A 57,671-nucleotide genomic window follows, 5' to 3' on the forward strand; every position below is an offset into this window, starting at 1 on the left:
CCTTGTTATGGATACTTTACTACTTGATCGAAACAAAATTATATACACATGAAATCAGCCAGTACCATTTCGTTTTTGCATTTTTTTATCGCCTGTGTTTTTGTTGTTGGTTGTGGTGGCGAAACAGACGAGCCTGATCCGGTGGAGGAGGTGCATCCGACACTTCTTTTGAGTGAAAGAGACATAAACATCCTCATGGAAGATTCCACGCTGCTTCGATACACAATTTTGCCAGATACTATCACAATTGATGACCTGAAATGGACGTCGTCGGATGAAGAAGTGGCCACTGTATCGGCTACTGGCTTGCTGAGAGCTTTATCGATAGGCACAGCCACCATCAAGCTCAGTAGTGAGAGCGAAGAAGTGGAGGCTACACTAACGGTAAATGTGCTGCCTATTCCATTGTCATCAGTCGAGATTGCTGGTGGGGACTCAGTGGTAGTTGCCTTTGTCAACACAGAGGAATCATTGGATTTAGCTTTTTTGCCGGAAAATGCCACAGACAAAAGCATACAGTGGAGATCTTCGAATACCAATGTGCTAAGCGTGGATCCCACTGGAAAGGCGTTGGCCAAAACCCTGGGCTATGTGTTTGTGGAGGCTTACCGGGAAAACGACCCCCGGATTTATGATGCAGTGACCGTTATTCCAGCCGAAGAAGGCCAGCTGGTGGCCGCCAGCTTTGTGAACGTGGTGACATTTGCAGGTAAATACCAATACAAGGTGTTTCTAGGGAGTATCGATGTGCCTGTAACGACAGGGAAGGTCACTCTGTACAGTACAAACGGCTTTACTTTTACTATCGAAGCGGAAATTGCTGCCACCACAGAAGCAATAGATATTGCCGCCAATCATGCCGCTCAAATAGCCACCCTTGAAGTAACCGAGGCAGAATTTAATGACCTCTCACTCGGAGCGCTGGTGAGTGTAGAAATATCACTTAACGGGGTCGACTATGACGTAATGGTGAATGGCAACAGTGTGATAAGGGTGGTAGAAAAATAGCGGGCCATTGCTGAAGTTAACAATGGCCGCCTTTCGTTTTCGTATGAAAACCCCACGTCGCTGAATCTTTCAGTCCGTCCGGTCTACTCGCTCCTTAATGTTCTGGCCGGATTTGTCTTCAGCGACTTTAGTGCATAGCTGCCCAGCACCACCCAGGAAGTAACCATCACGATGCCAGCCGCCAGCAAGTAGGCGAATGGCCCAAGGTTGATTCGGAAGGCGAATCCCTCAAGCCAGTCGTTCATTACATAGTAGTTGAGGGGCACCGCAATGAGCAAACTTGCGAGGAATAGAAGTGTTGTTTGTTTTAGGAGGATCATGAGTAATTGTTGTACAGAAGCACCTAATACTTTTCTGATGGCCATTTCTTTCATTCGCTGTGCCACAGTGAAGCTTGCCAGACCAAGAATACCCAGCACGGCCACCAGGATGGCCATAAAAGTAGCATAGAGTGTCATCGAGCCTATGCGTTCTTCTGTCTCGTAGAGGTTTTGGAACTGCTGATCGACAAAAGTGTAGTCAATCGGGTGATTGGCGTCAAAGCCTTTCCAGGCGCTCTCAATTTGAGCCATGGTTTCGCTAAGGCCGGCCGCATTGAGGCGTACCAGCAGCATGTTGTAGCGGTTACTGTTTCTGCCCCGGAAAACGTGGATGACAGGCTCGACTGCATTGGCCAATGACCTGAAGTTGAAATCTTTTACTACGCCAATCACCTCAAATCCTTCGTCAGAGTCGGGGAACATGAGCTTATGGCCTTCTACCGAAGCCCAGCCCAGCTGTTTCATAGCTGCCTGGTTGATGACCGACTTGCGTTGGTCGGAGCGCATGTCGATGTCAAAATCTCTGCCTTGCACAAAGTCAATGTCCATGGTGGCGAAATACTTGTCGTCGACACTCACAAACCGCCAGTCGAGGGGAGCCCTGTCTCTGGCATCTTCCGATTGCACCAATACAAAACTCCCGCTGTACCTGCCTGGTGCGGAGTTGGAAGCACTCACCGATTTCACGCCAGGCACTGCTTCGAGCGAATTCCGGAAAGCGGCCCATCGCTGTTCGTTTTCTTCACCTTCACCTGACCGTGCATTGATGATCAGTACATTGTCGGGATCGAAATTCATGTCTGCCGTCTTCATGAAGTTGATTTGCTGATACATGATCAGTACAGCGCTGACAAGCATCACGGCAATTGCGAATTGGCAGGTGACAAGAATATTTTTTGGGTCAAAGCCGCTCCTCTTTAGAGAGGTGCTGCCGTGCATCACTTCTCCGGCCTTCAACTTGGAAAGGGTGAGCGTAGGATAAATGCCGGCTACCAATCCCAGGCCGATAATGCCTGCCAGGAGGCTGACCAAGGGCATGGGCTCAAACAGAAATGCGAGTGACATTTGCTGTCCAAAAAGGTCAATGAAGTAGGGTAGCAGAATAAAAGCCAATGCTATGCCCAGGATACTACCGACGGCAAAAAGAAACGTAGTTTCTCCGGTAAACTGGAGAACCAGGTCTTTGCCCCCGGCGCCAAACGTTTTGCGCACTGCTACCTCTTTGAACCTGCCAAGCGACTGGGCAGCGTTGAGATTCGCAAAGTTGAAAAAGGCAATCAGCAGCAGCCCGAAAGAGATATATCCCAGAAAATAGCCGTACTGCTGCTGTCCCGTGTTGAAGTCGTAATAGTCGGCCAGAGGCATCAGCTCCAGGGTACCCCGCTCAGAGGGAGTGACAAATTTCTCCACTAGTTGAGGGAATTGTGTCTTCAGGGTAGCTGGGTCTTTTCCGTTTTCCAGCTGAAGGAAGCTGAGAACAAACGACGATACCCACCCGTAATCTCCGTCTGCAATCCACTGCTGCCGTCTCGACTCCATGTTTACCAGCATGTTGAAGTTGAAGCTGGAGTTGAAGGGGAATTCTCCAAAAACGCCCGTTACCTCATAACTTACTGGTGTAGCAAGCTGCAGCTCTATAGTTTTACCGATCGGGTCGGCATCACCAAAGAGTCGTTCTGCCATGTTTTGACTTATTACGACCGATCTTGGGTTGGCGAAAACCTGTGCCTTTTGTCCACGCACCAAAGGAAAAGAAAACATATTGAACATGCCTTGCTCGCCGAAGGCCATTCTTTCGCTGAAATCCTGTCCATTGTACCTGATTGTCGTTTGCCCACCAAAAATAATTCGTGAGATGTTTTTGACGCCGGGAATAGCTTTTTGTACTTCTTCGGCCAGGGGTGGCCATGTATCGCTCACGTCAATTTGCCCTCCTTCAGGCGTGGGCCTGGTACGATACAAAAAGTAAATGTCGTCAGCATTTTCGTGAAACTGGTCATAGGTGATGATGTCGTAAGCATAAACACCCAGCAGCAGGCTTACAGCCACACCCAGGGTAAGACCGAGCACATTGATGGAAGCAATGAACTTTCTGTGTCGGATGTTGCGCAGCGCAATGAGGAAATAACTGCCCAGCAGTGGCCAGTAGGAGCCGTTGTACCTGAATTGTACTGAATGCTCTTCTTCGTTGATGTCGGCAGGAGTGCCCAGCTCTTCAATGGCTTTTTTGCAGGCGTCTTCTGCAGAGCAGCCCTGCGTTTGCAGTCGCTCAATACTTTGTCGCAGGTGATCTTCCAATTCGGCGATCACGCCATCTTCCAGGTTCTTTTGCTTTCTGAGTTGTTGGCGCCATTGAATGATGTGGCGTTCGATGAGTTGTTGATTATCCATGTGAAGTTTTTGAGTTGAGTGACCAAAGCTTCTGGAGTACATGGTGCATAGCCAGCCAGTGTTCCTGTTCCTGATGAATGGCTGCCTTGCCAAGCTCAGTAATGGCGTAGTACTTGCGGTGACGTCCGTTGTCCGACTGGTTCCACTGCGAGGTGACCAGCCCCTCTTTCTCCAGCCTGTGGAGAACAGGGTACAGCATGCCGTCGGCCCATTCCAGTTGTCCGCCCGAGAGGGTTTTGATTTGTTGGATAATGTCATACCCGTAGTTGGAACCCTGCTGTAGGATACCGAGGATGAGAGGTTTGGAGGAAGCAGCAATCAATGATTTGGAAAAATCCATATACTTAAGAAGTCTTTATACATAGATAATCAATGTATAACGAAAACGCAAATCAGAAAGCGTGAAAAAGTCTGTTAGCAACTACTTCATGAATGGCTTGATTAGTAACTGGCTGGTAGAGGGGAGTGCCTGCACGAGAGCGGGTTAGGCGATGGTCCAGGTACCGAGCGCCTCATCAATCGCCTGTAGCAGCTCATCTGCATTTGCCTGCGTGAAGCACAGGGGTGGCTTGATCTTTAGTGTATTGTCGAAAGGCCCGTCGGTACCAATGAGGATGTTCTGCTCCTTGAGTTTGTTTTTCACAAAAGCCGCCAGTTCGGTGAAGGGTTCTTTTTTAGTTTTGTCTTTCACCAATTCCAGCCCCAGAAACAGGCCCTGCCCCCGGGCATTGCCTGCCCATTCGTATTTCTTGGTCAGGTTCTCAAAGCCGTTGAGGAGATAGGTGCCCAGTTTTTGTGCATGTTCAGGCAGTTGTTCTTCTTCCAGCACGTCGAGCACTGCATGGGCTATGGCGCACGACACTGGGTTGCCACCGAAGGAACTGAAGAACTCCATTCCTGTTTCGAAGGATGCAGCGATTTCCTCAGTCGTAACAACAGCCCCCATCGGGTGGCCATTGGCAATGGGCTTGCCAAGGATCACAATGTCGGGAACCACTTCCTGCATTTCGAAACCCCAGAAATAAGTACCGAGTCGGCCAAAGCCAGTTTGCACCTCATCGTTGATGCATACACCTCCATTGGCCCGCATATAGGTGTATACTTCTTTCAGGTAGCCTTTGGCCAGCGGCACTTGTCCACCGCAGCCAACGATAGGTTCAGAAATGAAAGTGCCGATGTCGAGGTTACTTGCTTTTATTCTGGCGATCAAATCGGCAGCATATTGCTTGCCTGCCGTACCGTCGTTCTGGGTGTACTGGCCTTTGTAGGTGTCAGGAAGGGTGGCTTCCAGAATGTGCTCTGCTTTGCCCTGGCCGCCTTTGCGGTTGTATTTATAATGACTGATGTCGATCACCTGCCGGGTGTTGCCATGGTAGCCGTGCTCCATTACCACAATGCCCTTTTTGCGGGAGTGCGTTTGGGCCAGCCGCAGGGCCAGGTCGCTGGCTGCACTGCCGGAATTAACAAAAAAGACTTTGGATAGCTTAGCCGGAAACTTGCTCAGCAGCTTCTCTGCATAGTTGTTGTACACCTCGCTCAGGTAGCGGGTATTGGTGTTGAGCCGGGCCATTTGTTGCTGACCAGCCTGCACCACTCTGGGGTGGCAGTGCCCTACGTGCGGAATATTGTTATAAGCATCGAGGTAGGTGTTGCCCAGGTCGTCGTGCATGTACTGAAAGGCGGCACTCACCATGTGGACGGGCTTGTCGAAGCTGATGGACAATGCCTTACTAGCTACTTTAAGCCTTTTGCTCAGCAGCTCATTGGTGTTGTCGGTAATAGTCGGAGGCAAGCCAATAGCTGTGCGAAACTCGTGACTGACCCGTCTGGGATTCATTCGAACCCATTTTTCCAGCAGCTCCCAGGCTGGTTTTTCGCTAATAGTAATGTAGTCGCTGTAGGGCTTCAGGGTTTTTGTGTAAGCCGATTTGCTCACACTCACCGCCAGGCGGGTGCCGATGAGGTAAAACAGCAGATCAATTTCTTTCTCATCCAAGGGCAGCACCTCATGGTAGCCGGTCAGCACCGGGATGGCCCATTCCAGCGGTTCTTCTTTCTCAAACATCACGTAGGTAAGCGCTATGGCCAGCTCGTTGATGAGAGGACTGTAGCACATGTCGCCAAAGTCGATCAGGCCAGTGACTTTGTCGCCATTCACCAGCAGGTTCCAATCGTTGGCGTCTCCGTGGAGGATAGATTTTCGCAATGAAGGCAGGAGAGGATCCACGATCTCCTTTTGCTGCAAGTAAAAGTACTCAGCCCATTTGCGTTTTTTTGGATCTTCGATGTGGGAGGTATGCTGAAGGTTGCGTGCGTACAGTTTCAAATCCCAATCGAAGTCTTTAGCAGCAACGGCTGAGTAGTATTGCCCGGTTAACGCCTTGTCCATTTTGCCAAGAAGTTGGCCCAATGAGTAATGGAGGGCAGTGCTTGGGGTTGACTCGGCAAAGAAGGATCCTTCAAGAAAGGTGAGCAGACGCAGGAAGATGGTTTCGCCTCCGTTGGTTTGGATGATGGTGACTAGCTCCTGCCGGACATTGGCGATGGGGTTGGAGAAGTAGCCCGGCAGCTTGTTGTTGAGCAGCAATAGAATTTTATTCTCGGCATCCAGCAGTTCTTCAAGGCCAGGCTCGTCCTGATAAATTTTGAGTAGGAAGGTGCCATTGTCCGTTATGACTTTGAAGTTGGTGCTGTCGTAGCCTTCGAGGCTTTTGGAGTTGGTGCAGGCGAGGTGGTAGTGTTCCTTGATCAATAAAAGAACGTCAAACTTATCGGTCATCAGGTATGATTTGTGCTTTTGTCCTCAAGCCGGACGGGCTGTTACTTTTCCTAGGATGAAAAGTAACCAAAAATCATCGAAAAATTAACGCACGGGCCATTTGTCCCGCACCCCTCCACCATTTTTCTCCCGCCCGCCGTGTCGGGGGCAATTAAGATCGAGAGCTTTATTTGGGAGGAGGCTTCACCTTTTTAGATTTAGAGATTTGGGGGTATTTGTCGTGCCCACAGCCGTAGCTGGTGGCACGACAAATTTAGTAAATGGCCTAGTCAATCACCTGATGTACCTTCAGCCAGTCGGCCAGCCTATCGGCCCAGGAATTGAATACTTCGTTTTTAGTGTTCACCATCCCTAACCCGTGAGCGCCTTTTTCATAAATATGCATTTCGGCAGGCACTCCTGCTTTCTTCAGGGCCAGGTAGAAGTAAAGGCTGTTTTCTACGGGCACGGCCGAGTCTTCTGTGGTGTGCACCAAGAAAGTAGGCGGAGTGAGGTTGGTTACCTGTTTTTCGTTCGACATCAAGGTTTGCTCTGCCTTGTTGGGCGAGTCGCCCAGCAGGTTGAACATAGAGCCCCGGTGAGTGAAGCTATCGTCCATATTGATTACCGGATAGCCGAGCACCATGTAGTTCGGTCTGGAACTGACTTTTTCGACAGGGTCTTTGCTGCTTTTGTCACCATCAGTGAAATGTGTGCCAAGACTGGACGCCAGGTGCCCACCGGCGGAGAAGCCCATGATACCTACCTTGTTGGGGTCGAGCCCCCACTTACCAGCATTGGCTCTTACCGTTCTTAGTGCTCTTTCTGCATCCATCAGGGGCACCGGGTGGGTGTAGCCACTTTTGTGAAAACCCAGGCGGTAGTAGAGCACATAGGCAGTTACGCCACGGTCGTTGTACCATTTGGCCACCTGCTTGCCTTCGTGGTCGTCGGCCAGATGCCCGTAGCCGCCGCCGGGGCAGATAACAACTGCGGATTTCTGTGCGTTTTTGGTAGCAGGATTGTAAGCCATCATGTAGGGCTGATCGGCATCTTCTTTGCTTTTGGCCATGGGGGCACCGTCAGGCCAGAGGTATATTTTTTCCTGAGCGAAGCTGTTCATCGATATGCAAATGATTCCAAGTAAGAGTAGGTATTTCATCTTTATAAAATTTGTTTTTCAGCGGTTAGATGGAATAGCCAAAGACCTTTCGGAAGTGATAGTTGCTTGTCTGCCGACTTTATTCATATCCGTTGGGTATGCTTGTCATTATGGCTATTTCATGTTTCTTTTTTTTGAAAAGGAAATTACAGCCAAGCGGCGAAATACCAAGAATCAAAAGACAAAAATCAAATAAAACTCAAAAGGGGAAGGTTGAAATTTTGAAAGGCAGTTGCTGCCGAACGGTGATTGCGAGGCCATTATGTAGTTCTTTCCCAGGTCAATGGCTAATGGCCCGTGGCAATCTGGCTATAAGGGGTAAAATTCTAATAAACAGATTGCTCCCGCACTCATCAAGTCGCTCCGCAATTGGAATGAGAACCAGTACTTCCCACCAGGCATTTGCCAAGCGAAATCTTATTCTACTTCTACGTTTATTTTCCTTCGAATCTGAACCTTGTTTGGGCTTTGCCTTTCGTGTTTGTTTTTTGCGGGGTCTGGTTTATTTTTTCTCTGCTACAAACTCCAGCGACACCGAATTCAGGCAGTACCTCAGTCCGGTTGGCTTGGGTCCATCAGGAAATACGTGACCAAGGTGACCGCCACAGCGGGCACATAGCACTTCGTCTCTCACCATGCCGAGCGATTTATCGGTTCCGACGAGGATGTTCTTTTTTTCAAGCGGCTGGTAGAAACTTGGCCATCCGGTGCCAGACTCAAATTTGGTTTGTGAACTGAATAGTGGCAACCCACATGCGGCACAATTGTATTGTCCTTTATCGTGGTTGTCCCAGTATTTGCCAGTGAAAGCCCTTTCAGTTCCCTTTTCTCTCAGCACATAGTATTGGTCGGCTGTTAGCTTTTCTTTCCATTGCGCTTCTGTTAGCTTAAACTCTCCTGTGCCCGTATTGGCCGCAACTTCTTTCTGTCCCTGTGCCTGGCAGCTGGTAACGAACGCCAACAAGGCAAGACCAGTCATTTTTATCAATAAGTTCTTCATGGCTTTCTTTTTTGGTATAACTACGAAGTTAACAACATTGTTGGTTTGCCAGGTTCGCTTTATTTGAGCGAAACGTCACGAAGAAGACCGAATACACACACGAGCAAACAACAAGGCTCAAAAACAAAAAGGCAAATTAACATCAAATACAAAGCTCCAGACTTAGGCCTACTGCCAAATTACCGATCGGTGGAGTTACCCTTCAATTTCGAATTTGGAACTTCTTTGTTTTTTTCCTTTTGCTATTTTTTTTTTACCCAGCTATTCGTTCCTCAGCGTGCTCACCGGATTCGAATAAGCTGCTTTGATCGCCTGATAGCTAATGGTCAGGCCGACGATCAAAAGCGTCAAGCCACCTGCCAGCAGGAAGCTTCCCGGCCCGATATTGATGCGAAAGCTAAAGTCGCTAAGCCACCCATCCATAAAGTAGTAAACCACGGGCACGGCAATCAACAGCGAAAGCAAAACAAGCAGAGCAAATCCTTTGGACAGTAGCAAGATGATGTTGCCAATGGTGGCACCCAGCACCTTTCGTATGCTGATTTCCTTCATTTTCTGCTGTGCCAGAAACATGATCAGGCCATACGAGCCCAGGCAGGAAATAAGAATGGCAATGCCTGCAAAGTAGCCTACGATTTTCCCTAGTCGCTCTTCATTTCGGTATGAAGATGCGAGCGTTTCATCCAGAAAGGAATATTCAAACGCCTTTTCGGGGAAGTGCCTGGTCCAAATCTCTTCTATGCCGGCAATGGTGGCAGGCAGGTTTTGCTGATGAACTTTAATTGAGAACATGGTGAAGTTGGCCACCGATACCCGAAACACTAATGGCCCTATGGGCTGCTGCAAAGTCATGAAATGGAAGTCTTTGATTACTCCAACCACCTGGCAGTCATTTCCTTCTACTGTGAATTTTTTGCCAATGGCCTCTTCATTAGAGCCAAAGCCGTAGTCTTTCACGGCTGACTCATTAACGAGCACTGCGTTGAGGTGGTCAGTTCCAAACGACTTATCAAAGGCCCTGCCGGTAACAACGTTCAGACCATATGTATCAATAAAGTCATAGTCTACCGAGAGCACAGGCGCTATGATATTTTCTTCTCTTGTATGTCCATCGGGAACAACAGGCCGATAAACAGATCCCAAGCCTAGTGGATTATCGGAAAGGGTGGACGCCAACACATTGGGGCTCCTCATCATTTCGTCTTCGAAGGTGTTCATTCGTTGCCTCATGTTGCCTTCAACGCCTCCAAAAGCATTATTGAAATTATTGCTAAAAAGCGGCACGTTAATAATGAAGTCTTTTTCAAAACCCATAGGTCGATTGCGCATGAAGTTGACTTGTTGGTATACTATGATACCACCTGAGATCAGTATGATGGAAACGGTGAACTGAACAATTACAAGTACCTTACGAAACGAAAGACCCGCTTTTCCTTTATTTGAAAGAATACCTTTAAGCGAGTTGGCCGGATCGATTTTAGTTACAAAGAATGCGGGGTACAGTCCGGCAGCGATGGCTGTTGTGACCACCAGAGCAAGGAACATCAGTGCATTGGATGCAGTGATGAAGTCACCAAATAACAGCTCTTTGTCGGTAAGTGTATTCAGGGCAGGCAGCAGGTAAAATGAGAGCCCACAAGCAATGAAAGCTGCTACCAGACTTACCACAAGCGATTCACCCAGAAATTGTATGACTAGCTGGGTTTTCCAGGCACCCAATACCTTACGCATGCCAATCTCTTTTGTCCGTTGCAGCGACTTGGCAGTGGACAGGTTGATAAAGTTGATGCAGGCAATGAGCAGCGTCAAAATGGCAATGGCTGAGAAAATATATACAAAAGTGATGCTGGACACTGGTTCGGGGTCTGCAGCAAGATTGGCATACAGGCGGGTGTCCGACATGGGAAAGAACGACCACTTCTGACCCAATTTGAGGTTTTCAGGAACAAACTTGTCATAGAAAGCTTCGAACCGTGCATTGGCCGTTTCCGCTGACTCCCCTTCTTTCAGCAGTGCGTAGGTGTATAGGTGTGAGGCTACCCAATTTTGGTTGAGTCGTTGCTTCAGCTCCTGGCCGTTGCCCTGTTCTATGTCAAATAGGTTGTCGAACGGAGCGATCATACTGAAATGAACATGAGAAGCGCTGGGAAAGTCTTTTATTATCCCCGTTACATTGAAAGGGTGATTGCCTGCCAGATAAATGGTTTTACCGATGGCGTTTTCATTTCCAAAATACTTCTCAGCTACTTCATCGGTTAGCACAACAGAAAAGGGATTTCTGAGCATTGATGCGGGGTCGCCAGCCACGTACTCAAAAGTGAAAATGTCCTGAATAGTGCTGTCTGCGAAGAAAATCCTGCCTTCTTCGAATTGCTTTTTATTACCAGCCTGATCTACGATTTCGACACTGGCGTCCCTGTTGTACATTCTTGCCGCTTTTTCCACTTCGGGAAAAAATGAGACAAGATTCGGAGCAATAGGCAAAGGACTTCGTGCGAGATTGAATCCATTGATTTCGTATTTGATTCTGTAAATACGCTCACTCTTGGTGTGAAACTTGTCATAGCTCAACTCGTCTTGCACATAGATGAAAAGCAGCAGGCAGCAGGTGAGGCCGATAGACAGGCCAAGAATATTGATGAGAGAATAGGCTTTGTGACGCAGAAGATTCCTTATCGCCACTTTGAAGTAGTTCTTAAGCATGTCCTTTGAATTTTGAGTTACTGTATGAGCGAATTAATGTGAAAAAGGTTGCTTTTATTACGCTAATGGTGGAAATCAATTTCCTTGTGTCACTATTTTTATATCGGTTGACGGCAGTGGCGGCCAGGATTACTCCAAAATAGAAAACAAATGCCAATACACAGAGTGCTTACTGATAAAGAATTGAGCCGCAGGGAGTTTGTGCGAACATCTGGCTTGCTGGGCCTCATGGTGTATGGCGGTGGAGTACTGGTGGGCTGCAAACAAGAAAGTTATACGCCTTTCGAAACAATTATCGAAAATGATATCATGGTAGACATGCGGGATGGGGTACGACTTGCCACCGACGTTTACTTTCCAGCAAAAAGCAATAAAAGAATCGGCAAGGCTTTTCCGGTTATTTTGGAGCGAACTCCTTACGGCAAGCACCTGCCAGTCGTTTCTGAAGTGACAGCGGCAGACACTACAACCTATAAGGACAGGGCCGAGGTGGCAGCATTCTTTGTCAGCGAAGGCTACATCGTGGTCTATCAGGATTGCCGTGGCCGCTACAATTCGGAAGGTGAGTATGTCAAATACCTGTCCGATCCGAATGATGGCTTTGATACCTGCGAGTGGATTTTGAAACAGCCTTGGTGTAACGGGAAGATCGGAACAATGGGTTTGTCGTATGCTGCCCATAATCAGGCATCTCTGGCAAGTGCCGGTGCGCCGGGTGTGGTGGCTATGTGGCTCGACTCGGGTGGCTTTTCCAATAGCTACCAGGGTGGCATCAGGCAGGGTGGGGCGTTCGAACTCAAGCAAGTGACCTGGGCGATTCGCAATGGCCCGAAAGATCCAGAGGCATTGAAAGACCCAGTGGTACAAGAGACTTTTAAAAACATGGACGTGAAAGGCTGGTTCAAAAAAATGCCCTGGCAGCCTGGCAACTCTCCGCTTACCGCCGTGCCCGAATACGAGGACTATGTGTTTGAACAGTGGCGGCATGGCGACTTCGACGACTACTGGAAGCAGCCCGGCATTTATGCGCAGGGATATTATGATAAATTCCCGAACGCAGCTCAGGTTCACATGAGCGGCTGGTACGACCCCTATCCCGAAACGGCTATTGATAACTATCTGGGCATGAAGAAGCTGGGCAAGGGGCCTTTGAAACTCATCATTGGGCCGTGGATGCATGGAAGGAGGTCTTTCACCTACGCTGGCGATGTTGATTTTGGCCCACAGGCTACCCTGGATACGAACCTGTCACCCGACTACCTCACCGCCAGGCTGCGTTGGTTTGATCAATGGATGAAAGGAAACAATAACGGCACCAAAGAGGAGCCAGAGGTGGCGGTATTTGTGATGGGAGGGGGCAGCGGAAGGAAGAACGCTGAGGGAAGGCTTGACCATGGTGGGAAGTGGAGGTTTGCTAAGCAATGGCCAATACCTGAAGCGCAGGAGTTGAAACTTTATTTAAATAGCAGGGGAGGATTGGAAAGTGACCTGGCCGCAGATAATAGGCCTCTTTCCTTTACATATGACCCCGACCATCCCGTGCCGAGCGTAGGTGGAAACATTACGTCGGGTGCCCCCATTATGGAGGGTGGTGCCTTTGACCAGGTGGAGAGTGAGAGGTTTTTTGGTTCAGAAAGTGAAGGCAGAAAGCTGTCGGACCGGTCGGACGTGCTCAGTTTTCAAACAGAGTCATTGGAGCGGGACATCGAGGTAACGGGACATATACTCGCCAATCTTTGGGTATCGTCCAACTGTGTGGATACGGATTTCACCATGAAGCTCGTCGATGTGTATCCGCCGTCCGAAGACTATCCAAACGGCTTTGCGATGAATATTACCGACGGAATTTTACGATGCAGGTACAGAGATTCATGGGAAAGGCCGACGCTTATGACGCCGGGGGAGGTATATCCCATTACCATAGAACCATTTCCCAGTAGCAACCTTTTCAAAAAGGGGCATAGCGTAAGACTGGATATATCGAGCAGTAATTTCCCGCATTTCGACCTCAACTTCAACACAGGCGAGCCCGAAGGGATGGCTACCACTAAGAAAGTGGCTGCAAACACTGTTTATATGACCCCGGAACAGCCTTCGCACATTGTGCTGCCTGTTATTCCGTTTGGAGACTGATGCAGCTTTTGCATAAATTGTTCGTCATTTTGATATGAATTTCCGTATACTCAACCATTCAAAATAAAAGGACTAATAATGATCAAACTGCAAAACATCGACAAGTACGTCGATTCTAAATTTCAGAGGGTATTTATACTTAAAGGGATTGACCTGGAGGTAAAGCAAGGAGAATTTGTCAGCATCATGGGACCGTCAGGCTCCGGCAAATCTACCGTCTTGAACATCATCGGTATGCTCGACAAGCCAAACGCTGGCGAGTACTATTTCCTTGATGAGCCTGTTCATAAATTCAGTGAGCGAAAGACCTCTGAGCTACATAAAAACCATATTGGGTTTGTTTTTCAGGCGTATCATCTGATTGATGAGCTGACTGTGTATGAAAACATTGAAACGCCCTTGTTGTACCGTGGAGTAAAGGGTAAGGAGCGCTCCAGCATGGTGGCAGAAATGCTCGACCGTTTTTCGATGGTGGCAAAAAAGGATCTCTTCCCTGAGCAGCTTTCAGGTGGGCAGCAGCAGTTGGTAGGTATTGCCAGGGCTATTGTGGGGGAACCGAAGTTGCTTCTAGCCGATGAGCCTACAGGCAACCTGCATTCCGAGCAGGGCAAAGATATTATGGAGCTTTTCAAGAAACTGAACGAAGAAGGAATGACCATTATTCAGGTAACTCACAACGAGGCGTATGCCGAATATGGCACTCGGATAGTGAAGCTGGAAGATGGAATGATCGTTAGCGACGTTCAAAACAAAAAATAGAACCTTCAAAAGAGATGGTCTATTGTAGCCAGTTGCGCAGCAGCTGGCTATTTTTTTAGCTGTAGAAGCTGGCTTTCTTTTTCTTGATGAATATCTGACGGAAGCTGTTGCCTGACAGCGACCCCAGCCCGCCAGCAATGGCACCTACGAAGCCGGAGCCAATCACCAGGTAAATGGGATCGCCCACTTTGAACAGCGCAGCCACCTTGGCAGTAAGTATGCTGTGTGATTCGATGTCTATTTTCCATGAAATGACCATCCACAGCAAGCCAACACCAATAAAGCCACTTACAAATGCACCGAAACTGCTGGTAGGAATTGCCAGCGACACGCCTGCAGCCACCACTACCATTCCCCACCAGGGAAGGTACAGGCCTGACAGGTAAGCCAATCCGGCGATGAGCATTACTTTTATGATGAGTTTCATTTGTTGGAAGGGTTAAGCGTTTGAACAAGCGTCGCATTAGCGGCGAGATCAGCCTGCTGGGATGTGAATTGCAGGCTGAGGTATTTACCGGTTGCCCAGGGCGTGACCATATCAGCATAAGTTGGGTTGCCCGGGTTGCCGGTTTGGCTGCCGGGATAAACTCCCCAGGCTTTTACGCCCGCCTTGTCCAGCTCCACCACCATCCTCCACGACGGGCCGTGCCTTCGGCTGGCAGCATTGACTATGCCATGATTGCCGCCAATCTGCACATCGGTTACACTGAATGGTTCCAGCCGCATGAGATGCTGAATAGTGGTGTTCTTGAAGTTGGCCCAGGTGAGGTCAACGCTGTGATTGCCTTTCCAGCTTTCAACGCTATCAAGGGAGGAAACAAAAGTAATTGACAAAACATCCTTTATCGTTTCTTTTCGGGAGGTGCCAAGCACATCGGCGAAAGCGAGATCAGGATTGTTTTTCATGAGCACACTGGTGTGGTAGTTGTGCGGCTTGTAGGCCGCTACGCTCATTGTGTCAAACTCATCCCAGAGCAATGCATAAAACTGATCCCACCACTCTTCAAAGTAGACCGGCGCCACCTTTTCGGGGTCGTTAAAATAGTCCCACTTGCGTAACAGTTGATAAACCTCCCTGGTACGGGCAACCATCTTTCCGGTGTCAAGGCTGTCGAGCATAAAAGTCAGGTTCTCGTAGGCCAGGTAGTTATAGTTGTCGTTTTGCAGCTTCATCATGTCTTCAGGCTTAATGTTCTGCATAATTTTCAGCCGGTCGTTAATTCGCCTGTTTCTATAATGCTCGTAATTGTAGTCGTAAACGTAATAGGGGTAGGTGGCATCTGCCGGGTGCTGGTTAGCTGAGCTTACGAAATTCCGGGCTGGATTGAGTTCGTGGATATTTTGCTGCTGAGGAATGAAAGGCCCCCAGTCGTATTTACTGTAACGCCCGTCCATCAGGAATTTTCCCTGCTCGGGGTATTTTACAGGGAATTTACCCTGCACCCACATGGCAATATTGCCGTGCACATCTCCGTAGACAATGTTTTGTGGTGGCCCTGAGTAGTGTTTGAGCCCCTCCAGGTAGTCGTTGTAGTTTTTGCCCCGGTTGAAATGATAGAATAGACGGAAGTCGTTGGACGTGTCGTGTGCCGTCCACCGAAACGCAAAATTCACCTGCTCGCCGTTGCCTTTGAAGTTTCGGTCGTAGGTAACAGGGCCAAAGTGGGTGTAGATCACTGTGTCATACTTAGTGTCCTCGCCTCTAACTGTAATTTCTTCTATCACTTTCTGTGTTTTCAGCCATTTACCGTCGTAGAGGTATTCGTCACGGTCATCATTTCTGAATTGGATGTAGAACCAGTCAGCCACATCTCTCTTGGCGTTGGTGAATCCAAAAGCGATGGAATCTGTAAACCCAATGGTGATACCGGGCGATCCGGGAAAAACTGCGCCCATTACATTTACTGATGGGCTATGCAAATGTGCCGCATACCAGATGGAAGGTAAGTTGAGGCCAAGATCCGGTTCGTTGGCCAGCAACACATGCCCGCTCGCAGTTTTGCTACCAGCTACGGCAAAGTTGTTACTGCCGTTTTTTGGGTCAGGCTTGCTGATGACCTGCTTTACTTTTGTAAGTGGTAAAGAGTCGTTGGGGTTAGCAACTCTTAAGGGTTCGAAGTCAAACTTAGTGCCTGCGGTAATAATTGGATCGATGCCTGGGTCTCTGTCAGGAAACAAAAAATTGAACGTGTCTTTACCCAGAAGCCTCACCATGTTGGTGTTTTCAAGGTCGGCTTCTCCAGAAGAAAGCTGATCAGACATTTCTTTGAGTAGCAGACATATTTTATATGGGCTAAATGGTTCTGGCTCATAGTCGAGCAGTTTATATTCTATTGGAAGGTCTTTGTAGTCCAGTGTGGCGATGTAAGCATTTACGCCATCGCTATAAGCCTGAAGCATTTCGTATATGGCCTTGTCTTTTTTTACCTCCTCAAGCATCCAACTGGCACTGTAGGCCAGTCCTTTTCTTCGTTGCTGCTGATCAAGCGACAGGGTGAGGGGGCCAAGAATTTCCGATAGCCGGCCCGCTGTTTTGTAGAGCTGAAACTCCATTTGCCAAAGCCGGTGGAAGGCGATAGTATATCCTTCTGCAAAGTAGAGATCGTGGTCGCTTTCAGCGAAAATGTGCGGAATCAGGTCTTTGTCCCAGTATATTTTCACAGGTTCTTCCAGGCCATCCAAAGCTAGCTGCTCTGGTGCTTTGATAGCAGTGTATTCGCTGTTGGCCCAGAAGCCACTCATCGGATTAAGGAACTTTCCCAGTGGTGGGATATTGCCATTTTTGGAATTCAGAACGACTACAAGAACGATCGTTATTATTGTGAAAAAGACAAATTTAAATACTTTCATTCTGGGGCTGGGTTTCTACGTCGAAATATAGCCACTTTTGAAAAGGTCTTCAGAGATTCGTCAAAAAATGTGATCGATGTTTTTTTAGGTGGTCGTTGCGGGTTGATCAACGACCTCAGGGCTATGGCCGGGGAAATATGAAGCAGGAGTGTGGCTTGCTGCTTTGTCGTTTTAATGGAAAGCAGAAGGCTTGGAGAACCAGCTTTCACCACCTTTGAAAAGGTGTGTGGGAAGGTAGAATTCAAGTTTCCATTGCAACAGCAGGTAAGAATCATTCCCGGCTTCACCTCGCTTTGCTCCGGGTATCATGGCCTCGTAGGCCGTTTCATTTACCATGTCTATTTCATCCTTCCTGTTAGAAAGGGTGAGAGCTTTGCCTGAAAGACCGCTTCCGTAGTTTTCGGACACATCGTCGAGCCTGTCGGTAAACGTGTAGCGGTAACCGACTTCGCCAACCAGGTTAATGAACTCGTTAATCCTGGCTTTTACTCCCACACCAAATGGAATAACGATCGCAGTTCCTTTGTAGGTAGTGCCCTCAGTCGCTAAAGGGCGGAGTGCTTCCCATTTCCCGTCGAGCTGGGCTTTGGGGTTTACTGTTGTCACCCCAACCGCAACATGTGCGTACGGTTCAAACTTTCTTCTCTGATGATAGATTTTATTATAGGGCTTGAAGTAATACATAGCCCCCAATTGCCCTTCAAAATTATTGGAACGAAAAGAAAGGTTGCGTTGCTTGTTGAAGCTGCTGTCTTCGGCATAGGTGTCACTACCCGATATATTATAGTAGACAAACTCAGCCCTGGCTGCCCACCGGGTAAGCAAGCGGCACTCAACTCCAAGGTTGAGATTGGAAAGCCCCTGTTGAAACCCCTTTCCGTTGTTCAGCTCTCCCAGGTACAGCGTGTGACCAGTTCCGGCAGTCAGACTGAAATAACGGTCGTTGTATTGCCAGGATAAAAAATTCTGGGCCGACACCTTTATAAAAGGAATCAATAAAATGGCAAGGAGGATAGCTTTTTTCATACGCCTAAGGCCGAAAATAGGAAATGTTTTACATTTTAAGGACAACCGCCTTCATTTTAAGCCATATTTTCATAAACCAGCCAACATGGTTTAACCCTGACAGATGCCCAAAATTTATATTACTTTCTCAAGCCTTTCTACGATTTGCAACACGGCCGGACAAACCTGGGTGTTTCTCATAGTGAGATCCAGGATTTGGTGCATCTTCTTTCTGTTTGTGTGGGGATACTCTCTGCAAGCTCTGGGGCGGGCTTCATATATGGAGCAATAGTTGTCAGCACCCAGAAAGGCACAGGGGGAGCTTTTCAGCACGTAGTCGCCCTCATTGTCAATTTTTAAATACTGTTCGGTAAACGCAGATGGCTTAATTTTTAAAAATCTGGAGATCCTGTCGATATCGGCTCCGATAAAAATGGGGCTGGTGGTCTTGCAGCAATTGGCGCAGGTCAAGCAATCCACTTCGTCAAACACTTCTTCATGAAGTGAGTGAAAAACATCGTCCAAATGGGGGATTCTTTTCCTTTTAATTCTTGAAATAAACTTCTGAAACCCTGGCTTTTTACTGATTGCGTCAGAAGCGAACCGTTCTAAATCCATTGTATGCATGTAAGGAAGCGCCCACTAATCCACATTTTCTTTTTTAAATGTTGAAAGCCAGCCTAAAGCATCTTCCTGTGAGGTAAAGAGCCTCGTAGGTATGGTGGGTTTGCTCACGCTGAGAAAAAAATTACCCAGCAGCCGATTGACTGGCGACCCGACAACCAGCGCACAAGCGTTCATATTTTTGATTCCATCCCCCTCAGCAAAAGCCGAACGGGCGTCTTTTGTGATGGTTTTTACACTTGAAACATCCCCCAGGAAAGGATATGTCTTTCCGTCGCAGGCTTCTACCCGAGCGGTAATCATGTGGTTGGCCACTTCCAGATCGACCTCGTCCACTTTGTAATACCCAAACATGATATCGTCTTCTGTCCAAATCTTTATGTACTGGTTTTCTATCATATCATTTACTCTGTTACGGATGTAGGGTTCTTAGTTCATTAGGGCATATTCAGGATAGATGGCAGAGTAATTTTGAGTCGTAATTAACAAAAACTAATCTCTAGCAAGCTTCAAAAGTAAACTATTTTTCTCATGGCTAAAACACGTCACAATCATTTACTGGATACAATTGATGATATTATTACCAGTGCCGCTAACAAAGGCATTGTCCACCTTCACTCTCAGGGAGACTCCTTGTCAGGCTCAACCCTAAGGATCAATGACAGGGAATTGAAACACTTTGGCACATGCGGTTATCTGGGGCTGGAACAAGATTCGAGGCTAAAGGCTGGTGTGATTGATGCCGTGACTAAATATGGCACCCAGTTTCCTATGTCGAAGACTTATGTGTCGTCACCACTATATGCTGAGTTGGAGAATTTGATAGAAGCAATGTATGGTTATCCTGTTATTCTCACTAAGAATAGTACCCTTGGGCACATCACAGTGATACCTTCTATTATAAGAGACGACGACGTTGTTATCCTGGATCAGCAAGTGCATGCCAGCATACAAAGTGCCGTGCAAATGCTGAAACCAAAAGGTGTGCGGGTAGAGATTATCCGCCATAGCAACCTCGAAATGCTGGAGGAAAGAATACAAGAATTGCGCTCTAAGTACAACCGCATCTGGTACATGGCCGATGGCGTGTATTCTATGTATGGCGATGTGGCTCCGATAAAGGAAATGCAAAAGCTGGCAGATAAATATGATCAACTCTACTTGTACGTTGACGATGCCCATGGAATGAGTTGGGCAGGTGAGCATGGCACAGGCTTTATCATGAGCCAGGTTAAGATGCATAGAAAAATGGTGCTGTGCGCAACCATGGGCAAGTGCTTTGGCGCCACCGGCGGGCTCATTGTCTTTCCCGAAGAGGAAATGCGACGCAAAGTAAAAATATTCGGTGGTCCTCTTACTTTCTCAGTGCAAATAGAACCACCCATGCTTGGTGCTGCTATTGCTTCAGCGAAAATTCACCTTTCGGATGAGATATATGCCATGCAGCAGCGGTTAGCTGGTAAGATTGAGTTTTGCAATGAGCTTATTCGGCAAACTGACCTTCCGCTGGTGGTCGAAAATGAGTGCCCTATTTTCTTTATAGGCACAGGCATGCCTGCCACAGGATACAATTTTGTAGAACGGCTGATGAAAGAAGGGTATTATGTCAACCTGGGTGTGTTTCCGGCGGTGCCTGTGAAAAATACAGGGGTTCGGTTTACAATCTCTTGCCACAATAGCGAAGCAGACATTGAAGGCTTTGTGGAGGCGATGGACTACCACTACCCGAAGGCATTGGAAGATGAGGGCAAAACGGAGAACGAAGTACGCAAATCATTTAAAATGCCATTGTTGAGTGAGAAGGCAACTTTAGAAGCAAAAGTCACTTCGGAGCTTACAGCGCAGGTGAGCTCAACCATAGAAGCATTTCCAGAAGAAGAGTGGAACAGGCTTATCAGCAAGAACATGTCTGTCGACTGGAAGGGTATGAAATTCATTGAGGAGGCATTTTCTGGCAACGACCTTCCTGAGGAAAATTGGAAATTCCACTATCTGATGGTGCGGGACGGTGAAGGAACACCAGTTTTGGCTACGTTCTTCTCAAGTGCACTCTGCAAGGATGATATATTTGCCCAGGCTGGCGTTTCCATTCAACTTGAAGAGGATAGAAAATATAACCCCTATCTGCTGACTTCACAAACCCTTGTGATGGGTTCGTTGATGACCGAAGGCAACCACTTTTACCTGAATAAGGGGCATAGCCAGTGGGAAGAAGCTGTCAGGATCATGATTGGAAAGGTCGGTGAAATTCAGGAGTCTGAGAAAATAAGCGCTACCTATCTGAGAGACTTTGATGACAACGACCCTCAACTGAAGGAGGTGTTTCACGACCAGGGCTTTGTAAAAGTTGATGTTCCCGACTCTTGCGTAATTGACAAGCTTGGATGGAAAAACACAGACGAATTCCTTTCGGGGCTGTCAACCCGCTCACGTCGCCACATACGTTACGATGTACTGAAGTATGAGCATATGTTTGATGTTGAGGTGGTAAATGCACCCTCAAAAGAGGATATGAGACATTTTCAGGACCTGTTTAGAAATGTCAGGAACAGGAACTTTGCCATTAATGTGTTTGACTATCCTGATAAATTTTTTCAAATGATGCCAGGTGAAGCCGGGTGGGAGTTTGTGGTGCTGAAACTGAAGCCTGAATTCGATAGTAACCAGAAACCTGTTGCTGTTGCCTTTAATTACCGGAACGACGCTGGAGTATATACCTTCCTTTTGATAGGAATGGACTATGAATATCTTGAAAAGTACAATATCTACAGGCAAACTATTTACAGAACGCTTCAGCAGGCAAACACGCTTGGCTATCAGACGCTGCGACTAGGTATCTCGGCCACGATTGAGAAGAAGAAATTTGGCGCTAGCGTGCATCCAAAGGTGGCGTTTGTTCAAATCAAGGACAACTTTAATATGGAACAGATTGAGCAGTTGGCTGTGAGCCAGGCTTAATTTAAAAGGAATTAGTTTACTCTCTTATAATATCTTATGACCGTATCAGAAATGAGTGTAATTACGGATGATGATCGACTGGATAAAATCAATGCCTTAATTGTCAAACTGGCGTCCGGTAACCTGGATGCCAGAGAAACTCCCTCCGATGATTTTGATGAGGTAGATGCAATTATTGCAGGGATCAACATGCTTGGTGAAGAACTGGAGAGTTCCACTGTGTCCCGCAATTACCTAAAAAGCATCTATGATGGTATTGTGGACATGGTCATCATAGTAAAGGAAAACGGCCTTATTCAGGGAGTCAATGGTGCCGTCACGAAGCTCCTCGACTATTCGGAGAACGACCTGGTTGGGAAGAATTTGTCAGACGTTTTCAAGTCCGATTCTGCTGAACCTTTGGGTTTTCTGGAGCACCTGAGAGATGATAGCAGTCTTCATAACATTGAAGGCATGGTGGTGGGCAAATCTGGAAAAGAAACGCCGGTTAGCACCTCCTGCTCCATTTTGATTGACTCAAAAGGTGAGCCTGCCGGGCTGCTGCTCGTGGCCAAGGACATGACTGTTCAGAAACAGATTGAGGCTGAACTTAAAAAAAGCAAGGAAGCCGCGGAGTTGTCCAATCGGATGAAAAGCAGCTTCTTGGCCAATATGAGCCATGAAATAAGGACGCCTCTCAATGGGATTCTTGGGTTTACCGAATACCTCATAGGGATGAGCATTAGCGACGAGCAAAAGGAGTACCTTCAATTGATTGAAAGTTCCGGGCAAACGCTAATGAAGCTTTTAAGCGATATTTTGGATCTTAACAAGATAGAAGAAGGTAAGCTTGGGTTTGATCACGTGCCCATTCACTTCAAAGAAACCATGGCCTCTGCCCTTCAACCATATAAGTACATGGCCAACGAAAAGGGAGTCGCATTTGACCTCAAGTTTGAGAACTTTGATAAGATTTCCCATGTTTATTGCGACCCTACCCGTGTAAATCAAATAATGGTAAACCTGGTAGGAAACGCTCTGAAATTTACCAGCAAAGGAAAAGTAAGTGTCAAACTAAGCATTTCCCCTATTGGCGATGGCAAACGAGCGATGATCAGAGGTTGTGTTTCCGACACAGGTATAGGTATTCCAGATGACGTTAAAAATGATATTTTCAAGGCATTTGTCCAGTCCGATTCGTCCATTACAAGGAGATTTGGCGGTTCAGGACTGGGTTTGTCGATAGTAAAAGAGCTTATTCATTTGATGGGAGGGGAAATCAGTATTGGCAGCCCTTCCCACATAGGCACGGCTGAAAACCCCGGCTCTGAGTTCAATTTTAACTTCTCTGTAGACATAGCCGAAGCACCGGTAAATGAAACATTAGAGAAGTTTGAAAAGCTGGAGTTTACAACGCAGTACAAGTTACTTGTGGTGGAGGACAATGAGATGAATCGTATTCTCGCAGGGAGGGTATTGAGCAAGTTTGGAGCAACGGTTGAATACGCCGTGCATGGCAAGGAAGCGGTACAAATGCTGAAAGTGAACGATTACGATGCCATTTTAATGGATGTTCAGATGCCCGTGATGGATGGACTTCAAGCCACACGGGTTATCAGGAGACTGGGGTATGACTTGCCCATTATTGGCCTGTCGGCCAACGTGTTCAAGGAAGATATAGACAGGAGCAAGCAAGCCGGCATGGACGACCACATTGGCAAGCCATTTACCAAATTATCCATTTTTAGAGCGTTGAAAAATGTGCTAGAATAGATTAGGCTTAATTCAATGTTGTGCGCCACATTACCTGTTTTTACCCACGTTAGTGGGAACGGATTCATTTCTTCCTGGTTACCTACAGCACTCAATAGCCAGTTTTTGATGACAATGATGAGTTGTTTTGGCCATGTTGACCGTCTACAAACTTCTGATCGGTAGTTGACCACTTTATGATTCTATAAGGTTTTCTCTTCCTTTGCATTAAATTATGCTGGAAATTAACGTCTTCGAACTATAATTGTAAATTAGAGGGAGTTTAACCGTAGACCAGTGTCAGGTAAATAATATGGACCATCTCTTTTGCTGAAATAGTCGAAAATGTAAAGCGTACGCCAGATGCTTCCGAAACACGAGATTCCAGATCACCTCAAGGGCAGAATAGACGACATTATACAATTGGTATATGAGATAGCCAATGGTAATTTCGAATATCGGCTTCCTCGCTATGGATTCAATGATGAATTGGATGGCCTTGTCGGTGGGATCAACATGTTGGGTGAAGAGCTCAAGTCCTCTATGGTATCCAAAAATTACCTTGAAAGCATTTATAAGGGAGTAGTAGATGTCCTTTTCATCCTTGACATCGATTTTCGAATTGAGGAAGTGAATGAAATCACACTGGAAAAATTCAATTGTGAAGAAAGTGCTCTACTCAAACGGCCACTTGCCGAACTGCTAAGCGAGAATGAACAGATACTCCTTGAAAGGGTGAGGGCGGAACTTGGCGAGAAAAACATTTGCCGGATCAATGAGTTGCACTTCTGCTTTAATGGCGAACTGTCCAAGCCGCACTCAGCCACGTTTTCCTATCTCCTCAACAGCCAGAATCAGCCGTCCAATATCCTGCTAATTGCTAAAGACGTCTCTGTTTTTAAGGAAGCAAGGGAAAGGGCAGAGGCATCCAATGAGGCCAAAACACGGTTTTTGGCGAATATGAGTCATGAAATAAGGACGCCCCTTAGTGCCATTTTAGGGTTTATCGACCTGATGTTTGAAACTTCTCCTACAGAGGAGCAGCAAAATTTTCTACGGCTTATCAAGGCTTCCGGTGAAGACCTCTCAAAACTGATTAATAACATTCTGGATATTAATAAGATTGAGGCAGGCAAGCTTACGCTTGAACAAATAGAATTTCAGTTTGAGGAAATAATGAAATCAAACTTGAATCCTTATCGCTACCTGGCCAGGGAAAAAGGGATCGATTTGTCTATCTCTATTGATCCTGCTATACCTAAAGTGCTTATTGGCGACCCTCAAAAGATAAACCAGATAGTCCGAAACCTTGTAAGCAATGCGGTGAAGTTTACAGTTACCGGCAATATAAATGTGAATTTCACCAGCTTGCCAGCCAAGGCAGGTTATGCTGTTATTCAGGGAGATATTATCGATTCGGGGATCGGCATCCCCTCCAATAAGCTAAACGTTATTTTTGACAGCTTCACGCAGGCCGATGACTCCACTTCCCGTAACTATGGAGGATCCGGTTTAGGGCTCACAATCTGCAGGTATTTGCTCAACTCCATGGATGGAGACATAAAAGTAGAAAGCCCACCGGTGAGTTTTGGGTTCGAAAAAGGCACCGCATTCACATTTACCATGGAGCTCAAGGCGGCAGACTCGCAGGTTGTGAAGCCAAGAGAGGAAGCGCAAACCTTGAAGCTGAAGTTCAGCCGGCAATACCACATACTTGTGGTTGACGATAACGATCTTAATCTGAAGCTTGCGAAACGGGTGCTGGAAAATCTGGGAGCCAAAGCGCTAGTGGCCGACAGCGGACAGAGTGCGTTGGAACTCATCAATATCCATGACTTTGATTTGGTTTTCATAGACATTCATATGCCGGAAATGGACGGCTATGAGCTGGCCGCAAAAATCAGGAAAATGCAGTATAATATGCCTCTTATAGCCCTTTCGGCAGATGCTTATGAGGAAGCTGTGCTAAAGTCGCTGCAGTCGGGTATGAATGCCCATGTTAAAAAACCATTTACAAAGGAGGAGATTTTTGTCGCCTCGAAGGGGTTTTTAGAGCTTTAGTACCTTATTTTTTTTGAATGATCCCCATCATTTCGATAGAGTAGTTGTCTTTGGCTTGAATAAAAGCAACTCTGGGATAAATGGTGGCCCCTAGTTTCTTTTTCTCAAAGGAAGAGGAGTAACCGAAGTTTATTTTCTTAAAGCCCAACGACTGCGCTCTCACAATTGTTTGATACAGCATTTGCCGATAGGTCTGATACTTCTGCACATAGTCATAGTCCATGCCAATGAATGCTGGTACGTAGGTTATATTATTGTTGTTGAAACAGAACATGACCGCAATGGGGTTGTCGGTTTCATTTTGTCCTTGTTTTTCTTTTTTAAGCCTCAGTATAATAAACTCCCAGTTAGTATCTGCCGACATCTTTTCAAAAACGCTCTTGTTGAAAGGGAATGTATTGACATCTAAATTCTTGCTCCAGACGTTTTGGTACAATGCCATGAACTGGCAAATCTCATCTTCGGCAAGGGTTTGTTTTACTTCAATGTCGAAGTAGTCTTCAAAGGGAGCCACGTCTTGCCTGAAATGCTTTCTGGATTTGCTGGAAAGAGTTGAAATATATTCTTCTGTGTTTGCCCACGACAGGTCTTCCACAGTACATGATTCTGGGAGTGTAGTTTTGAAAAAACCTTTCTTCAACACATACTCTTCAATTTCGGTATCGCTTTCGTCGAAGTCCCTTAGCACAATGGAAGAAGGCTTGAGAAGTTCATCCAGTTCTTCTACTTTTTCGATAATCAAGTCCATCGCATTTTGCCATCGGTCATCATTTTTATCAAGAAAGAGATGTTGGCCTTCAGTAAACAGCGACCCCATAATTAGTGCTGTTGACACCATGAAGCCGGGCTCTGATTTCCTTTTTTCTTCAAACTCCTTTGAAATTGAAGCTGGCGCCAGCATGTCTTCTTTCCAAAGAGCGAAAGTAAAAAAGGTAGCAGCTATCACTTTTTTATTTTCATCACGAACGAGAAGATAAAAGAACTGCCAGTTATTCTCCTTCTCTTCATTATCAGTAAAGGTTTTCTCAAGAAACTGAAGCCCCGCATGATTGAAAACACCCTCTCCTCCAAAGTACGTGTCCCAGATTTTAGCGTCAATCTCACCGGCAGAGCGGAAGGTTTCTAGTGTCAGTGTTTCTGTTTTGCTGGCAGCGACTTTATTTTCTTTTTCAATAAGAGGAAGGTCAAAAATCTTTCTTACACTATTCATCGAATAGCGCTCCTCCTCCAGGGCCTTGGGAAAGTTTTCATTCAACGCCGCCACCAACTGCTCGATGTCCTCACGCTGGTTATGTCTGGAGATTGTAAATCTGATCCCGGTTTTCTTCACTGGTACAGCCGGAAAAATACCCATGTTACCATAGAAGCCGGCATCATACATTTTGTTAACAAAATTGTAGCCCACTGCGGGTGCACCTGCTCCAATATAGAAAACCGGGCAGTCATTTCTATCTACCAGCGGTAAATCTGTTTGTGCCAGTAAATCATTGCAATAGTCTATTTTGTCACGCAATTCCGCTTGCATCTCAACAATCTCAGGGCTCAGGTGAATCTTAGCAGAGGCAATGGCTGCCGCTACAGACGCTGGTTCGAGCTGCGCAGAAAACGTAAGTGGCCCTCCAAAGTTTTTGACCTTATTGAAGTAGGACTGATTGGAAGAAACCAGTATGCCACCGCTTGCGCCAAATGACTTGCTGAGTGTACTGAAAAGGAATACATTCTCGGGCAGTTCTTTGTATTGGTTCAGCACATAACCGGTTCCGTTCTCGCCTACCCAGCTCATGCCATGCACATCGTCGAAGTATAGATATAGCTGGGGGTATTTAGCGCACAACGCTTTGAGTTGCTCAATGGGTGCGGTGTCGCCAAACATAGAGTACACACCATCGGCACAATACCATATTTTTTCCCGGCCAGGGCTTAGCGCTTTAATTTTTTCCTCAAGCATATTCATATTGTTATGCCTGATCATATCTACTGTCACTCCTCTGTTTTTTAGCAGGAGGGAGGCATTCTGTACACTCCAATGTACATAGTGATCTAAAATAACCGCATCTTCATCACGCACAATCGATGGGATTACCCCCATATGGCCAAGCGTACTATTTTTCATAACCAGCACGGGAACTTTAAACATGAGATTTAACTTCTCTTCTAGTTCCTGGTACAGCGAATGGGAAACATAACTTTTGGATAGGGGGAACTGTGTGCCAAACTTTTGAATGGCATCAATAGCGGCATCTTTTAACCTTTGATCTTGCTCAAGCCCAAGGTATCCCGTGGTGCCGAAATGAAAAAGATCTTTCCCATTTATTCTAATAGTTCGGCCAGTGAAACGCTCGTCTTCAGTGTGCAGTTGTATGACTCCACGTGATTTTGCGTCCTCTGCTATGGTATTAAGTGTGTCAATTAAGTTATTATGTTTTACTTTTGCCATTTGGGTTAGTTAGATTGCCAGCTAAATTACACCAGCTAAATGTAATATTTGCATTTTAATAAGAAGAGAGGTGCAGAAATTATGTATTTTTCCTCAAGAATTTGACTATTAGTAGTTTGCGATTGATCAATGGACAAGATAGAAAATGAGTTTGCTAGCTTTTTTCTGAAAGATGGGATCTTGCATTTTATCTACAAACCCAACACAGAGTTAGATGTCGATGCAGCCAAGAAGGTGGTTGAAGATAGGAAAACTATTCAGAAGGGCAAGTCATACCCCGTTTTGTGTGATATACGGGGGCTAAAAGATGTGGATAAGGTTGCCCGAGACTTTCTGGCGAAAGAGGGATCTTCTTTGGTGGACGCCGTGGCCCTGGTGGTTGATTCACCTGCGTACGAATTTATGGCTAATTTTTATCTGAAGGTGAGTAAGCCAGATGTGCCGACAAAAATGTTTAGCTCTATGGAGGAAGCGCTAGAATACATTAAAAAATTCAAGTAGTCTTATTCCAGTAAAAACAAAAAACCCATCTCGATAAAGATGGGTTTTAGTATTTGGAAGGCTTGTTTGCTTAAGCCAGTACTTCTTTCACCTTGAGTGCAGCATCTTTTAGCACAATAGCAGGGAATACTTTCAGCCCCGACTCTGCAATTATTTTCGCTCCTTCTTCAGCGTTTGTGCCTTGCAAGCGAACGATGATTGGCACTTTAATCTCTCCGATGTTTTTGTAGGCTTCTACCACGCCAGTGGCTACCCTGTCGCAACGCACGATACCACCGAAAATATTGATAAGAATAGCCTTCACGTTAGGGTCTTTCAGGATGATCCTGAAGCCAGCTTCAACCGTTTTGGCATTTGCCCCACCACCTACATCAAGGAAGTTGGCAGGTTCGCCGCCAGAAAGTTTGATGATGTCCATGGTAGCCATGGCCAGTCCGGCGCCGTTCACCATACAACCCACGTTGCCGTCGAGCTTCACATAGTTAAGGCCTGCAACGCCAGCCTCTACTTCCAAAGGATCTTCCTCGGAAATATCACGGAGCTCGGCAAGGTCTTTATGACGGAACAAGGCGTTGTCGTCAAGGTTAACCTTGGCATCAACAGCCAGAATTTTGTTATCAGAAGTTTTTAACACAGGGTTGATCTCAAACATCGTTGAGTCGCTTCCAATGAATGCATTGTAAAGAGAATGGATGAACTTCACCATTTCTTTCAGTGCGTTACCCTCCAGCCCCAATTTGAAAGCCACCTTACGTGCCTGAAATGGCTGCAAACCAACGGATGGATCGATCCACTCTTTGATGATTTTCTCAGGAGTATGCGCAGCCACTTCTTCGATGTCCATGCCACCCTCAGTAGAGGCCATGATAACATTGCTGGCTTTTGCCCTGTCGAGCAAAATACTCATATAATATTCCTTCGGCTCCGATTCGCCAGGATAGTAAACATCCTGAGCAATGAGCACTTTATTCACCTTTTTACCTTCAGGGCCAGTTTGGTGTGTTACCAGCGTACCTCCCAATATTTTTTCAGCCTTTGGCGCCACTTCATTCAGGCTCTTGGCAAGCACCACCCCATTGGAATCGGTTTCCCTTACTTTGCCCTTACCACGTCCGCCGGCATGGATTTGTGCTTTTACAACATACCAGCTTGTGCCTGTGTCTGCATTGAGGGTTCTTGCAGCTTCCAAAGCCCGTTCTGGCGTATCAGCAACGATACCTTCCTGGATGGTAACTCCGTAGCTTTTCAGAATTCCTTTGGCTTGATATTCGTGAATGTTCATCCTCTAATTTTTTTGTGCGAATCTAAGCCATAGGGGGTGCAATTACAAGCTAAAGTTTAATGGTGAAGAGATCGGTAGTTATAAAGCCTTGAAGGAAAGGCAATCTTTCTATATTTGCAGGGCAACAATTTTTTAGATGCTAAAAGCGACAGGAATAAAGAAAAAATACGGCAACCTTGAAGTATTGAAAGGCATAGACCTCGAAATAGCCAAAGGAGAAGTAGTTTCCATAGTGGGAGCAAGCGGTGCCGGTAAGAGCACTCTCTTGCATATACTAGGTAGTTTGGATACCCCCGACGAGGGCACGATTGAACTCTCCGGTAAAGATGTTTTCAAATTGGCATCGACACAGCTGGCGTCTTTTCGTAACAAAGAAATAGGCTTTGTCTTCCAGTTTCACAACCTGTTGCCAGAATTTACTGCGCTGGAGAATGTGTGCATTCCTGGTTACATAGGCGGCAGAAATGATGATGATGTAGCCAAGCGGGCAAAGGAATTGTTGCAGCTTTTGGGGCTGGGAGCCAGGCTCGACCATAAGCCTTCAGCCCTTTCGGGAGGTGAGCAACAGAGGACGGCCATTGCCAGAGCACTGATCAACAGCCCCTCCATCGTTTTTGGTGATGAGCCAAGCGGTAACCTTGATTCAAAAAATGCCAATGAGCTTCACAACCTGTTTTTCAAGATAAGAGAAGAGCTGGGGCATACATTTGTCATCGTTACCCACAACGAAGAATTTGCTGCTATGGCCGATCGTACATTGGAAATTCAGGACGGCATGGTGCTTACTGATGCGGAAAAATGAGGAGATGGAGGAGCGTGCCGGCAGGGGTAAGGTATATGCTGCTCGCAACTGTGCTCTTCGCCATGATGAAGGTGTGCGTGAAAATGATTCCGCAAATTCCTTCCGTTGAAATCATACTTTTCCGATCAGTTATTTCATTCATCATTTCATTTATTGGTATTAAGGCCGCTGGTATTTCGCCCTGGGGCACTAACAAGCCGATGCTGATTTTGCGTGGCGTTTGCGGCTCTCTGTCTTTAATTCTCTATTTTATTCTTATTCAGCAGATCCCTCTGGCCACTACTTACACGCTGCTCTATCTGGCCCCGGTGTTCACTACTATTCTGGGAATCTATTTTGTAAAGGAAAAAGTATTTCCAATGCAGTGGGTGTTTTTTGCTCTGTCGATGCTGGGAGTAGTGATCGTAACAGGTTTTGATATCAGGGTGGAGCCTATCCATCTTCTCATTGGATTGCTTTCATCTATGAGTTCGGGTGTGGCGTATAATGTTATCCGTAAACTTAAAACCAGTGAGCACCCGCTGGTAATTATCTTATATTTTCCATTGGTAACCATCCCTATAGCTGGTGTGTATTCTGTTTTTATCTGGGAGCAGCCGATTGGCTGGGAGTGGTTTTGGCTGATCATGGTGGGCATATTTACCCAGTTTGCGCAGTATTTTATGACGAAAGCTTACCAGCAGGAGGAACTTTCAATCATCTCAAGTCTCAGCTATCTCGGCATTGTTTATGGGCTTGGGTTTGGCTTCCTTTTTGGCGAAACCTTTAATCTGTTGACCTACATAGGTATGGCTTGTGTTGTGATGGGGGTGGTCAGCAATATTTGGTGGAAGAAGAAAGGGGAGGTTTTAAGGAGGAGGAAATCAATGGTGAGGAGTAATCAGTAACTGGTAAATAGTAAGCAGTAATCGGTAGTCAGTAAGGAGTAATCAGTGATCCGTAGGTGGTAAATATTACGCAGTAATCTGCGAGAAGCTTGGGTTACTTATAGAAAAATGCTGGCATTGAAGACACAATAGGGTAAATCATTGCTAGAATTAGCCAATTGCCGACATGTAGCTTTAGCATAGGTGATAATTTTTTAAATTTACCGAAATGGAAAAGGGCAACAGATACGTCAGGAGTTTTAGAGATTTGGACGTCTACAAAATGGCAAGCAACCTGACCAATTCAATTTTTGAAATAACCAAGCGGTTCCCGAAGGAAGAGATGTATTCCCTTACTGATCAAGTTAGAAGGTCGTCTCGTTCGGTCGGGGCACAGATAGCAGAAGCCTGGGGAAAGAGACGGTATGAAAAGCATTTCATTAGTAAACTTACAGATGCTGATGCCGAACAACTTGAAACCCAACACTGGATAGAAGTTGCTCTGAACTGCCAGTATATATCTGTGGTAGAGAGGAATGCTCTGATTGAACAATGCAATTACATAGGAAAGATGATCTACTCCATGATAGCAAAATCAAAAATGTTTTGTAGTGGCGGTACGCAAAGCGAAACCGATCACTGATTACCATTCACTGAATACTAATTATCGATTACACAAAATGTCAGGACATAGCAAATGGTCAACGATCAAGCGGAAGAAAGGAGCGCTTGACGCCAAGAGGGGGAAAGTTTTCACCAAACTGAATCGGGAGATTACTGTTGCCATCAAAGAGGGTGGGCCCAATCCAGAAGCAAATACCAGGCTGAAAATAGCTATCCAGAATGCCAAAGGCGCCAATATGCCCAAGGATAATATTGACAGGGCGATCAAGAAAGCCTCAGATGCAGATGCTGACAGCTATTTTGAACTCACGTACGAAGGTTACGGCCCGCATGGTATCGCTATTTATGTGGAGTGCACCACCGATAATCAGAACCGCACAGTCCAAAATGTAAGACATGCCTTCACCAAGCATGGAGGGAGCCTGGGCACTAATGGCTCATTGGAATTTTTATTCGAAAGAAAAGGGAATTTTCAGATCCAAAAGCCGGTGGACTTTGACGAGGATGAGTTTACCCTGGAAGTGATCGATGGAGGAGCGGAAGACCTGGAGGTGGAAGAGGAGTATGTGACGGTGACTTGTGCATTCGAAGATTTCGGTAAAATGCAGAAGAAGCTTGATGAGATGAACGTGCAGGTAGAGAACGCTGAGCTTCAGAGAGAGCCGGCCAACAGGCTTAGCTTAGGGGATGAGGAATTTGTAAAAGTAATGAAGCTCATCGACGCCCTGGAGGATGACGACGATGTGCAGAAGGTGTTCCACAACCTGGAGATTACTGAGGCGCAAATGGAATTGATTTGACCTCTTTTAATGTTACTTTCGGATAAGGATTGACACTAAATCAATCCTTTATTATTTATGAAGATTACGAAAGACTTATACAGTGCTTCCATGGCGCTGCTTACCGACCTTTACCAGTTAACGATGGCTTTTGGCTACTGGAAGTCGGGCAAGGCAGACCAGAAGGCTGTTTTTAACCTATTCTTTAGAAACAACCCTTTTGGTGGGGGCTACACAGTCGCCTGCGGCCTGGAATACGTAGTAGACTATCTCAACAACTTTCATTTTTCAAAGCAGGACCTCAGCTACCTGGCTGAGACAACAGGCAACGACGGGCAACCGCTGTTTGAGCCTGCATTTCTCGAGTATCTGGCCAACCTGAAGTTTACCTGTGATATCGAAGCGGTGCCCGAAGGAACCATCGTTTTTCCCCACGAACCTATGGTGCGGGTGACAGGTTCCATTCTTCAATGCCAACTCATCGAAACGCCTCTTTTGAACCTTATCAATTTCCAAACGCTGGTGGCTACCAAAGCTTCCCGCATCTACCAGGCTGCCGGCGGTGATCCGGTTATGGAGTTTGGTTTGAGGAGGGCGCAAGGGATTGACGGAGCGCTGGCCGCTAGTCGCTCCGCTTTTATCGGCGGCTGCACTTCCACCAGCAACGTGATGGCGGGTAAGCTCTTCGGAATTCCGGTAAGCGGTACCCATGCCCATAGCTGGGTGATGTCGTTCGATAGTGAGAAGGAGGCTTTTGAAACTTATGCCGAAGCAATGCCTAACAACACGGTGCTTTTGGTCGACACCTACGACACTGAAGAAGGCATCCGGCAGGCGATCGCTGTTGGGAAGAAGATGCAGGCCAAAGGGCAGCAACTAATGGGTATTCGGATAGATAGTGGTGACCTGGCCTATTTCTCGCAAATGGCCAGAGAGATGCTTGACGAAGCAGGTCTGGAAACGGTGAAGGTGGTGGCTAGCAACGATCTGGATGAAAACCTGATCCAGAGCTTAAAGCTGCAGGAGGCAAAAATTGATGTTTGGGGCATTGGCACTAAGCTGGTGACAGCCTATGACCAGCCGGCGCTGGGGGCGGTATACAAACTGTCAGCTATTGAGAACCATGGCATGTGGCAGTATAAGCTGAAGCTTTCGGAGCAGACGGTGAAAATGAACAACCCAGGCATCCAGCAGGTCAAGAGGTTCGATGACGGCAGGCAGTACGTGGGCGATATGATTTTTGACGTAAATACAGAGCTGAAAAAGAAGAGCCTCATCATTGATCCGATGGATGCTACAAAGAGAAAAACACTGAATGCTGAGAAGTTAAACAGTGAAGACTTGCTGGTGCCGGTTTTTAAAAGTGGCCGTTGTATATATGACCTTCCTGACATCAAGGATATCAAGAAGCGGCACACTGAGCAACTTGGCATGCTTGATAGAAGTGTAAAACGCTTTGTGAATCCACATGTTTACCCCGTAGGGTTGGAGGAAAGCCTTCATAAGGCCAAAACAGAACTGATTCTAAAACTTCGAAAAGTGACTAGCAATGAATAAAGAAGCCCTGATCGTTGTAGACATACAAAACGACTTTCTTCCTGGCGGCGCATTGGCAGTTAATCATGGTGATGAAATCGTCCCAATTGTAAACGAGCTAATGGAGCGCTTCGACCTTGTTGTAGCTACTCAGGACTGGCATCCGGCTGACCATGGGAGCTTTGCAGCCAATCACGAAGGAAAGAAGGTGGGCGAGTTAATTGACCTGAATGGACTTCCTCAGATCATGTGGCCGGTACATTGTGTACAGGAGTCGAAAGGTGCTGAGTTTGCCAGAAGCCTGAATACGTCCAAATTCAAGAAAGTCTTTCAAAAAGGCACCGATGCTACGATCGATAGCTACAGTGGCTTGTTTGATAATGGAAAAAGGAAGTCAACTGGTCTGGGCGAATACCTGAAGGCGGAAGGGGTAGAAAAAGTCACAGTGGTTGGTCTTGCCGCCGATTACTGCGTGAAGTTCACCGCTTTGGATGCGAAGGAATTTGGCTTTGAGGTCGTGTTGACTGTGGCGGGCACACGGGCCGTCAACTTGCGACCAGGTGATTTTGAAAAGGCCCTGAAGGAATTGGAAAGGGCAGGGGTGGAGGTGAGGCGGTAAGAAGTAATCAGTAAATGGTAATCAGTAAAAAGTGACTGATTACCATTTACTATTCACTGATTACTTAACTGAAGCCATATGAAGCACCAAGTCAACCACACGGTTGCTATAGCCCCACTCGTTGTCGTACCATGATACTACTTTCACGAAGTTAGCGTTCAGGCTGATGCCAGCGTCAGCATCGAAGATAGACGAGCGAGCGTCTCCAACGAAGTCGGTGCTTACTACCGCATCTTCAGTGTAGCCCATAATGCCTTTCATAGGTCCATCGGCAGCATCTTTCATAGCTTTTTTGATGTCTTCATAGCTAGCAGCTTTCTCAAGTCTGCAGGTAAGGTCAACCACAGATACGTCAGGAGTAGGAACACGGAACGACATACCAGTCAGTTTACCGTTTAGTGAAGGAATAACTTTTCCTACAGCTTTAGCAGCGCCGGTAGATGATGGGATGATGTTTTGACCAGCGCCACGTCCGCCTCTCCAGTCTTTCATAGAAGGGCCGTCGACAGTTTTCTGTGTAGCAGTGGTGGCATGTACTGTGGTCATCAAACCTTCCACGATACCGAACTTGTCATGAAGCACCTTAGCAAGCGGAGCCAGACAGTTGGTGGTACATGAAGCGTTTGAAACGATATTGATATTGCTCTTGTATTCAGTGTGATTTACACCCATAACAAACATGGGGGTATCATCTTTCGAAGGAGCAGACATTACTACCTTCTTGGCACCTGCAGCAATGTGCTTCTCAGCAGTTTCTTTGGTAAGGAAGAGGCCTGTAGATTCAACTACATACTCAGCGCTAACTTCATTCCATTTCAAATTGGCAGGATCCTTTTCTGCAGTTACCCGGATCGTCTGACCATTTACAACCAGGTTGCCGCCCTTTACGGACACCTCACCCTTGAACAGACCATGGGTGGAGTCGTACTTGAGCATATATGCCATATAATCTGGTTCGATCAGGTCATTGATTCCTACGATTTCGATCGAGGGGTTGTTGATAGCCGCCCTGAACACCAGGCGACCTATACGACCGAAACCATTGATACCTACTTTTACTTTTGTCATTTTCAAAAAAGTTTATGGTTATTACAGAGAGTGCAAATCTAACACCCGTACCCACTAAAAACAAAGAAGTTGGCGGTTAAGGTTCAGTTGTTTTTGAAGGATTTTTAGAAAATTTTTCCGCAATGCTTTGCAATTAAAATGAGGCCATATATCTTTGCACCACAATTCAGGAAAGGGGTAGCGAATCAAGCTTAACTCTTCCTCAATTGTCCCCAAAATGGTCCGTTCGTCTAGGGGTTAGGACGCCAGGTTTTCATCCTGGTAACAGGGGTTCGATTCCCCTACGGACTACAAAAAGCCGCTAGAAAGCGGCTTTTTTCATTTGTGGCAGCTTGCGTCGCAATGGGTTCACAACATCATCTCTCAACAGCATTTGCCAGCATCTTCACAAACACCTCCTGCTGCCAGGCAGTGGCATCGTGACCCATGGAGGTATAGAAGGTTCGGCCATTGCCAATTTGTTTGTGCCATGCCACCGGGTGGTCTTTTCCCATGCCAAAGTCTTTGTCGGTCATCCAAAGCATGTTGCCGCTGGGAAGGATTTTGTCTCCATCAATGGTATAAAGAATACTGAAACCCTTCTTTCGTGGGTTGTCGAAAAACACATACCATTCATCGGTGTGGGTAAACTCGTGCGCCAGACCGGCAGCAAGCAGACTGTCGGCACCCGCTTCCAGCATCATGGTGGTTTCCTGCAACTGAGGGTTGAGCGGGTGGTGAGAGAAGGTAGCTCCCATCAGGTTGTCAGTATACCAATCCCAGTGATGCGAATTGTCGCCAGCACCATGGATGCCAATCAGACTGCCACCATTGTTGACGTAGTTTTCCAAATTTTGCTGCTGTTCATCGTTCAGCACACGGCCTGTGGAATTGTTGAAAATAACCACATCAAACTGGGCTAGCTGCTCACGATTAAATACACCGCCATCCTCTGTGTCGTAAAGAAACCAGTTGTTCTTAATGGCCAATTGAGCAAACACCTTTTTGCCAGCCTCTATCGATTCTCCGTGCCGGAAGCCGGAAGCCTTTGAAAAAAGCAGCACACTGGTTTGGTCTACAGGAATGGTGAGGTTTGGGGCTTCAGTTTCATACGACACAGGGAAACCATTCTTGATCTTGTACATGAACCCGGCCAATAGCCCTACCAGCACCACCACGATGCCTAGCAAAGACCAAAGAGCTATTTTTAAAAACTTTTTCATGGGAAAGAAATCAGGGTTTTTCTTTTATTTTTTGATAAACTCAATGGAGGCCAGACCGGCAAATATCTTCGTGGCATCGGCGCATTTGAAGGTGAAAACGAGCGTGTGTGGGCCGTCAACCGGGTCAATATCTACAACCATTTCCTTGAAGCCAAGATCAGTCAGGCCTGTTTCAAACGTTCCTGCTCCTATCTTTTGGCCATCAACGCCATCAATCATCACGTTCATTGAGCCGCCGGAGAAATAGGTGGGGGCAACCACCAGGTTCAGCTTCAGCTTACCCACTCCGGTCAGGTCGATGTTGTTGTATTGGAGCACACCATCGTCGCTGGGTAAAGTCATGGTCATGTCGTTTTCAATCCCGGGCATCATGCCTGCCGTTACATTGAACGTCATCACATTCTTTTTGCTGCTGAACTTGTCACCATTTATGATCGGGTAGGAGAGCGAAAGCACTTTGGTAGCAGTTAGCGGCTTCATGCCATTGGCGCCCCTGTCGGTATAGGAGGCAGTGAAAATATAAGTGCCTTCCTTTTCCGCCGGCTTATGCTTATTGAGGGCATAGGAGCCTTTGTAAGGGAGGCCTCCTTTCGCAGGTTTTCCGCTCAGCGACAGGATGTAGGCAATCATTTTCTCAGTGTCGGCGGTGCTTAGTTGTGGGTGAGGCGACATCATCAGGTCACCCCATACGCCGGCGCCACCTTTGATGACTTTTTCGGCCAGGGCGTTCACCGCACCTTCGTTGCCTGCGTACTTGTCTGCAATGGCTGTGAAGGTAGGGCCCACTGATTTTTCGGTAAGAGAATGGCATGCCTTGCAGTCGGAAGTTTCCATGAGCGCTTTACCTACGAGGAATGCCGATGCTTCCATATTGGCCTGATGCCCTTGCATAATTTCGGTTACATCGTAGCCCCTGGCCAGGTAATCGGCGGTGAAAGTAACAGCCGAGGGGTTGATGCCCTGGTTGATGGAGCCGTCTTCGGAATCCTGCACGGTCACTTCATAGTCAAAGGTTGAATTGCTCCAGTAAAATGACTGATTTCCTTTAAAGACAAGGTTTACTTCCGGCAGGTCGTTGCCAGCCAAAACGGTAGCTTCAGCGGTAGATACTTCGCCAGAGGGATCCGTTACCGTCAAGCTTACATTGTATTCACCGGGCGTTTTATACTCGTACACAGGGTTTTTCTCTGTTGATGAACCACCATCACCAAAGACCCAGGCGTAGGAAAGTGCGTCTCCATCGAAATCTTTGGAGGCCTCTCCACTGAATTGGACGGCAAAAGGTGTTTTCCCTATCATTTTATTCGCTTCAATGACCGCAAGTGGCACCCTGTTGCCTGATGAGTAAGTGATGTGGATCAATCTGGCATCCATATTTTGCGTGAACCAGTTGGTGCCGTATTCAAGGGCATAAAAATCACCCGTGGGACTAATCACCAGGTCGACCATGTTGTTGAACAACATATTGGGCAGAAAACGCTCCATTCTCACAAAGTCTCCATTGTCATCCAGCGTTACCGCCATTACCCAGCCACGCATCCAGTCGTAGGTGAAAAGCTTTTTGTCGTAGTACTCAGGGAGCCGCTGGTCTGATTCGGGGTAGCGGTCTTTGTAAAAGACGGGGCCTGCCATGGCATTTCTGCCGCCTTCACCCACCAAAGGGTACTCGGTGGATTCAGCATAGGGATAGTAGTATAATGGAGGATTAGCAGGCGGTAAATCCTTCGCTCCGGTATTGTTGGGAGAGGTATTGACGGGCTTTTTTGGGTCAAACAGCGGGCCGGTCTTGTTGTTGGTGTAGTCGTAGTGATTATAGGGGAAGTTGTTGCCTATAAAATAAGGCCACCCAAAATTACCTGCCTTTTTGGCCTGATTGAGTTCGTCATAACCCCGGGAGCCAAATCCAGCGCTGTCTTTAGCGGCATCGGGCCCCACGTCACCCCAGTAGAGGTAGCCATTTTTAGGGTCAATTGATATTCTGAATGGGTTTCGCAGTCCCATTACATAAATTTCAGGCCTGCCCTTTGTTGGATCGGTGAAAAGATTGCCTTCGGGAATTGAGTAAGTTCCATCATCTTCAGGCTTGATGCGTAGTATTTTTCCACGCAGGTCGTTGGTGTTGGCCGACGACTTCTGCGCATCCCATGGTGACCGGCCTTCGCCTTCGTCAATTGGGCCATAGCCGGTGGCACGAGGGCTGGTGTTGTCTCCAAGCGACACATAAAGCAACCTGTCAGGGCCAAATTCTACAGAGCCGGCCGAGTGGCAACATTCCTGCCGCTGCGTGGGCACGGTCAGTAGCACCTTTTCGGACGCATAGAGCAAAGAGTCACCTTCAAAAGTGAAGCGGGAAAGGTGCTGCTTCGGTTCGTCACCCACCGGAGAGTAGAACAGGTAGATCCAGTGGTTGCTGGCGTAGTCAGGATCAATGGCAAATCCCAACAGGCCGTCTTCCAGCTCACTGTGTACGGGGAAGGTGGTGACAAGCTTCACGCTGTCCGCCCCTTTCTTGAAGAGCTTAATCGCCCCTTTCCTTTCTATAAATAGGATGTCTTCATTAGGGAAAATATCGAGTTCCATTGGCTCATTCAGATTGAAAGCAAGTACATTTTTCTGGAACCGGTTCTCTTCCGGAGCCACCCTCGAATTGTTATAGTCAACGGGTGTTCCGGGCCCCGCAGCATATTGGATGCCGCCCCAAAGCATTGTCAGGAAGTCCTGATCTTTCCATGCTTCATTCGTGTGTCCCAGGCCTGTGTACCACGACCTGCCTCCGTCAAAATCACGGTACCAGGTAATGGGGTGGTTTTCTCCGTTGGTGCCGCCTTCATAAGACAGCTCATCGAGATTGAGCAATACGTTGATGTCAGCTTTGATCTCTTTATAGTTGTACCACTCGTCGGTGCGAGGCCAGCTTTCGGGCAGGTGTTGTGTAGAAAAGTGGGTTTTGTCCACCACCCGCACCGTGGCATCTCTTACATTCGGATCGGAGGGGTGGCCGTTGAAATAAGCACCCACCAGTTCGCCGTACCAGGGCCAGTCATATTCTGTGTCGGCGGCAGCATGGACGCCTACAAACCCGCCACCTGCCTGAATCCAGCGGTTCATTTCCAGCTGCTGGGCGTCGTTGAGCACATCGCCAGTGGTGTGCAGAAACACGATTACGTTGTAATTCTGAAGGTTGGCTTCGTTGAAGTCATCACTGTTCTCTGTAGTGTCAACGGAAAAGCCATGCTGTTTTGCCAGCTCAAGTATGGCTGTTTTTCCCGCAGGTATGGATTCGTGGCGAAACTCCGCCGTCTTAGAGAAAACCAGCACCTTGATATCACGTGTGTCCCGGGTAAAGTAAAAGTAAGCGGCAGCGACAAGCACTGCCAATGTCAGCAGGATGATGTAGCGTTTTTTCATAATGAAAACTAAATAATTTAAACCAACAGGAGTGAAGGACCGGTTGGCTTTTTTGTTACATTTGTTAAAATCTAATAAATAAAGGTAACTGCTTTATTATTAACATTTATTAAATTTTAATAAATAAATTTTGCTCTGTTAGAAACTATGAACGGCTTGCAGGAAATAAGACATTTTTTGGAGAAGGGGTATCAGGAATACCGGGCTAACGTCTCGGTGGATTGCACAATTTTTGGTTACCACGAAGGCAAGCTCCAGGTGCTGCTGCTTAAAAACAAGCTGTTGTCACAATGGAGTCTGCCCGGCGGCTATGTGAAGCATACGGAAAACCTGGATGAAGCGGCTGCAAGGGTAACAGCAGAAAGAACAGGCATCGAAAACCTTTTTCTGAAGCAGTTCAAGGCGTTCGGAGACCCTGATAGAAATAGGCTGGACGGTTTCGACCCTGAGATGCTTTATGAAATGACGGGCGTCAGGGTAACTGAAGACAGCTGGCTGGCCGGGCAGGCTGTCACTATTGGATTTTATGCCATTACCGACATCGTGCATGCCCAGCCCAAAGCAGATATATTTTCAAGTGAAAGCCAGTGGTTTTCTATCGACGAGTTGCCCCGCATGGCTTTCGACCACAATGAGATTGTGCGGGAGGCGCTCTTCAACATGCGGATCCATTTGTATCATTTCCCTATTGGAAAAAACCTTTTGCCTCAGAAATTCACCCTGAAAGAGATCAGGCTTTTTTATGAGGTGATGTCTGGCAAAACCCTCAATGCGTCCAACTTCCCTAACAAACTTATTTCTATAGGCCTGATCAAAAAGACCGATGAGAAGCTAAAGATCGGCGCCCACCGCTCACCCACGTTTTACACTTTCAACGACGAGGTGTACGAAAAGGCACTGGAGGAAGGTGTGGTGTTGGTGTAGGTAGCAGGATCGGTTATAAAGCCTTTGCGCAAACCGTGGATTAGTCAGGACTTTCAAAAAGCCTCACATGACTAGCACATTCCGCCATAAATGAAAGATTTGCTTGCTAGACAGTGGTGGATTGGCATGGAAATGATAAATTAAATCGTGAGCACTATCAATCAATAAACATGGCTATAGAGCCCAGTATTCTGACCATTGTCCTTATTATCCTTATCAGCTTTATTGTCAGTGCCTTTGGTAACCTTATCGGATTTGGAGGTGGGATTTTTATGGTGCCTATTCTGGTCACCATTTTTTATTACCCACTGGCCATAGCTGTCGGCAGTGTGATGTTTTCCCTCATCTTTTCCTCACTGGCCGCCACCTACTTCCATAGAAAAGGCGGGCATGTCGATTTTAAGATGGGGATATTGCTGGAGCTGCCTACCATGCTCGGCGTTGTGCTGGGGAGCTTTTTGCTGGCCTACATCTCCGCCCACAGGCTGGAAATACTTTTCTCCGTGCTGGTGCTGTTGTTGGGAGTCTCTTTTTGGCTTAAGAAAGAAGGCAGCGATCAAGACAGTAAAAGCGGTTTGTTTTATCGAATGAATCAATGGAGGCCGTCGTTTCTGATAGAAAACAAGGCGCACCATATTGCTTACAGAGCAAGTATATGGATGATTACTTTTTTCGGGCTAATGGCGGGCACCCTGGCGGGGCTTTTCGGCATAGGCGGAGGGTTTCTAAAGACGCCCATCATGCTCAAAATATTCAAAATGCCGGTAAAGATAGCCACCGCTACGGCCATGTTTATGATCATCATTACGAGTATCACAGGGTCGGCAAGCCATTATATGCAGGGGCATATTGTGCTGTCGCAGGCATGGCCGGTGCTATTGGGCTTCACCAGCGGATCAATTGCCAGCCACAAACTGAATATCGGCATCAACCCGGAAGTGATTGAAAAGCTCATCGGCCTCGGCCTTGTGCTGGCAGCTCTCGTGATGATGGCGAATTTTGTGGGTGCAGGTGCTAGTTAAAAATGCTGACGTCTTTCAACGCCAGCATTTTTAAGCAATTAGAGGTTATAGACTTCTTTCAACCCGTCTCTTAAAGTCGCAGGCTTCCGGCCCAGCAAAATTTCAAGGTCTTTCGTCGTGCGCTCAAACTGTTGGTTTTTGATATCAGCCGAGAATCCGGTAACGATAAAAACCACTTCTTCAGGGAGGCCCCATTCCCGCAGTTGTCCCGGAAACTTATCGGCATCTGCGTCGGTGTATACCACGGTTTTGCCTGACAAAACGCTGAGTGCTTCGGCGGCATCAGCGTAAGAATATAGCTGACTGCCGGTTATCTCATACGTTTTGTTTTCATGGCCAGGCTGGAGCAAGACGTTGGCGGCTGCTTCTCCCATCTCTCTGCGTAGAGCGTAAGGAACCTTTCCATTACCGGACGGAAGATAGATGCCGTTCTCAAAAACCTGAGGACCCGCAAACACCGCAATGCCATCCGTATATAAGGTATTACGCAGCATGGTGTAAGTCAGCCCACTTTTTTTGATGTAGTCCCCTGTTTCGAAATGACTTTCCATGAGAGGCTTTACTCCTGACGTGCTGGGATCTTTGATGGAAACGCCCGTGTAGGCGATGTGCTTCACTCCGGCTTTCTTCGCTGCATCCACTACGTTTTTATGCTGCTGTAGTCTATTGGGGTCTAGTCCGGAAATCAGCAGCACTTTCTCGACTCCTTCCATGGCCTTGTCAAGGGAGGCGATATCATCGAAATGACCCATTCGAACTATAACGCCCTTTTCGGCTAGCTCGCTGGCTTTGTTTTCATCTCTTGCCAGCGCCACGATGTTGCTGGCGTCAGTATTTTTCAGCAGGTGTTCTATTGTTGCTGTTCCCAAATGCCCTGTTGCTCCTGTTACTAGAATCATGTTTTTTGTATTTGAATAGTTAATGAATTATTATTGTTACTCAAAGTAACTAATAACAGTTCTAAAAAGTAACTTGTTACCTTTTGGTAACTGGTAAGAAAGTGGTAACGAAATGGTAACTAATACAGAAATAAGCGAAGTTTTTGACTGCCCGGTGGCTGCTACACTGGCTATTATCGGAGGAAGATGGAAGGTGCTGATCCTCTACCAGCTTGCCAGCGGCACCAAACGTTTTGGGGAAATAGCCGTCCGCATACCTGGCATTTCACGCAAAGTACTTACCGAGCAGCTAAAGGAATTGGAAAAGAGCAAGCTGGTGGTGCGAAAGCAATACAAAGAGATTCCGCCACGGGTGGAATATACACTCACAGACCTGTCAAAAGGACTTACGCCTATTTTTGATGAAATCGCTATCTGGGGAAATAAGAATTTGCTGGGGAGAGGGTAGAAAGGGTTAACAATCAATAGGTGCTGTGGCAAAAAGGAGAACGGAAGCATGTCGCTATGGGGTAAGCGCTTGCATGGGTAGGTGTTAAGCCGGGTGACCGGGAAGCCTTATGCGAGTAGGTGACAAGCGCTTATAACATATATAGTAAAGGCGTTAAAAGAGTCGTGACAAAGGCTTAAAAGACCTGGGTAATGGGCTTATCAGGAGGCTGCGGTGCCACCATACATGGTCAGTGGTAGGCAGCATGGGCGGTGAGTGGTGCGCAGCAAAGGGACTTTTGCTGGGCTGGAAAGGAATGAGTGGGGAAACAGGCATCCTTTCTTTAATATACGAAAAAGGGGCGGAAGGGATACTACGGAGTCATTTTACGTAATTTTGGACAGCGCTATATCATTCAATGTCCGAGTTACAGACTTGCTCGAGCCCTTTGTGCTTTTAGGCGACCTGGCTGCTCAGGATAGCGGGGGTGTATGAAAGGGACCTGGAGGAAGGAGTGGTGCTGGTGTAAGCCAGACAAGCGGCAAGTCGTAAGATGTTGAGCTGTGATAATAAAGCTTTTTGCCTACCCAATCTTGTTCTTTCAGTCGAGTTCTCCAAGCAGAGGGCTATGTGAAATCAGCTTAAATGTCTCTAAAGAAACCTCAGGGAAGTAGCTTTTAAATCACTTTATGGGAACTTTTTGTAGATATCCTTTCGATGGGCGAGCGTTGTTATCAGCGCTACTCCGTTGTCAATGTAAAACCCTAGCCTATAATCACCGATTCTGATTCTATAAGCACTTTTATGCCCCTTCATTTTTTTAGCGCTGGGTATCTGGTTGACAGTCTTTGCGTCAATTATTTCTTTGATAGCACCTGCAACCCCTTTTTTTGATATATCGTCAGGAATTCTTTTAAGTTGCTTTTCAAATGATTTGCTGAACTCCAGATTCACTCTAACCCAAGTTTGTTAAGAACTTTGGTTTTGTCTGCAAGTCCACTTTGCTTGTCTTCTTCCATCATCGAAAGCAACACTTTGTCTTCCTGTTCTTCCAGATCAATAAAAGAAATCCCCTCAATGTTAAGTGTTTTTATGAGTTCTAAAAGCTGCCTCGCACCGGGCAAAGAATCGTTTATTTCTATTAAGTGTCGCATTGTGTAAAAATAGCAAAAATTGATCAGATCGGTTCTTCTTGCTTCAATTATTGTACCAGCTTGGTCGTTCCATCAGCCTCTTCATGAGTTTATGGGCAAGCAGTTTCTTTCTTGTTCGCTAAGTTGCTGCAGCATGCAGAAAGTATTGCCATATTGAACAGAAAGAAGTATTTTTCAATCATGGTTTATCAAGATCGCATCATATCAGACTACAAGATACTTTTGGGAAAGCCCGCAATAAAGGGCACAAGAATATCAGTGGAATTAGTCTTGAAAAAACTCTCAGAGGGAGCCACGGTTGACGAGCTTGTCAGTGATTACCAGGTACAAAAAGAGGACATTTACGTGGCGCTCAATTATGCCGGATGATTATCTCAGAGTCTCCTGAAAGAGTCCCCGATAAAAGTCGTTTCTTAATATCCATCACCTAAAATTCCTTCCCTCCGGAAAAATCTTGCCTTGCACCACCTCAGACTTCTTAGGTGGTTTGGCCTTTGCATAAGGCACGGTCGTTTCATCAGAACGGGACATGGGCTTCAGCGATAATTCTTGCTTTTGTTTGGCCGTTAGTTGCTGTAGCATTCCTGAAAGATTGAAAAGCCGTTTGGCAATCACATGAATTACTTCGCCTTCTTTTTGTAGCTGGCCTTCCACCATCAGCAGCTTCGATTGGATGATCTCTTTTCTGTATTTGTCGAACAGCTTTTTGAAGACCACCAGGTTGGCAGTGCCTGTTTCATCTTCGATGGTAATAAAACAAATGCCGCTGGCAGTGCCGGGCCGCTGTCGTACCAGCACCAGTCCGGCTACTTTCACCAAGTCACGGTCTTTTGCTCCAGTCAGGTTTATGTGCGGAGTGATTCCCAGTCGTGTTAGCTGCTCTCTCAAAAAACTCACCGGGTGGGCTTTGATAGACAGAGAAGTGGAGGCGTAATCCTGGATCACATGTTCGGACAGTTGCATTTCAGGCAGGTCAACCTTTTGCTCGTGCTCATTTTGTTGTTGCGAACTGAACAAGGCTTTGTGCAGGTGGTCTTTGGTGGAAACTTCCCACAAAGCCTGACGCCGGTCAAGTCCTATCGATCGGAAGGCGTCGGCATCGGCCAGTCGTTCCAGGGCGCTTTCTGACAGGCCCAACTCCCGCAGTTCATGTACGCTGGTGTACGCTTGTTCCCGGCCAGCCACCAGGAGCTGGATGTCTTCCTCTTTCAGTCCTTTTACCTGTCGAAATCCAAGACGTAAAGCACAAAATTCACCCTCCTTTTCTTCCAGCGTATAATCCCATTCCGAATGATTAATATCGAGTTGCCGCACTTTAACACCATGGTTTCTGGCATCGGTGATAAGTTGCGCCGGCTGGTAGAAGCCCATCGGTAAACTATTGAGAATGGCACAGGCAAACACATCAGGGTAATAGCACTTGAGCCAGGAGGAAACATAAACCAACAGGGCAAAGCTGACCGCATGACTTTCCGGAAATCCATAGCTTCCAAAGCCCTCCAACTGTTTGAATACCCGCTCTGCATATCCTTTTGTGTATCCTTTGGCGGTCATACCATTGATCAGCTTGTCGTGGAAATACGACACTTTGCCTTTTGCTTTGAACGTAGCCATACTTCTCCTTAGCTCATCCGCTTCAGCCGGGCTAAATCCAGCAGCTACAATGGCAATGCTCATTGCCTGCTCCTGGAAAAGGGGTACACCCAGTGTCCGGCCAAGGATTTCTTTCAGCTCTTCGGAAGGATACTCCACTTTTTCCTCTCCATTCCGTCGTCGCAAATAAGGGTGCACCATATCCCCCTGAATTGGCCCGGGGCGTACAATGGCTACTTCTATCACCAGATCGTAGAACTCTTTAGGCCTTAACCTTGGCAGCATCGACATCTGCGCCCGGCTTTCTATCTGAAACACGCCGATGGTATCGGCATGGCAGATCATTTCATAGACTTTAGGATCATCCTGAGGGATATTGGCCAGGGTGAAATCTTTATTGTAATGCTTTTTGGCTAAATCGAATGCTTTACGGATACAAGTGAGCATACCCAGAGCGAGTATATCTATCTTCAGAAAGCCCAGTGCCTCAATATCGTCTTTGTTCCACTCAATATTGGTGCGGTCTTCCATCCGGGCATTCAGCACCGGGCACAGGTCGGATAGCTTACCTTCCGTGATCACAAACCCACCAGTATGCTGACCTAGTTGTCGTGGGAAGCTGATATATTGCTGGGTAAGCTCGAGCACTTTTTTAATAGTCGGGTCATCGGGATTGATACCCTGGCTAATGATACGGTTTTTGTCGAAACCTTCGTCTTTGAAGTCCCAAATGAGGCTGGACAAACGGGTAATGGTATCGACCGATAGCCCCATTACTTTGCCAACATCCCGGATGGCACCTTTGTGATGCAACTGGGTGACCGTGGCTACTACAGCCGCCCTGTCCCGACCGTATTTGTTATAGATATACTGCATCACCTCTTCCCGGCGCTCATGCTCGAAGTCCACGTCAATGTCGGGTGGTTCATTTCTTGCGGCAGAAATGAAGCGTTCAAACAGCAGGTTGAATTTAGACGGATCTACTGAGGTAATGCCCAGACAGTAACAGACGGTAGAGTTGGCAGCAGAACCACGACCCTGACAAAGGATTTGCTGCTCTCTGGCATAGCGCACGATATCGTAAACGGTGAGGAAATACTCTGCATAATTCATCTGGTCAATGAATTTCAGTTCATAGTTGATATTGCCTTCGACCTTTGCGGGTATTCCCTCGGGAAACATTTGATGGGCTCCTTTCCAGGTAAGGTAGGTAAGCTCCTCCTGTGGTGTGCGGCCCTCGCTGGTGATCTCTTTCGGATATCTGTATTTAAGTTCATCAAGTGAAAAAGTGCATTTTTCTGCAATGACCTGGGTTTGTTTGATAGCCTCTGGATAGGCCCTGAATAATCTGAGCATTTCATCGGCTGGCTTGAGATAGCGCTCCGCATTAGGATGAAGCCGAAAGCCAGCTTCTTGTATTGTGCATTTTTCCCGTGCACAGGTCACCACGTCCTGAAGCTCCCTTCTTGCAGGGTGATGATAATGCACATCGTTAGTGGCAACCATTGGGATATTAAGCTTCTTTGAGAGTTGATTGAGTCGGTGAAGCAACTTGAGGTCGTTGCCATCGTAGGGCCTGCTGGCCGCAAGGTGAAGGCGGGCACCTAAAGCTTCCCTGTATTCCTCTAGTTGTGATTTGAAAACCGGGTCAAAATCAAATGCTTCATTCAATTGCAGAGGAGGGATGGCTACCAGCTCCAGGCCTGCTGCATGTTCATATAAGTCCTTTTTATAAAGCTCACATTGCCCTTTTTCGGTTCTCAGGTTGCCTTTGGTAAGTAAAGCGGATAAACCTGCATAGGCATGAATGTCTGTAGGGAAAGCCAGCAAGCTGGGGCCATCCTGCAGGTCGAGGCGGCAGGCAGGTATGATGCGAATAGCAAGACCTCTGGTGGCGGTGTGGGCCCGAACGATGCCTGCCAGGGTATTTCGGTCCGTAATGGTGATGGCAGAGTAGCCATATTGGACAGCCTGCTTCACTAACTCCTCTGGATGAGAGGCTCCCCTGAGAAAGCTGAAGTTAGAAGTGACTTGTAGTTCGGTGTAGGGCATTGTTTTTATCAGTTCCTTATCCTGGAATCAGCTCTGAAATTCTTCGTTTTACCCCGACCCTGAGCCGGACGCCCCTGAAGGGAGCCGAAGAATTTCGCAGCTGCTTCAATTTTGCGTCAAAGAGCCTTTTGTTAAGGGTTTAAAGAATGACTAAATCTCATTGAGCTTCCCTCCCTTCAGGGTTGGGGTAAAGGAAGCTTGAAAATATGTTTTCAAGCAAAGAACCCATGCACATACCACTGGAAGCTTTCGTCGTCGTAGTGCCCTGACCGGAAGATCCAGAATCTGTGCCCTTCTTTGTCTTCTATCCTGTAATAGTCCCGGTGCTGGCCCTGCTGCAGCCACCATTCCTGCTCGATTCGCTCAGGGCCATCCGCTCTGGCCACTTCATGCACCTTGCCTTTGTAGCGGAAAAGCATAGGAGGATAATCAGGGATTGGCGCACTTACCTCAATTCTTTCCGGTCTGCTCAATAGCTGGAGAGGCCGAAGCTTATCCACTCTCCATAGGGTGGTTGCTTTTTCTTGCAGCGAAAGGGCAGGCCTAAATGACCTTTCGGGCCAATAATGCTCGTCGGGGAGGTAGCGCTGGACAGACTTTGCCCCGAATTTACCGGCCAGCTTATCCACCAGCTCCGACAGCCGCATATCGTCCAGTCCGCCAGCTTCTTCCCACAACTGTTCTTGCTCAGGCATAAGCTCTTCTACTTTAGGAGCTTCCAGAATGAATAACTCAATACCCAATGCAGGCTCAAACGTCGATATCTTGACCTCAAAGAGCTTAAAAAGATGATTGACATGATGGGTTGGCCTGCTGGTGCCGATATCTAGTTGAACCACCTTTCCATCCACCCGGTAGCCTTTGAATACTGCCGTTCTTAGCCCTTTCTGTTCCTGTCTTAGTCGGTGGCAGAGGGTTTCCAGTAGTCGCTCCAGTGCGATCTCTATGCCTTTAGCAGTAACGATAGGCTCCAGACAAGGAAGTCGTTCCTGGTAGGGCTCCACAGGCTGTATGGGCTCCATCCTTTCCTCTAAGGCACCAGTTGCCTGGTCGATACGCAGCAGCATTTGTGCCCCAAACCGCCTTCGGAGAGTGGCACGTGGCATGCTTATGAATTGATGCAGTTGATGTAAACCCAGTTTGTGTAGTCGTTCAAGGGCTTCGGGCTCCAGCCGGAGAGCCTCCGGAGGTAAGCCCATAAGTGCTTCATGGTGTTTTCCGCTTTCTATGATGCCCGACCCACGACTGTACCTGGCGATAGCCCATGCTGCTCCGATGGTGCCAGCCATGGCCGCCCTCACCCGGTAGCCATGGGTTTCGAGCTTCTGCTCAATGTCAGTTACATAATTTGCATCTCCTCCCCAAAGATGGGAGCATCCTGAGGCATCAAGTAAAAGTCCATCCGGTGGATCGATAGCCACATTGGGGGCATAGCGAATGCTCCATTCGCCCAGGCGCCTGAGTAGTTTGAGTATAAGCTCCGGCTGATCATCCAGTGCTACTACAGAAGGTGCTGCCGCTCTGGCATCGGCGAGCACCATGCCATCACTGATGCCTTTGGCCCTGGCGATAGCATTCGAAGCTGAAATCACCATTCTGCCGTGGGAAGGGGTGCGCAAAACGAACGGGATCTTTCTCAGCTCTGGCCGACGGAGAGAGAACCAGTCCGTGGTAAGGTAACGGAACCATATAGAAACAAATTTTTTGCCCATGGTTCACCCTGCTTTGCGTTCTTCCGGTTCAAAATGATGTAGTGCTTTCTCAGCTACGGTTTTCAGTTGGCCTTCCATCCATTTCACATCCCAGGCACCCGGCTTGCCATTTCGCACACGTTGCAACTCCACTCTCCATTGTGGGTATCCCACACCGGGAAGGTCGTCAACAACCTCGCCGGGCAGAGAGGCTATTTTCCATCGGGATACACAAGCTGTTGTTGTTAATTTTTGACTGAAAGGCCGGATCACAAAACCAGTGACGCAGCTTTCCTCTACTGCGAGCTGCAATCTGCGGGAGGAGGTGAAGTCCAGGGTGGGCATTTCACCCACAACGGCAGCAACAGAAGTGCATTTCAAACCTTCTTCCACTGCCCACCATACATCTTTTTCTTTTTTCAGGTCAATAAAGATGAACCTTTCAGGAGAGATGCCGAAACTTTTTAGTGCAGGAGGGAAGAGTGTTCGGGAGGTGCTGATCCATAAAGCTATTCCATTAGCACCTGTAACATTGCTTAGGAGAGAAGCGACAAAGCCGCTGGTGGCTGCAATGTCTTCTTCACCTGCAGGAAGAAATTCGTGGATGGCACCCAATGGGAATACGCCATTAGGAAAAGCAGCATCCATCAGGCCAAGATTCAGCCGGGCGGTGGTGTTGCCTGGCGACTTGAATCCTTGCAGCCGGAGAATATCCGATTGTAAAGAGGAAAGAATGTCAGCCTTACTCTGTTGCATGGTGTCCCATTCGGGATTTAAAAGCTAATTATTTTAGCTATCAAAGCTAATAATAACTAAAATAATTAGCAAAACAACAAGAGAGAAGTTGCAAGAATTTTCAGCTGGAGATCAGTAAATTATTTGGTGATCTGCCTTCATAGTGAAAAGTGCTAAAGCTATACCTTGTACTGGTGAGCAATGTCAACAGCCAGCCTGACCTGCTTCCAGTCTATTTCTCCCAAAAGTGCGCATTCTGCACCCAGAACGAATCCTTCCGGGATATTTTGCATCACTGCATTTACTTCAGAAGTAAGATTCTCTGAACTTGCCGATGAAATAGCCCCTCTTTTTTCCAATCCACCAAAAATGGGACGGTTAAACTGTCGGTGAATGTCCTCTGGAGTTAATATTTCATTATTCACTTTCAAGCTACAGTTCACCAGCTGACCTGGATAGTCCAGAAAGGGGCTAAGGTCATTATAGTCCCCTACATAGTCGCAAATATGCAGGACATTGCAAGAGCATGCGGCATTGATTTCATTCATTACTATCAAGTCATAGGGCTTGATATAGTCATTGAAAATAGTAGGGTCTTGAAAACGAAACCCTTCTCCGCCTTGCGTAGAAGCAAGAAATCCATCAACTCCTAATTTAATACACTCACGGGCAAAGAGAAGCGTGCTTTCAGTAATGATATCCATTCCCTTCTTCACACTTTCCGGGTCTTGCTTGAGGTGCTCGGTGAGTAGTTCACCAGTAGCAGAATGCCCGGCGCTCATGAAAGGAGAGTAAAGAGTAGCGATTACCGGGGCATGTTTTTTACCTTCCTTTACCAGTTCCTTCACTACGTACAATTGATCCTCGTAAAAGTCTTTGCCATAAAACGGTATATTGGCCCAGTCTTCAGGCTTCTGTATACTGGTCAAATGAGGGAATTCAGACTCATATTGAATTTTCACAAAATCCATGTCAATAGCATGGAAGTATTCCATGTGCTTCTTCACTGCAGCATCGCCAGATTTGAAACCCTCCCCAAAATGCACGAAAAAACCGCATGGGATATACCCGTTGTTTTTCCCCGTGGCAATTAAATTGAAAACAGCTTCCCGCTTATTGACAGTGGAGCCCGAGGTACAGGCAGGTAAAATCCAACTGCTTGCCAATGCGGTGGCAGATAAGGCTCCAATAGATTGTAGAAACTTTCGGCGGTCAATTGATGAGTAAGACATGGTAGATGATTATTTTTTAGGCAAATAATAATACAAAATACCAAGTCAACTTGAAAGCAGGAATACGCCAGGTGCCAGCGTATACCCTGCAATAGTATTGATTATTTCTTTTCCTTCAGAAAAGCGAGCTGCCCCAAATGGTTGGCTAAGTGAGCTGTCCGGTTCATCACCAGGTTTAGCTTGTTTCTGTGCGGCTCTTTGGTAAAGTCTTCTTCAGTCACAGCAGTATGTCTGGTAAACCAATCGTCGGCTGAAAACTTTTCAAATGCTGCGGAAAGCGCTGAGTTTACTTTATTCCAGGCTTCTCTTAATTCTGGAATAGGTGTGTTCTGACCTGACTTGTCTGGCGTTCTTACGTAGGGCTCGTAGAGTTCAGGGAACAGCTTATCCCCAGCACCAAGTAAAGGAAGCATGTTGTCATGAACTGCCGCCAGGTGGCCGAGCAGGTAGGTGCCTGTATTTCTGTTGGGCGCTACTTCTGAAGCGATTTGTTCATCGCTCAGACTGTCGAAAAGTTTGTTGGTGCGATCCACGTAGACGTTCCAGGCGTCCAGGGCCATTTTGATAAAAAGTTCTTGTTGGTTCATTGGGATGTATGGTTTTATACAAAGTAAAAACTGATGATTGATAAGGAAGAAGTGGGGGTGAAAAGTTCGGGAGAAGGAATTTATTGATAGTATCGAATGAAGATAGTATCTTTATTTGATACTATGATTGTTAACTTTGCAGATAAAGACACTCAACGTGTTTGGGAAGGTACAGGAACCAGAAAGTGGCATCCTGACATTCAAAGATTAGCAATGAGAAAGTTGTTTATTATTCATGCAGCGGGTAGTATTAATGACCTGATATTGCCTCCAGGAAACAGACTTCACCGACTAAAAGGAGATATGAAGGAGTATTGGGCTATAAGAGTTAATGATCAATGGCGAATCATTTTCAAATGGATCGAAAATAAAGCCTATGATGTTGAGATAATAGATTACCACTAGATATGAAAGCAATTAACAATATTCACCCAGGTGAAATCTTGCAACTGGAATTTCTTGAACCGATGGGGCTCACGGCTTACCGCCTGGCGAAAGAAATAGGAGTTCAGCAAACGAGAATTAGCCAGATTATGGGTGGTAAGAGGTCAATTACCGCAGACACTGCCATTCGTCTAAGTAGATTTTTTGGCACCACAGAAGAATTCTGGATGAATTTGCAGCGAGAGTATGATTTAAGGAAGGAGCATGCCGAGAAACAGTCGGAGTTTGATAAGATTCAGAAGTTCGAATTCCACGAAGTTTAGATAGAAATACTGACTAATAAACGCTACACCCCTCATGAAAAAAATACTCCTTCTCGGCTCTGGGGAACTCGGAAAAGAATTTGTGATCAGTGCTAAAAGGTTGGGCTGCCATGTGGTAGCCTGCGATAGCTATACGGGTGCGCCAGCCATGCAGGTGGCCGATGAAAGCGAGGTTTTTAGCATGCTTGATGCAGCGAAGCTGAGAGAAGCTGTCGAGCGACACCAGCCAGACCTTATCGTGCCGGAAATCGAGGCCATCCGTACCGAGGTGCTGGTGGAAATGGAAAAGGAAGGCAGAAACGTAGTGCCCAGTGCCAGGGCTGTGAACATGACGATGAACCGTGACCGCATCCGTGACCTGGCAGTAGACCTCGGCGTTCGTACGGCTCGATTCGCTTATGCTGAATCTGCGGAGCAGCTCATGGGGGAGGCCAAAGCCATCGGCTTTCCCGTGGTGATCAAGCCGGTGATGAGCAGCAGCGGAAAGGGGCAGAGTGTAGCCCAAACAGCTGATGATATCCAAAACAGCTGGGAATATGCCTGTGCTGGCATGCGGGGCGACCGCCAGCGGGTGATTGTGGAGGAGTTTATCAAGTTTGACTATGAGATCACGCTGCTTACCGTAAAACAGAAGAATGGCCCGACGCTCTTCTGCGACCCCATTGGCCATGTGCAGGAGCGGGGCGACTACCAGTACAGCTGGCAGCCTCAGCCCATGATAGATAAGTTCAGAAAGGATGCCGAGGCCATGGCCAAAGCAGTGACGGATGACCTGGGTGGCGTAGGCATCTTTGGTGTGGAATTTTTTGTCACCAAAGACGAAGTGATTTTCAGCGAGCTGAGCCCACGGCCTCACGACACCGGCATGGTGACGCTGGTCAGCCAAAACCTCAGCGAGTTCGATTTACATGCCAGGGCCATTCTTGGCTTGCCGATTCCTAATATTACAGTAACCGAAGGCGCCAGTGCCGTGGTGCTAGCCGCAAAAGATGGTGTATCACCCACCTACACCGGGGTGGAAGCAGCGATGGCTGAGCCCGATGTTGACGTGCGGATTTTCGGTAAGCCCACTACCAGACCTTACCGTCGCATGGCGGTGGTATTGGCGAAAGGAGAGAATGCGGTGGAAAGAGCCAGAGCCGCTGCTGCAAAAATAAAGGTGGTTACAAAAGGGATTTGATTGTATCCTGCCGGGCAGTAGTCTCCCGCCTGCGATTTGATCCTGTCGGTTTTTATCTCAAAACTCCTGTGAACGGCAGTGGAGTGTTCGGGGAAAAGTGCTACTTTAAACGTTCCAATTTTCTTTGTCGCATTCCCTAAACTATCTGAAGATGAAATTTGCTCGTTATGCCTTTGCGCTTGTCATCCTTTTCGTGTGTGCTAAATGTAAAACCACCACAGAGCCTGGTCAGGCAGAACAAACGAAAGAGTGGTTGACCTTTGAAGGCCGGGCAGACATGCCAAATATAGTCCTGGTTTCCGGCGACGAGGAGTACCGCTCGGAGGAAGCTTTGCCTCAATTGGCGAAAATTCTTTCTTCACGTCATGGGTTCAACTGTACCGTCCTGTTTGCACAGGACCCAGCCATTCCTGGCATAGTCAATCCCAATTATGTGCGTAACATACCGGGAATTGAGGCCCTTGAAACTGCTGATCTGATGGTCATTTTCACCCGGTTTCGGGCTTTGCCGGATCAGCAAATGCAGTACATCGACAGTTATTTGAAAAGCGGGAAGCCAGTGATTGGGATGAGAACGGCTACTCATGCATTCAATTTTGCGGCAGCGGACTCGACCTCGAACTGGAAGCGCTATGGAAATAACTACAACGCCGAAGATGAATGGCAGGGTGGATTTGGCCGCCTTGTGCTGGGAGAGAAATGGATTTCGCACCATGGCAACCATAAAAATCAAAGTACCCGTGGGGTGGTAGCAGCAGGTGCTGAGGGGCATCCCATTCTTAATGGCATCGGGGAAGGAGAGATATGGGGGCCAACGGATGTATATGGCGTACGGTTGCCTTTGCCTGGTGACTCACAACCCATCGTGATGGGGCAGGTGATCAATAGGGCAGGTGAGTACACAGAGGATGATGTTCTGTACGGCATGCGCTTTACAGACAATGAGGTAGCTGGCGTTGAGATGGAAAAAGACAAAGAAGGGAACGAAAAAGCAATCACCAAAAACGATCCAATGATGCCTGTAGCATGGATAAAAAGCTACCAGATTTCAGGGGGGCAGCAGGGAAAAGTATTTACCACTACGATGGGAGCGGCCACAGACCTTTTGACGGAGGGCACCCGCCGGATGATGGTCAACAGCGTTTTTTGGAGCCTTGGTCTCCCAGTTCCTGAAAAAGCCAATGTAGATACAGTGGGAGTTTATCAACCCAGTCAGTTCGGTTTTCACGACGATCAGTATTGGTTGGACAAAAACTTGAGTGTGAAATCGCTGCAATAACCCTGGCGATGTAGGTTCGGTGCGTTGAGATGGATGCACTCAGAGTCTCTCGCAGAAGACTCCAATGCTATTAGGTTAAGAGCATTTTACCCTGGCCGGGCGCCCCTTAATCCCTAAAGGGCTCAGCTAATGACAATTCACTCGCCCTTCAGGGTCAGGGGTAAAAATAGAATTGGTACAAGGAACCTCTTAACTTAATAGCATTGCAGAGGATCTTGAAGGAAGTGTGTTTTGGCTATTGAATTGAGAAGTACGTTGGAATCAAATCTTTGATTTTGGCGAGGGTTTCGTTGACCGACAATTCACTCATCCCGCCGGCGGCGTTGGCGTGCCCACCTCCATTGAAATGGTCTGAGGCCAACACGTTCACTGGGTTTTCTTTCCCTTTGGAACGGAACGATATTTTCATGATGCCGTCACGCTCAGTAAACACAATAGCGGCTTTCATGCCTTTGATAGATAAGGCAAGGTTGGCAAGGCTGTCAGTATCTCCCTTTTTATAATTGTATTTCGCAAGCTCTTCTTTTGTCAGAGCAATGACAGAGACCTGATAGTCTTCCATGATTTCCAGTTTTTCGGCCATGGCGTAACCTTGCAAGCGCAACCGGCTTGCCGTATTGTTATCGTTGAGCATCTCGTGTACCAGGTGATGTTGTACGCCTGCAGCTAAAAGCTTCGCCAGTATTTCGTGGGTGCGGGGCTGCACCGACGAAAATCGAAAACTTCCTGTGTCTGTCAGGATGCCGAGGTAAAGTGGAGTGCCTATTTTTTCGTCGAGCAATTCACCATGGCTCGATTGCTCTATGAGCTCAACTATCAGCTGTGAGGTAGAGGAAGCGGAGGTCTCCGAAACAACAATGCTGGGAAAATCTTGCGGATGCAAGTGGTGATCAATCATGATCTTTTGGCAAGTAGCGGACTCCAGCAGGTTTTGCATGTCAGGGCCTACCCGATCGGTGCTATTGTAGTCCAGGCAAAAGAGTAGGTCAGCTTTTTGAAAGGCTTCTGTTACTTTCTCTGGCTTGTCGCTCATGAGTACAATGCAGGAGGTATCCAACCAATATAAAAAGTCGGGTGATGCATCTGGGTGACAAATGACAGCCTTTTTGCCCAGCTTTTCTATAAAATACAATAGCCCCAGCGAGCAACCTACCGAATCTCCATCGGCAGATTTGTGGGAGGTGATAACGATAGAAGAAGCGGCAAGTATTTCGGCTTCAATTTGTTGGTAAACATTCATTGTGTGGAGCTCTTGCTAAGACGGTTTCATTTTTCCGTTCTTAATGATTTGATGGCATTTCGTTGAGGGAAGAAAAATAGAAAAGCCAACCTTTTCGGCTGGCTTTTCACTTTCACTCAGAGTCTCTCGAAGAGGACTCGAGTTGGTCATAACTTATTTGAATCCGATTTCAGCCAAACCTTTGTGACTGATGTTGATAGCCTCAAAAGGTGGTAATCCAAAAGTGGCATCCTGCTCCACTAAGTAGAACTCCATACCAGACTGAGCCTTGGCAGCCAATATTTTCTTAAAGTCGATGCTGCCGGTGCCTACAGGAGCAAAATTGCCTTCAGCATTCATATCTTTCACGTGCCATGCTTTGA

General features: G+C 47.1%; 47 protein-coding genes and 1 tRNA gene (1 of these 48 running past the window's edge). 22 read left to right on the forward strand and 26 right to left on the reverse strand.

The window, feature by feature from the left end; genetic code table 11:
* Positions 1-48 precede the first annotated feature (48 nt).
* A complete protein-coding gene (locus AAC052_RS06705) occupies positions 49-1,008 on the forward strand; it encodes an Ig-like domain-containing protein (protein WP_339811933.1) in 960 nt (319 codons plus the stop codon).
* Positions 1,009-1,091: 83 nt separating this feature from the next.
* Here AAC052_RS06705 and AAC052_RS06710 read toward each other — a convergent pair whose 3' ends face one another.
* From AAC052_RS06710 to AAC052_RS06735, 6 genes are all read right to left on the reverse strand, one after another.
* A complete protein-coding gene (locus AAC052_RS06710; RefSeq protein WP_339811935.1) occupies positions 1,092-3,719 on the reverse strand; it encodes an ABC transporter permease in 2,628 nt (875 codons plus the stop codon).
* Positions 3,712-4,059, reverse strand: a complete 348-nt coding sequence (locus tag AAC052_RS06715; protein WP_339811937.1) for a PadR family transcriptional regulator — start codon at positions 4,057-4,059, stop codon at positions 3,712-3,714. Before AAC052_RS06715 ends, AAC052_RS06710 begins: the two co-directional genes overlap by 8 nt.
* Before the next feature lie 144 nt (positions 4,060-4,203).
* Entirely contained in the window at positions 4,204-6,498 is a 2,295-nt protein-coding gene (locus AAC052_RS06720) for an aminotransferase class III-fold pyridoxal phosphate-dependent enzyme (RefSeq protein WP_339811939.1), read from the reverse strand.
* Positions 6,499-6,763: 265 nt separating this feature from the next.
* Positions 6,764-7,639 (reverse strand): alpha/beta hydrolase, encoded by an 876-nt coding sequence (locus tag AAC052_RS06725; RefSeq protein ID WP_339811940.1) that lies wholly within the window; start codon positions 7,637-7,639, stop codon positions 6,764-6,766.
* A 502-nt stretch (positions 7,640-8,141) separates the two neighbouring features.
* Entirely contained in the window at positions 8,142-8,639 is a 498-nt protein-coding gene (msrB, locus tag AAC052_RS06730; protein ID WP_317490952.1) for a peptide-methionine (R)-S-oxide reductase MsrB, read from the reverse strand.
* 261 nt (positions 8,640-8,900) lie between these two features.
* A complete protein-coding gene (locus AAC052_RS06735) occupies positions 8,901-11,342 on the reverse strand; it encodes an ABC transporter permease (RefSeq protein WP_339811944.1) in 2,442 nt (813 codons plus the stop codon).
* A 150-nt stretch (positions 11,343-11,492) separates the two neighbouring features.
* Between AAC052_RS06735 and AAC052_RS06740 the strand changes: the two genes are divergently transcribed.
* A complete protein-coding gene (locus tag AAC052_RS06740; RefSeq protein ID WP_339811947.1) occupies positions 11,493-13,475 on the forward strand; it encodes a CocE/NonD family hydrolase in 1,983 nt (660 codons plus the stop codon).
* 78 nt (positions 13,476-13,553) lie between these two features.
* Positions 13,554-14,234, forward strand: a complete 681-nt coding sequence (locus tag AAC052_RS06745) for an ABC transporter ATP-binding protein (RefSeq protein WP_151998560.1) — start codon at positions 13,554-13,556, stop codon at positions 14,232-14,234.
* A gap of 55 nt (positions 14,235-14,289) precedes the next feature.
* Here the strand turns inward: AAC052_RS06745 and AAC052_RS06750 are convergent, their stop codons facing one another.
* From AAC052_RS06750 to AAC052_RS06770, 5 genes are all read right to left on the reverse strand, one after another.
* Entirely contained in the window at positions 14,290-14,661 is a 372-nt protein-coding gene (locus tag AAC052_RS06750; protein WP_317490955.1) for a hypothetical protein, read from the reverse strand.
* Positions 14,658-17,084 (reverse strand): penicillin acylase family protein, encoded by a 2,427-nt coding sequence (locus AAC052_RS06755; RefSeq protein ID WP_339811949.1) that lies wholly within the window; start codon positions 17,082-17,084, stop codon positions 14,658-14,660. Before AAC052_RS06755 ends, AAC052_RS06750 begins: the two co-directional genes overlap by 4 nt.
* 171 nt (positions 17,085-17,255) lie before the next feature.
* A complete protein-coding gene (locus AAC052_RS06760; protein WP_317490957.1) occupies positions 17,256-18,110 on the reverse strand; it encodes a DUF6089 family protein in 855 nt (284 codons plus the stop codon).
* 114 nt (positions 18,111-18,224) lie between these two features.
* The gene (locus AAC052_RS06765; RefSeq protein ID WP_339811951.1) at positions 18,225-18,707 is read right to left on the reverse strand and encodes a YkgJ family cysteine cluster protein; all 483 of its coding nucleotides are present in this window, start codon (positions 18,705-18,707) and stop codon (positions 18,225-18,227) included.
* A gap of 24 nt (positions 18,708-18,731) precedes the next feature.
* Positions 18,732-19,112, reverse strand: a complete 381-nt coding sequence (locus AAC052_RS06770; protein WP_317490959.1) for a hypothetical protein — start codon at positions 19,110-19,112, stop codon at positions 18,732-18,734.
* A gap of 132 nt (positions 19,113-19,244) precedes the next feature.
* Between AAC052_RS06770 and AAC052_RS06775 the strand changes: the two genes are divergently transcribed.
* From AAC052_RS06775 to AAC052_RS06785, 3 genes are all read left to right on the forward strand, one after another.
* Positions 19,245-21,671, forward strand: a complete 2,427-nt coding sequence (locus AAC052_RS06775; protein ID WP_317490960.1) for a bifunctional aminotransferase class I/II-fold pyridoxal phosphate-dependent enzyme/GNAT family N-acetyltransferase — start codon at positions 19,245-19,247, stop codon at positions 21,669-21,671.
* A 36-nt stretch (positions 21,672-21,707) separates the two neighbouring features.
* Positions 21,708-23,423, forward strand: coding sequence for a response regulator (locus AAC052_RS06780; protein ID WP_339811954.1), 1,716 nt, complete (start codon positions 21,708-21,710; stop codon positions 23,421-23,423).
* 342 nt (positions 23,424-23,765) lie between these two features.
* Positions 23,766-25,463, forward strand: coding sequence for a response regulator (locus tag AAC052_RS06785; RefSeq protein WP_317490962.1), 1,698 nt, complete (start codon positions 23,766-23,768; stop codon positions 25,461-25,463).
* A gap of 4 nt (positions 25,464-25,467) precedes the next feature.
* Here AAC052_RS06785 and AAC052_RS06790 read toward each other — a convergent pair whose 3' ends face one another.
* The gene (locus tag AAC052_RS06790) at positions 25,468-27,900 is read right to left on the reverse strand and encodes a bifunctional aminotransferase class I/II-fold pyridoxal phosphate-dependent enzyme/GNAT family N-acetyltransferase (RefSeq protein WP_339811957.1); all 2,433 of its coding nucleotides are present in this window, start codon (positions 27,898-27,900) and stop codon (positions 25,468-25,470) included.
* 129 nt (positions 27,901-28,029) lie between these two features.
* Here AAC052_RS06790 and AAC052_RS06795 point away from each other — a divergent pair, with 129 nt between their 5' ends.
* Positions 28,030-28,401, forward strand: coding sequence for a hypothetical protein (locus AAC052_RS06795; protein ID WP_317490965.1), 372 nt, complete (start codon positions 28,030-28,032; stop codon positions 28,399-28,401).
* 70 nt (positions 28,402-28,471) lie between these two features.
* Here AAC052_RS06795 and sucC read toward each other — a convergent pair whose 3' ends face one another.
* Entirely contained in the window at positions 28,472-29,683 is a 1,212-nt protein-coding gene (gene sucC, locus AAC052_RS06800; RefSeq protein WP_317490966.1) for an ADP-forming succinate--CoA ligase subunit beta, read from the reverse strand.
* A gap of 136 nt (positions 29,684-29,819) precedes the next feature.
* Between sucC and AAC052_RS06805 the strand changes: the two genes are divergently transcribed.
* From AAC052_RS06805 to pncA, 6 genes are all read left to right on the forward strand, one after another.
* The gene (locus AAC052_RS06805) at positions 29,820-30,485 is read left to right on the forward strand and encodes an ABC transporter ATP-binding protein (protein WP_317490967.1); all 666 of its coding nucleotides are present in this window, start codon (positions 29,820-29,822) and stop codon (positions 30,483-30,485) included.
* The gene (locus AAC052_RS06810) at positions 30,482-31,372 is read left to right on the forward strand and encodes a DMT family transporter (RefSeq protein ID WP_339811961.1); all 891 of its coding nucleotides are present in this window, start codon (positions 30,482-30,484) and stop codon (positions 31,370-31,372) included. Before AAC052_RS06805 ends, AAC052_RS06810 begins: the two co-directional genes overlap by 4 nt.
* A 208-nt stretch (positions 31,373-31,580) precedes the next feature.
* A complete protein-coding gene (locus tag AAC052_RS06815; RefSeq protein WP_317490969.1) occupies positions 31,581-31,994 on the forward strand; it encodes a four helix bundle protein in 414 nt (137 codons plus the stop codon).
* 37 nt (positions 31,995-32,031) lie between these two features.
* The gene (locus AAC052_RS06820) at positions 32,032-32,775 is read left to right on the forward strand and encodes a YebC/PmpR family DNA-binding transcriptional regulator (RefSeq protein ID WP_317490970.1); all 744 of its coding nucleotides are present in this window, start codon (positions 32,032-32,034) and stop codon (positions 32,773-32,775) included.
* 57 nt (positions 32,776-32,832) lie between these two features.
* Complete coding sequence (locus AAC052_RS06825) at positions 32,833-34,311, forward strand: nicotinate phosphoribosyltransferase (RefSeq protein ID WP_339811963.1); 1,479 nt, start codon at positions 32,833-32,835, stop codon at positions 34,309-34,311.
* Positions 34,304-34,909 carry a bifunctional nicotinamidase/pyrazinamidase gene (pncA, locus tag AAC052_RS06830; protein WP_339811965.1) on the forward strand — a complete coding sequence of 202 codons (606 nt, stop codon included), beginning with the start codon at positions 34,304-34,306 and terminating at the stop codon, positions 34,907-34,909. Before AAC052_RS06825 ends, pncA begins: the two co-directional genes overlap by 8 nt.
* A gap of 60 nt (positions 34,910-34,969) precedes the next feature.
* Here the strand turns inward: pncA and gap are convergent, their stop codons facing one another.
* Positions 34,970-35,977, reverse strand: coding sequence for a type I glyceraldehyde-3-phosphate dehydrogenase (gap, locus tag AAC052_RS06835; protein WP_317490973.1), 1,008 nt, complete (start codon positions 35,975-35,977; stop codon positions 34,970-34,972).
* A gap of 219 nt (positions 35,978-36,196) precedes the next feature.
* Here gap and AAC052_RS06840 point away from each other — a divergent pair.
* Positions 36,197-36,268, forward strand: a tRNA-Glu gene (locus tag AAC052_RS06840).
* Between the two features lie 65 nt (positions 36,269-36,333).
* Here AAC052_RS06840 and AAC052_RS06845 read toward each other — a convergent pair.
* Both AAC052_RS06845 and AAC052_RS06850 read right to left on the reverse strand, forming a co-directional pair.
* Positions 36,334-37,179 carry a ThuA domain-containing protein gene (locus AAC052_RS06845; RefSeq protein WP_317490974.1) on the reverse strand — a complete coding sequence of 282 codons (846 nt, stop codon included), beginning with the start codon at positions 37,177-37,179 and terminating at the stop codon, positions 36,334-36,336.
* Positions 37,180-37,203: 24 nt separating this feature from the next.
* Positions 37,204-40,587 (reverse strand): ThuA domain-containing protein, encoded by a 3,384-nt coding sequence (locus AAC052_RS06850; protein WP_339811969.1) that lies wholly within the window; start codon positions 40,585-40,587, stop codon positions 37,204-37,206.
* A 147-nt stretch (positions 40,588-40,734) separates the two neighbouring features.
* Between AAC052_RS06850 and AAC052_RS06855 the strand changes: the two genes are divergently transcribed.
* Positions 40,735-41,511, forward strand: coding sequence for an NUDIX domain-containing protein (locus tag AAC052_RS06855; protein ID WP_339811972.1), 777 nt, complete (start codon positions 40,735-40,737; stop codon positions 41,509-41,511).
* A 170-nt stretch (positions 41,512-41,681) separates the two neighbouring features.
* The gene (locus AAC052_RS06860) at positions 41,682-42,533 is read left to right on the forward strand and encodes a sulfite exporter TauE/SafE family protein (protein WP_339811973.1); all 852 of its coding nucleotides are present in this window, start codon (positions 41,682-41,684) and stop codon (positions 42,531-42,533) included.
* 38 nt (positions 42,534-42,571) lie between these two features.
* On the opposite strand, the gene AAC052_RS06865 is transcribed toward AAC052_RS06860, so the two are convergent.
* Positions 42,572-43,432 carry an SDR family oxidoreductase gene (locus AAC052_RS06865; protein ID WP_339811975.1) on the reverse strand — a complete coding sequence of 287 codons (861 nt, stop codon included), beginning with the start codon at positions 43,430-43,432 and terminating at the stop codon, positions 42,572-42,574.
* A gap of 112 nt (positions 43,433-43,544) precedes the next feature.
* On the opposite strand from AAC052_RS06865, the gene AAC052_RS06870 reads away from it, so the two are divergent.
* The gene (locus AAC052_RS06870; RefSeq protein ID WP_339811977.1) at positions 43,545-43,880 is read left to right on the forward strand and encodes a helix-turn-helix domain-containing protein; all 336 of its coding nucleotides are present in this window, start codon (positions 43,545-43,547) and stop codon (positions 43,878-43,880) included.
* Positions 43,881-44,546: 666 nt separating this feature from the next.
* Here AAC052_RS06870 and AAC052_RS06875 read toward each other — a convergent pair.
* Positions 44,547-44,813 (reverse strand): type II toxin-antitoxin system RelE/ParE family toxin, encoded by a 267-nt coding sequence (locus AAC052_RS06875; protein WP_339811980.1) that lies wholly within the window; start codon positions 44,811-44,813, stop codon positions 44,547-44,549.
* Positions 44,810-45,013, reverse strand: a complete 204-nt coding sequence (locus AAC052_RS06880; protein ID WP_339811983.1) for a hypothetical protein — start codon at positions 45,011-45,013, stop codon at positions 44,810-44,812. The genes AAC052_RS06875 and AAC052_RS06880 overlap by 4 nt, the downstream gene beginning before the upstream one ends.
* Before the next feature lie 180 nt (positions 45,014-45,193).
* On the opposite strand from AAC052_RS06880, the gene AAC052_RS06885 reads away from it, so the two are divergent.
* Positions 45,194-45,382: a DUF433 domain-containing protein gene (locus AAC052_RS06885; RefSeq protein ID WP_339811984.1), complete on the forward strand. Its 189-nt coding sequence runs from the start codon at positions 45,194-45,196 to the stop codon at positions 45,380-45,382.
* Positions 45,383-45,436: 54 nt separating this feature from the next.
* Here the strand turns inward: AAC052_RS06885 and AAC052_RS06890 are convergent, their stop codons facing one another.
* The 5 genes from AAC052_RS06890 to AAC052_RS06910 form a co-directional block, all read right to left on the reverse strand.
* Positions 45,437-48,658, reverse strand: a complete 3,222-nt coding sequence (locus AAC052_RS06890; RefSeq protein ID WP_339811986.1) for an error-prone DNA polymerase — start codon at positions 48,656-48,658, stop codon at positions 45,437-45,439.
* Positions 48,659-48,870: 212 nt separating this feature from the next.
* Complete coding sequence (locus tag AAC052_RS06895; RefSeq protein ID WP_339811988.1) at positions 48,871-50,370, reverse strand: DNA polymerase Y family protein; 1,500 nt, start codon at positions 50,368-50,370, stop codon at positions 48,871-48,873.
* 3 nt (positions 50,371-50,373) lie between these two features.
* Positions 50,374-51,105: an Error-prone repair protein ImuA gene (locus tag AAC052_RS06900; protein ID WP_339811989.1), complete on the reverse strand. Its 732-nt coding sequence runs from the start codon at positions 51,103-51,105 to the stop codon at positions 50,374-50,376.
* Between the two features lie 158 nt (positions 51,106-51,263).
* Positions 51,264-52,316 (reverse strand): uroporphyrinogen decarboxylase family protein, encoded by a 1,053-nt coding sequence (locus AAC052_RS06905; RefSeq protein WP_339811992.1) that lies wholly within the window; start codon positions 52,314-52,316, stop codon positions 51,264-51,266.
* 101 nt (positions 52,317-52,417) lie between these two features.
* Positions 52,418-52,903: a DinB family protein gene (locus tag AAC052_RS06910; RefSeq protein WP_339811994.1), complete on the reverse strand. Its 486-nt coding sequence runs from the start codon at positions 52,901-52,903 to the stop codon at positions 52,418-52,420.
* Between the two features lie 96 nt (positions 52,904-52,999).
* Here AAC052_RS06910 and AAC052_RS06915 point away from each other — a divergent pair, with 96 nt between their 5' ends.
* The 4 genes from AAC052_RS06915 (at position 53,000) to AAC052_RS06930 (ending at position 56,069) form a co-directional block, all read left to right on the forward strand.
* The gene (locus AAC052_RS06915) at positions 53,000-53,308 is read left to right on the forward strand and encodes a type II toxin-antitoxin system RelE/ParE family toxin (RefSeq protein WP_339811995.1); all 309 of its coding nucleotides are present in this window, start codon (positions 53,000-53,002) and stop codon (positions 53,306-53,308) included.
* A gap of 2 nt (positions 53,309-53,310) precedes the next feature.
* Positions 53,311-53,610 (forward strand): HigA family addiction module antitoxin, encoded by a 300-nt coding sequence (locus tag AAC052_RS06920; RefSeq protein WP_339793866.1) that lies wholly within the window; start codon positions 53,311-53,313, stop codon positions 53,608-53,610.
* Positions 53,611-53,644: 34 nt separating this feature from the next.
* Entirely contained in the window at positions 53,645-54,790 is a 1,146-nt protein-coding gene (gene purT, locus AAC052_RS06925) for a formate-dependent phosphoribosylglycinamide formyltransferase (RefSeq protein WP_339811996.1), read from the forward strand.
* Positions 54,791-54,941: 151 nt separating this feature from the next.
* A complete protein-coding gene (locus AAC052_RS06930) occupies positions 54,942-56,069 on the forward strand; it encodes a hypothetical protein (RefSeq protein ID WP_339811998.1) in 1,128 nt (375 codons plus the stop codon).
* A gap of 235 nt (positions 56,070-56,304) precedes the next feature.
* Here the strand turns inward: AAC052_RS06930 and AAC052_RS06935 are convergent, their stop codons facing one another.
* A complete protein-coding gene (locus AAC052_RS06935; RefSeq protein ID WP_339811999.1) occupies positions 56,305-57,309 on the reverse strand; it encodes a DHH family phosphoesterase in 1,005 nt (334 codons plus the stop codon).
* A 153-nt stretch (positions 57,310-57,462) separates the two neighbouring features.
* A protein-coding gene (locus AAC052_RS06940) for a sugar phosphate isomerase/epimerase (RefSeq protein WP_339812000.1) crosses the window boundary here: on the reverse strand, positions 57,463-57,671 show its end. The gene runs 712 nt beyond the window's last position; the window shows 209 of its 921 coding nt (coding positions 713-921); the start codon falls outside the window, past its right edge — the gene reads right to left on this strand; its stop codon occupies positions 57,463-57,465.

The sequence above is a fragment of the uncultured Imperialibacter sp. genome (genome assembly GCF_963974565.1).
Taxonomy (GTDB): domain Bacteria; phylum Bacteroidota; class Bacteroidia; order Cytophagales; family Cyclobacteriaceae; genus Imperialibacter; species Imperialibacter roseus.

What these genes read in the sequence shown, in the direction of transcription:
- AAC052_RS06745 (WP_151998560.1), top strand. Translation starts at nt 13,554, where the DNA reads ATGATCAAACTGCAAAACATCGACAAGTACGTCGATTCTAAATTTCAG.
- AAC052_RS06860 (WP_339811973.1), top strand. Translation starts at nt 41,682, where the DNA reads ATGGCTATAGAGCCCAGTATTCTGACCATTGTCCTTATTATCCTTATC.
- AAC052_RS06790 (WP_339811957.1), bottom strand. Translation starts at nt 27,900, where the DNA reads ATGGCAAAAGTAAAACATAATAACTTAATTGACACACTTAATACCATA.
- AAC052_RS06870 (WP_339811977.1), top strand. Translation starts at nt 43,545, where the DNA reads ATGGTAACTAATACAGAAATAAGCGAAGTTTTTGACTGCCCGGTGGCT.
- AAC052_RS06765 (WP_339811951.1), bottom strand. Translation starts at nt 18,707, where the DNA reads ATGGATTTAGAACGGTTCGCTTCTGACGCAATCAGTAAAAAGCCAGGG.
- AAC052_RS06705 (WP_339811933.1), top strand. Translation starts at nt 49, where the DNA reads ATGAAATCAGCCAGTACCATTTCGTTTTTGCATTTTTTTATCGCCTGT.
- AAC052_RS06755 (WP_339811949.1), bottom strand. Translation starts at nt 17,084, where the DNA reads ATGAAAGTATTTAAATTTGTCTTTTTCACAATAATAACGATCGTTCTT.
- msrB (WP_317490952.1), bottom strand. Translation starts at nt 8,639, where the DNA reads ATGAAGAACTTATTGATAAAAATGACTGGTCTTGCCTTGTTGGCGTTC.
- AAC052_RS06855 (WP_339811972.1), top strand. Translation starts at nt 40,735, where the DNA reads ATGAACGGCTTGCAGGAAATAAGACATTTTTTGGAGAAGGGGTATCAG.
- AAC052_RS06880 (WP_339811983.1), bottom strand. Translation starts at nt 45,013, where the DNA reads ATGCGACACTTAATAGAAATAAACGATTCTTTGCCCGGTGCGAGGCAG.
- AAC052_RS06815 (WP_317490969.1), top strand. Translation starts at nt 31,581, where the DNA reads ATGGAAAAGGGCAACAGATACGTCAGGAGTTTTAGAGATTTGGACGTC.
- pncA (WP_339811965.1), top strand. Translation starts at nt 34,304, where the DNA reads ATGAATAAAGAAGCCCTGATCGTTGTAGACATACAAAACGACTTTCTT.
- AAC052_RS06775 (WP_317490960.1), top strand. Translation starts at nt 19,245, where the DNA reads ATGGCTAAAACACGTCACAATCATTTACTGGATACAATTGATGATATT.
- AAC052_RS06810 (WP_339811961.1), top strand. Translation starts at nt 30,482, where the DNA reads ATGAGGAGATGGAGGAGCGTGCCGGCAGGGGTAAGGTATATGCTGCTC.
- AAC052_RS06905 (WP_339811992.1), bottom strand. Translation starts at nt 52,316, where the DNA reads ATGTCTTACTCATCAATTGACCGCCGAAAGTTTCTACAATCTATTGGA.
- AAC052_RS06780 (WP_339811954.1), top strand. Translation starts at nt 21,708, where the DNA reads ATGACCGTATCAGAAATGAGTGTAATTACGGATGATGATCGACTGGAT.
- AAC052_RS06820 (WP_317490970.1), top strand. Translation starts at nt 32,032, where the DNA reads ATGTCAGGACATAGCAAATGGTCAACGATCAAGCGGAAGAAAGGAGCG.
- AAC052_RS06930 (WP_339811998.1), top strand. Translation starts at nt 54,942, where the DNA reads ATGAAATTTGCTCGTTATGCCTTTGCGCTTGTCATCCTTTTCGTGTGT.
- AAC052_RS06825 (WP_339811963.1), top strand. Translation starts at nt 32,833, where the DNA reads ATGAAGATTACGAAAGACTTATACAGTGCTTCCATGGCGCTGCTTACC.
- AAC052_RS06850 (WP_339811969.1), bottom strand. Translation starts at nt 40,587, where the DNA reads ATGAAAAAACGCTACATCATCCTGCTGACATTGGCAGTGCTTGTCGCT.
- gap (WP_317490973.1), bottom strand. Translation starts at nt 35,977, where the DNA reads ATGACAAAAGTAAAAGTAGGTATCAATGGTTTCGGTCGTATAGGTCGC.
- AAC052_RS06770 (WP_317490959.1), bottom strand. Translation starts at nt 19,112, where the DNA reads ATGATAGAAAACCAGTACATAAAGATTTGGACAGAAGACGATATCATG.
- AAC052_RS06910 (WP_339811994.1), bottom strand. Translation starts at nt 52,903, where the DNA reads ATGAACCAACAAGAACTTTTTATCAAAATGGCCCTGGACGCCTGGAAC.
- AAC052_RS06795 (WP_317490965.1), top strand. Translation starts at nt 28,030, where the DNA reads ATGGACAAGATAGAAAATGAGTTTGCTAGCTTTTTTCTGAAAGATGGG.
- AAC052_RS06725 (WP_339811940.1), bottom strand. Translation starts at nt 7,639, where the DNA reads ATGAAATACCTACTCTTACTTGGAATCATTTGCATATCGATGAACAGC.
- AAC052_RS06900 (WP_339811989.1), bottom strand. Translation starts at nt 51,105, where the DNA reads ATGCAACAGAGTAAGGCTGACATTCTTTCCTCTTTACAATCGGATATT.
- AAC052_RS06710 (WP_339811935.1), bottom strand. Translation starts at nt 3,719, where the DNA reads ATGGATAATCAACAACTCATCGAACGCCACATCATTCAATGGCGCCAA.
- AAC052_RS06735 (WP_339811944.1), bottom strand. Translation starts at nt 11,342, where the DNA reads ATGCTTAAGAACTACTTCAAAGTGGCGATAAGGAATCTTCTGCGTCAC.
- AAC052_RS06740 (WP_339811947.1), top strand. Translation starts at nt 11,493, where the DNA reads ATGCCAATACACAGAGTGCTTACTGATAAAGAATTGAGCCGCAGGGAG.
- sucC (WP_317490966.1), bottom strand. Translation starts at nt 29,683, where the DNA reads ATGAACATTCACGAATATCAAGCCAAAGGAATTCTGAAAAGCTACGGA.
- AAC052_RS06920 (WP_339793866.1), top strand. Translation starts at nt 53,311, where the DNA reads ATGAAAGCAATTAACAATATTCACCCAGGTGAAATCTTGCAACTGGAA.
- AAC052_RS06720 (WP_339811939.1), bottom strand. Translation starts at nt 6,498, where the DNA reads ATGACCGATAAGTTTGACGTTCTTTTATTGATCAAGGAACACTACCAC.
- AAC052_RS06915 (WP_339811995.1), top strand. Translation starts at nt 53,000, where the DNA reads ATGAAGATAGTATCTTTATTTGATACTATGATTGTTAACTTTGCAGAT.
- AAC052_RS06865 (WP_339811975.1), bottom strand. Translation starts at nt 43,432, where the DNA reads ATGATTCTAGTAACAGGAGCAACAGGGCATTTGGGAACAGCAACAATA.
- purT (WP_339811996.1), top strand. Translation starts at nt 53,645, where the DNA reads ATGAAAAAAATACTCCTTCTCGGCTCTGGGGAACTCGGAAAAGAATTT.
- AAC052_RS06760 (WP_317490957.1), bottom strand. Translation starts at nt 18,110, where the DNA reads ATGAAAAAAGCTATCCTCCTTGCCATTTTATTGATTCCTTTTATAAAG.
- AAC052_RS06895 (WP_339811988.1), bottom strand. Translation starts at nt 50,370, where the DNA reads ATGGGCAAAAAATTTGTTTCTATATGGTTCCGTTACCTTACCACGGAC.
- AAC052_RS06935 (WP_339811999.1), bottom strand. Translation starts at nt 57,309, where the DNA reads ATGAATGTTTACCAACAAATTGAAGCCGAAATACTTGCCGCTTCTTCT.
- AAC052_RS06805 (WP_317490967.1), top strand. Translation starts at nt 29,820, where the DNA reads ATGCTAAAAGCGACAGGAATAAAGAAAAAATACGGCAACCTTGAAGTA.
- AAC052_RS06885 (WP_339811984.1), top strand. Translation starts at nt 45,194, where the DNA reads ATGGTTTATCAAGATCGCATCATATCAGACTACAAGATACTTTTGGGA.
- AAC052_RS06890 (WP_339811986.1), bottom strand. Translation starts at nt 48,658, where the DNA reads ATGCCCTACACCGAACTACAAGTCACTTCTAACTTCAGCTTTCTCAGG.
- AAC052_RS06750 (WP_317490955.1), bottom strand. Translation starts at nt 14,661, where the DNA reads ATGAAACTCATCATAAAAGTAATGCTCATCGCCGGATTGGCTTACCTG.
- AAC052_RS06785 (WP_317490962.1), top strand. Translation starts at nt 23,766, where the DNA reads ATGCTTCCGAAACACGAGATTCCAGATCACCTCAAGGGCAGAATAGAC.
- AAC052_RS06715 (WP_339811937.1), bottom strand. Translation starts at nt 4,059, where the DNA reads ATGGATTTTTCCAAATCATTGATTGCTGCTTCCTCCAAACCTCTCATC.
- AAC052_RS06845 (WP_317490974.1), bottom strand. Translation starts at nt 37,179, where the DNA reads ATGAAAAAGTTTTTAAAAATAGCTCTTTGGTCTTTGCTAGGCATCGTG.